Genomic DNA, 55,250 nt, shown 5'->3' on the forward strand with positions numbered 1-55,250 from the left:
GATGGACACCCCCTGGGGCCCGCCGTGGGGCACCACCTGGTTCCGGATGCGCGGCGAGGTGCCCGCCGCCTGGGCGGGCAGGCGCGTCGAGGCGGTCATCGACCTCGGCTTCACCAGCGACTGGCCCGGCAACCAGGCCGAGGCCCTCGTCCACCTCCCCGACGGCACCCCGCTGAAGGCGGTCAACCCGCTCAACCAGTACGTCCCCGTGGCGCGGACGGCGACCGGCGGCGAGCGGATCGACTACCTCGTCGAAGCGGCCTCCAACCCCGACATCCTGGCCGACGGCTTCGCCCGCCCCACCCCCCTCGGCGATGTCCTGACCGCGGGCGACCGCCCCCTGTACACCTTCCGCCGTGCCGACCTCGCCGTCCTCGACGAGGAGGTCTTCCACCTCGACCTGGACGTCCAGGTGCTGAGCGAGTTGATGCGGGAGCTGGGCGAGCACGACCCGCGCCGCCACGAGATCGCGCACGCCCTGGACCGGGCCATGGACCTCCTCGACCTGGACGACATCCCCGGCTCGGCGCCCGCCGTCCGCGAGGCCCTGAAGCCGGCCCTGTCCCGGCCCGCGCACGCCAGCGCCCATGTGATCTCCGGGGTCGGCCACGCCCACATCGACTCCGCCTGGCTGTGGCCCATCCGCGAGACCAAGCGCAAGACGGCCCGCACCTTCTCCAACGTCACCGCGCTCGCCGAGGAGTACGACGACTTCGTCTTCGCCTGCTCCCAGGCCCAGCAGTACGCGTGGGTGCGCGACCACTACCCGAAGGTGTGGGCGCGTATCGAGGAGGCCGTGCGCAAGGGACAGTGGGTGCCGGTCGGCGGCATGTGGGTGGAGGCCGACGGCAACCTGCCCGGCGGCGAGGCCGTCGCCCGCCAGTTCGTGCACGGCAAGCGGTTCTTCATCGAGCACTTCGGCATCGAGACCAAGGGCGTGTGGCTGCCCGACTCCTTCGGCTACAACGCGGCCTACCCGCAACTCGCCAAGCTGGCGGGCAACGAGTGGTTCCTCACCCAGAAGATCTCCTGGAACCAGACCAACAAGTTCCCCCACCACACCTTCTGGTGGGAGGGCATCGACGGCACCCGCATCTTCACCCACTTCCCGCCCATCGACACCTACAACGCCCGCTTCAGCGGCGAGGAGATGTCCCGCGCGGTCCGCAACTACGCCGAGAAGGGCGGCGCCACCCGCTCCCTCGCCCCCTTCGGCTGGGGCGACGGCGGAGGCGGCCCCACCCGCGAGATCATGGAACGGGCGCGCAGGCTCGCCGACTTGGAAGGCTCCCCGAAGGTCGTCGTCGAGCACCCGGACGAGTTCTTCGCCAAGGCCCGCGAGGAGTACCCGGACGCCCCGGTCTGGGTCGGCGAGCTGTACCTGGAGCTGCACCGCGCCACCTACACCACGCAGGCCCGCACCAAGCAGGGCAACCGGCGCAGCGAACACGCCCTGCGCGAGGCGGAGTTGTGGGCGTCCACGGCAGCGCTGCACGCCCCCGGGTACGCCTACCCGTACGAGCGGCTGGACCGGCTGTGGAAGACGGTGCTGCTGCACCAGTTCCACGACATCCTGCCGGGCTCCTCCATCGCCTGGGTGCACCGGGAGGCGGAGGCCGAATACGCGCGGGTCGCCGCGGAGTTGGAGGCCCTGACGACCGAGGCGCTGGCGGCGCTGGGCGCGGGGGAGACCCGCGTCTTCAACACCAGCCCGTACGAGCGGCGGGAGGTGCTGCGCACGCCGGACGGAGGGCCGACCCTCGTGCGCGTCCCGGCGAACGGCAGCGCACCCCTCACCCCGGTCGCCCCCCAGCACCCCGTGACCGTCGAGGAACGCGCCCTCGACAACGGCCTCGTCCGCGTGGAACTGGCCGAGGACGGCACCCTCGCCTCGGTGTACGACCGGCGCGCGGGCCGCGAAGTCCTGGCGGGCAAGGGCAACTCGCTGCGCCTGCACACCGACCTGCCCAACTACTGGGACGCCTGGGACGTCGACAAGCACTACAACAACCGCTACACCGACCTGCTGGAGACCACGGAGATCACGGTCGTCGGGCAGGACCCGCTGATCGGCGCGATCCGCGTCGTCCGCGCCTTCGGCAACGGCTCCACGATCACCCAGACCGTCACCCTGCGCGCCGACAGCCCCCGCATCGACTTCGCCACCGACCTCGACTGGCGCGAGGCCGAGAAGTTCCTCAAGGCGGGCTTCCCGGTCGACGTCCGCGCCCCGCACTCCTCCGCCGAGATCCAGTTCGGCCACGTCCAGCGGCCCACGCACACCAACACCACCTGGGAGGCGGCCCGATTCGAGGTCTCCGGCCACCGCTGGGTGCACATCGGCGAACCCGGTTACGGTGTCGCCGTCCTCAACGACTCCACCTACGGCCACGACATCTCCCGCACGGTCCGCGAGGACGGCGGCACGACCACCACGGTCCGGCTCAGCCTGGTCCGCGCCCCGCGCGTCCCCGACCCCGAGGCCGACCAGGGCAGGCACCGCTTCACCTACGCCCTGCTCCCCGGCGCCGACATCGCGGACGCGGTCGCCGAGGGCTACGCCCTCAACCTGCCCCTCCGCGTGGCGGACACGGCCGCACCGCCCGCCCCCGTGGTCGCGGTCGACGGCGACGGCATCACCGTCGAGGCCGTCAAGCTCGCCGACGACCGCTCCGGCGACGTCGTCGTACGGCTTTACGAGTCCCGCGGCGGCCGCGCCCGCGGCACCCTGCGCCCCGGTTTCCGCACCGCCCGGGCCCACATCACCGACCTCCTCGAACGCCCCCTGTCCGAGGCGCCCCTCACCGACGGTGCCGTCCCCCTCGAACTGCGCCCCTTCCAGATCCTGACCCTCCGCCTGGCGAGGAGCTGACCGTGCCGATACCGCCCTGGTTCACCGACGCCAAGCTCGGGATCTTCGTCCACTGGGGGATCTACGCGGTCGACGGCGTCGCGGAGTCCTGGTCCTTCTACGACGGACGCGTGCCCTACGACCGGTACCTCTCCCAACTCGACCGCTTCGCCGCCGCCCGGTACGAACCGCGGGAGTGGGCCCGCCTCTTCGCCCGGGCCGGCGCCCGGTACGCGGTGCTCACCAGCCGCCACCACGACGGCGTCGCCCTGTGGGACTCCGCCCACGGCAAGCTGAACGTGGGCCGGGACCTGATCCGTCCGTACGCCGACGCCCTGCGCGAGGAGGGCCTGAAGGTGGGCCTGTACTACTCGCACTCCGACTGGAGCCACCCCGACTACGCCTCCGTCCGCAAGCCCGGCGGACTGCCCGGCCAGGAGGAGAACCCCTACGCCCAGCCCGCCGAGGGGCACGAGGACCCGGCGGCCTGGGAACGGTACCTGGCCTACCGGGACGGCCAGATCCGCGAGCTGACCACCCGCTACCGGCCCGACCTGCTGTGGTTCGACGGGGAGTGGGAGCGCACCGAGGAACAGTGGCGCATCCCCGAACTGGCCGCCCTGATCCGCTCCGAGGTCCCGGACGTCGTCCTCAACGCGCGCATGCTGAGCGAGGGCGACTACGCCACCCCCGAGCAGGGCGCCCCGGTGACCCCACCGGACGGCCCCTGGGAGCTGTGCCTGACGGTCAACGACTCCTGGGGCTTCCAGCACCACGACCACCATCACAAGTCGGTCGCCCAACTGGTCCGCTACTTCACCGAGACCATCGGTGGGGGCGGCAACCTCCTCCTCGACGTCGGCCCGCGCGAGGACGGCACGATCCCCGCCCCGCAGGCCGAGCGGCTGGAAGGGCTCGGCGACTGGATCGCCCGGCACGCGGACGCCGTGTACGGCACCGGGCGGGGGCTGCCCGCCGGGCATCACTACGGCCCGAGCACCCTGTCGGCGGACCGGCGCACCCTGTACCTGACCCTGTTCGACATCCCGCGCGCCGAGATCGGGGTGCGGGGGCTGGTCAGCAGGGCGCGCCGGGTCACCGTGCTGGGGAGCGGCCGGGAGCTGCCGTACCGGGTGATCGGCGGGCTGCACGAGACGCCGGGCGTACTGTGGATCGGCCCGCCCGCCGAGACCGACCTCGATCCGTACGCCACCGTGCTCGCCGTCGAGTTGGACGGCGAGCTGGAGGTGTACCGGGGCACGGGACGTGCCTGACGGGCGTGGGGATGCCAGCCGTGCTCCCCACACCCGTCAGGCGGTCGTCAGCCGGTGAACCCGGCCGTGATGGAGGTGAACTGCCAGTTGCTCTGGCTGATGCCGGAGCAGTTGCTCACCACGCCGCCGCCGGGGCACGGCCGGTCACGGTTGACCGACCAGAAGGCGAGCCGCGCGATGTGGTGGGAGTTCGCCCAGTCGCGGATCTGCGTCCAGGTGCCCGGCGAGGTCAGCTCCTGCTGGTCGCTGAGCCCGTTCATGCCGGAGATCCCGATGTGCGCGTAGGCGGTCGCGTCGTCCCACCCGAAAGTGGACTTCAGCTTGTTCTTCAGGCCCTCCGTCGCGTTCACGGTGTTGCCGTACATGTCGGCGCCGCCGCCGAAGTCGAACGGCATGATCGTGAACACGTCGATGTCGGCGTTGAGCGCCTTGGCCTGCTCGATGAGCCGGTTGCCCCAGTAGTTCGGGCCCGTGGTCGTCGTACCGAAGGTGATGATCGTGCGCAGGCCGGGGTTGTTGGCCTTGACGATCTTCAGGGCGTTGAGGATGCGGTCCTGCACCACCGCGTTCTCGAATTCGTCGGTGTTCTCGATGTCGACGTCGATCGCCTTGAGGCCGTAGGCGTCGATCACCCGCTGGTAGGCGCCCGCGAGGGCCTCCGCCGACGAGCAGTTCGGCCCGAGCTTGTTGCCGCTCCAGCCGCCGATCGAGGGCACGATGTCACCGCCCGCCGCGCGGATGGAGTTGATGACGCTCTGGTCGTTGCCGCCGGTCAGCGGACGGTTGCCGTCCCATGCCGGGTTGCAGCCGCCGGAGGAGAGGATGAAGGCCATCGTGTACCACTTGATACCGGTCTGGCTCATCACCGAGGCCGCGTTCGGCGGGTCGCCCCAGCCGAGGTACAGATAGGGCGCGGCCTGCTTGAAGCCGCCTCCGCCGCCGCCCTGGTCGGTGGTCACGCTGACCGCGTTGGAGGCCGGCGAGGTGTTCCCGGCGGCGTCCCGCGCCCGCACGGTGAAGGTGTAGGAGGTGCTCGGGGACAGCCCGCCGACGGTGGCGCTGGTGCCGGACACGCTGGTCGCCAGGGTCGAGCCGCGGTAGACGTCGTACGAGGTGACGCCGACGTTGTCGGTGGAGGCGTTCCAGGCCAGCGAGACGCTGGTGGAGCTCTTGCCGGTGGAGCGCAGGTTGCCCGGCGCGGTCGGCGCCTGGGTGTCCGAGCCGCCGCCCGGCCCGTCCAGGCTCACGTCGTCGGCGTAATAGGTGCCCTGCGCGTACCAGCCGTGCGTGTACACGGTGGCCGAGGTCTGCGAGGCGCCGGTCGTGAACGACACCGTGAGCCTGCTGTACGCGGACGGCGAGGTCGTCCAGGTGGCGGCGCCGCCCTCGACGCCGAGGTAGACATAGCTGCCGCGCACCCAGCCGCTGAGCGTGTACGCGGTGTTCGGCTGGACCCGTACCGTCTGGCTGCACTTGGCGATGTCGCTCGAACTCACCGCGCCCTGCAGGGCCCGCGAGCCGCCGTGCACGGGCGAGGAGACGACCGAGCCGAGGTTCCCGGTGCAGGTCCAGGGGGAGAGGGAGCCGGACTCGAAGCCCGGGTTGGACAGGATGTTGGCCGCGTGGGCCGTGCCGGGCAGGGCGACCGCTCCGGTGAGCGCGAGGGCCGCCGAGCCCAGCAGTGCGAGGAAGCGACGTCCGGGACGTCTGAACAGTGAGGTGCGCACGCGAACTCCCTGAAGATATGGGGGTGGTTCGGGAGGTGGTGCAGAAAGAGAGTGCGCAACCAAATTGGTATGGACCAACTGAACTGTCAAGAAGGCGAGCGTCAATTGGTCCGTACCGGAGTACTTCTACAGGGGCAGGGCCTGGCCCTCCCGGGCCGTCTCGACCGAGGTGACCGGCGCCGGTACGGCGGGCAGCGACTGCTGCGGCTCGGCCGGGCGCTGCTGCGGCAGGGACACGCTCCGCAGCGGACGGGGACCGGAGACGACCGTGTAGTCCTGCCCGAGGAACGGCGGGACGATCTCGCCCGGGTCCTCGCCGAGCGCCAACTGCACGGCCGCCCAAGGCGCGTTGACCCCGCACAGCGACAGCTGGTGCAGCCCGCCCGCCGGACGGGTGTTGACGTCCATCAGCACCGGGCGGTCCCCGAACATCCGGAACTGGATGTTGGACAGGTAGTGCAGCCCGAAGCCCTCCGCGAGCGCCCGCGCGGGCTCCAGCCACTGCTCGTGCAAGGTGAACCCGCGGCGGCGGCCGTTCTTGGTGCGGCCCAGCGCCATCCGGATCCGGTTGTCGGGGCCGGTGAGGCAGTCCACCGACACCTCCGGCTGCTCAAGGCGCGGCATGACCAGCCAGTCGACCTCCTCCTCGGCCCGCTGCAGTGCGTCCACCACCAGATCGAGGGGGACGTAGGGGCTGGGGAAGCCCTCCAGGTGCACGAGAGAGAAGGGGGCGCGGGTGATCACGCGGAAGCCCACCCCGCCCGCTCCGGAGGCGGGCTTGAAGCACGCCCGGTGCCCGGCCGCCTCCAGTTCCTCGACCGCGGCGACCAGTTCCTCGGCGCCCCGCACCCGCCACCACGGCGGCACCGGCACCCCGATCGCCTGCACGGCCTCGTACGCGATCACCTTGTCCTGGAAGACGGCCACGGCCTCCGGCGGCGGCGCCAGCAGCGCGGTGCCGACCGCCTCGAACTCGGCGCGGTGCGCGACCACCGCGGACTGGTGCAGCCGCGGCACGAAGACATCGATGCCGCGACGGACGCACTGGTCGAGCGCGTACTCCACGTACGCGGCGGGGGACAGGCCCTCCGGCTCCAGGTCGGCGGTGTCGGCGGCGGCCAGCACGGGGGAGTCGGCGTCACCGTGCGTCGCATGGATCTCCACCGCGCGATCGCTGGGATTTCGGCGGAGCTGATCCATGAAGAACACGTTCTCCGCGTACGTGCGGTTGAGCCAGACGCGTACGCGAGAGACCATGCAGGCCGCCTTTCACGGTTCGGGGCACGGCGAAGCGGGCCGTGCCCGGCCAGGGAGTATGGAGGGACACCAAACCGCCCCGTACGAAGGGAAGTTCCAGCGGTGGTGTTGGGGCGATCATACGGCTTGCGCGAGGTCCCGCGTGCAACATGCGTGTTACGGATTTCCCGATCATGGACGGCCCGATCAAGGGACCCCGACGTCACCGGCCGCGCAACGCCACCATGGGCGCGAACCCGCCTTGTCCCGGAACCGCAAATGTGTTCTCGTGGTGCTTTCCACCTACGGAGGGGGACGAAAGGTGGCGTCGACGGTCGGCGGTGCCGGACAGCTGCTGGCCATCAGTGACCTGCACATCGGCTACGAAGAGAACCGCGCCCTGGTCGAGAAGATGCGCCCGGACACCGACGACGACTGGCTGGTGGTCGCCGGCGACGTCGCGGAGACCGTGGCCGACATCCGATGGGCCCTGCACACGCTTGCGGGACGGTTCGCCAAGGTCATCTGGGCCCCGGGCAACCACGAGTTATGGACCCACCCGAGAGACGCCGTCACCCTGCGCGGCGTCGCCCGCTACGAGTATCTGATCGCCCTCTGCCGTGAGCTGGGCGTGCTCACACCGGAGGACCCCTACCCCGTCTGGGACGGCCGCGGCGGCCCCGTCGCCGTCGCCCCGCTCTTCCTGCTCTACGACTACTCCTTCCTGCCCAAGGGCTGCGTGACCAAAGAACAGGGACTGGAGTACGCGCACGGCACCGGCATCGTCTGCAACGACGAGTACCTGCTGCACCCCGACCCCTACCCCACCCGCGAGGACTGGTGCCGGGCCCGGGTCGCCGCGACCGAGCGGCGCCTGGCCGCACTCCCCGCGGACCTGCCCACGGTGCTCGTCAACCACTACCCGCTGGACCGGCACCCGATGGAGATCCTCTGGCACCCGGAGTTCGCCATGTGGTGCGGCACCGAGCTGACCGCGGACTGGCACCGCAGGTTCCGGGTGGAGACCATGGTCTACGGCCATCTGCACATCCCACGGACCACCTTCCACGACGGCGTCCGGTTCGAGGAGGTGTCGGTGGGCTACCCGCGCGAGTGGCGCAAGCGCCCGGAGCCGCCGGGACGGCTGCGCCGCATACTGCCCAGGGAGGTAGGGGCTTCGTGATCGAGGAACTGCTGCCGGACTCGGTGGTGACCGTGACGGCGTACGGCGAGGAGGACTCCTCGCCCGACGGGCTGTACCCCGAGGAGGCGGCCGTCGTCGCGCAGGCGGTGGACAAGCGCCGCCGCGAGTTCGCCGCCGTACGCTCCTGCGCCCGCCGGGCCATGGAGAAGCTCGGCGTCCCCCCGCAGCCGCTGCTGCCCGGCGAACGGGGCGCCCCGCGCTGGCCGGACGGCCTGACCGGCAGCATGACCCACTGCGACGGCTACTGCGCCGCCGCCCTGGTCCGCGCCGACGACCTGGCCTCCCTCGGCATCGACGCCGAACCCGGCGAACCGCTCCCGGACGGGGTGCTGCCCGCCGTGTCCCTGCCCGGCGAGGCCCAGCGGATCGCCCGGCTCGGCCGGGACGTTCCGGAGATCCGCTGGGACCGGCTGCTGTTCAGCGCCAAGGAGTCCGTCTACAAGGCGTGGTTCCCGCTCACCGGCAAGTGGCTGGACTTCACCGAGGCCGACATCGACCTGCGCCCCGGCGGCACCTTCACCGCCACGCTCCTCGTCCCCGGGCCCCTGGTCCGCGGCCGCCGCGTCGACGTCTTCGAGGGCCGCTGGACGGCGGGGCGGGGCCTGGTGGCCACGGCGGTCACGGTGCCTCACGCCTGAGCCGGCCGCCCCTCAGGGCTCCGGGCACCAGGTCTGGAGCAGACGGAAGAACTCCTCCTCGTTCCCCGTGAGTCCGGCGGCCGCCAGGGCGCGCTCCGCCTCGGCCAGGACGCCGGGCGGCACCACGGGTGGTCGCTGCGCGCCGGGCGGGCCTCCGGCGGCGTCGAACGCGGCCCGTACGGTGTGCAGCAGCCGTAGATACGCCTGCACGGCGATGCGCTCGCGGTCGGTCAGTACGGCGGTGGGCATCGGTCGGCTCTCCCCAAAGTCGGCGTCGTCGCCGCCCCGCAAAACGGGGCGCACCACCAGCTTGCCGCCCACCACTGACAATCGGGTCCGACCACCCGCCGGTTCGCCCGCTCAGCGCAGCCCCCGGGCCCGCTCAGCCCTGCGCTCTCCGGTAGCCGAGGGTGGCCTCGATACGGCCCGCCAGGTGGTCGCGCTGGACCGGGCCGCGCACCGAGGAACCGGCGAGCCAGGCGCGGCACTTGCTGGCCAGGAGCAGGCCGAAGCTCTCCGCCTCCTGCTCGTCGCTCAGGTCGAAGCGGCTGCGCGCCGCCACCTGCCGTACCGTCGCCTCCAGCTGGGCGTGGTCCTGCAGCAGCCGGGCCGCCACCGCCGCGCCGTCCACGTGGTGGCCGCTGTGCCCGGCCTGCATGTGCCACAGCTCGTGGCCGAGGATCACCAACTGGTGGTCCGGCGCGGTGCGTTCCTCGATCACCACGAGGTCCTGGTCGGCCATGTCCAGCCACAGGCCGCTCGCGGTGCCGGCCGGGAAGGCGGCCGTGCGGTACCGCACCGGGCGCCCCCGGCGCCTGGCCATCGCCGAGCAGAGCGCGCCGTACAGGTCCGCCGGACGCGCCGGAACGGGAAGTTCCAGCTCGCCGACCAGTTCGCCGCACAGGCGGTGCATGTCCCTACGGATGCCCACAGTTCTCCCCCGGGTCACGACTCGGGCCGCTTGACGCTCTCCAGGAGCATGTCCAGCCATTCGGCGACCTTGTCGCGATGCTGGTCGGTGGGCAGTTGCGCGGCCCGCCAGGCGATCCCGCGCACGCCGTGGTCCTGCAGCAGCCGCTCCAGCGGGTCCTCGGCGGCGACGGCCGCCTCCCGCTCGGCGAGCTGCTGGAGGAGTTCCTGTTCGGTGCGCTGGAGGGCACCCGCGAGTGCCTCGGGGTCCTCGGCGGTGAGGAATCCCGCGTGCACCCGGAAGAAGCGCTGGATGGCGTCGCAGTGCTCCATCGTGGGCCGCCGGTCGCCGTTGATGAGCGCGCCCGCCTGCTGCCGCGACATGCCCGCGCCGTCGGCGATCTCCTGCTGGGTGTACTTGCGGCCGTTGGGCTTCAGCCGGGTACGGCGCAGCAGGTCCAGCCGCTGGAGGAAGCGGGCCTGGACATCGGGTTCGCCCGCGGGGCGCCCGCTGAGCAGCGCCTTGACCACGGGCTCGGGGACACCGGAGGCGACGGACAGCCGACCGGTGTCGAAGACCTCGGAGTGCGCGACGCCCAGTCGGTCGGCGAGCGCGGCCACCCGACCGACGACGGCGGGCAGTGCCGCCGTCCCCGTGGCGCCCGGACCCTCGAAGCCACCCGTCACCGACAGAACTCCTACGTCTCTCACCGACTTCTCATCACCATCGGTCGCCGTGAACTTCCCGGAGATTAGCGGGTCGTTCGAACTTGCATCCAGGTCTCGCCACAACTGTGGCCAATTTCAGCCGTCAACCGGCATGAAATGCCACGATAGTTGACACGGATCGCGTCGGGGCCGCAGGATCGGGGCGCCGCGTCAAGGCCGCACAGGCAAGAGGGGTGACCTCCCGATGGCATATCAGGCAGGAGGGCAGCGATCGGCACCGCGGCCCGTCCCCGAGAATCCCGAGGCCGATGCCTACCTCCAGGACTACGCCGTACTCCTGGAGGCCGTCTCGTTCCCCTCCGTGGTGCTCGACTACCGCTGGGACGTCGTCCTGGCGAACAGCGCTTTCGCGTCACTTTTCCGCGAGGTGGGCCCGCACCCCACCGCCATGCCCGGTGACAACTTCCTCCGGTTCGTACTGTTTCACCCCGACGCCGCCACCGTGCTCGGCGACCACGAGGCCGGCTGGTGCCTGCCGATGCTGGCGAACTTCGCCGCCGCCGTGGAGCGTCACGGCCATGACGCCGGGCTCCAGGCGATCCGCCGGGACATCGCCCAGGACCCGATCATGGAGGCCGCCTACCGGCACGGGCTGCCGCACTGGATCCGCACCGTCGGCGAGCGGGCGGTCGCGGCCGACGGTGCGGTGCGGCCACTGCTGCACCCGGACCCGCGCTGGGGTGCCACCGACTGCCGGATCGTCGACGAGACGCCCGACTTCCTGAAGGCGATGGGCTGTACACGGATCACTTTCGTGCTGCGTGACGCGCGTCGCCCGGCGCACTCCGCGCGTCGGGCGAGCCGGCCGCGCCGCACGGCGGCCCACCTGAGCGTGGTGCCCGCCCCCGAGGTCTGACAGGCACCGTCGGCGTTCAGGTCGCCGACGGCGCCTCGTCGGCGTCCCCTTTTCCACCCCGCGCGGGGTCATTCCCCCACACAGTGTTGTGTGACATAGTACTGACGTGAGCAAGCGACTGACCTGCGATGTCGTGGTCGTCGGAGCCGGCATGGTGGGCGCGGCCTGCGCCTGGTACGCGACCCGCGCGGGCCTCGACGTGGTCCTCGTCGACCGGGGCCCGGTGGCCGGCGGCACCACCGGAGCCGGGGAGGGCAACCTCCTGGTCTCCGACAAGGAGCCCGGTCCGGAGCTGGACCTGGCGCTGCTGTCCCTGCGTCTGTGGGCGGGGCTCGCCGAGGAGTTCGGGCCCGCCGTCGAGTACGAAGCCAAGGGCGGCCTGGTGGTCGCCCCGACCCCGGACGGCCTCGCCGCCCTGGAACGCCTCGCCGCCGCCCAGCGCGCGGCCGGAGTCGCCGCCGAGGCGGTCGTGGGGGAGGAGCTGTACGACTTCGAACCCCACCTCGCCCCCGGCCTGCCCGGCGGCGTGCTGTACCCGCAGGACTCCCAGGTGATGCCCGCCCTCGCCGCCGCCGTCCTGGCCCGCGCCTCGGGCGCCCGCCTGCTGACCGGCCACATCGTGACCGACATCCTGCGCACCCCGGGCGGCGCGGTCCGTGGCGTCCGCACCGACCGCGGCGACCTGCACGCCCCCGCCGTCGTCAACGCCACCGGCACCTGGGGCGGCGACGTGGCCGCCCTCGCCGGGGTCCACCTCCCCGTCCTCCCGCGCCGCGGCTTCGTCCTCGTCACCGAACCGCTCCCGCGCCTGATCCGCCACAAGGTGTACGCCGCCGACTACGTGGCCGACGTGGCCAGCGACTCCGCCGCGCTGCAGACCTCACCCGTGGTGGAGGGCACCGCCGCCGGACCGGTACTGATCGGCGCCAGCCGCGAACGCGTCGGCTTCGACCGCGCGTTCTCCCTGCCCGTCGTCCGGGCCCTGGCCGCCGGGGCGACCCGCCTGTTCCCCGTGCTGTCCGACGTCCGCGCCCTGCGCTCCTACGCCGGCTTCCGGCCCTACCTCCCCGACCACCTGCCCGCCATCGGCGCCGACCCCCGCGTCCCGGGCCTGCACCACGCCTGCGGCCACGAGGGCGCCGGCATCGGCCTGGCCCCCGCCACGGGGCACCTCATCACCCAGGAACTGACCGGCAGGACACCCGAGTTGCCGCTGACCCCGTTCCGCCCCGACCGCTTTCCCGCCCCCGAGGAGGCCGCGTGAGAAGTCCCCTGCGTCTGGCCGACGCCCGGCCCGGACCGCCCTTCACGGTCACCCTGGACGGGCGGGAGATCGAAGTGCTGCCCGGGCAGACCGTGGCCGCCGCACTCTGGGCGGCCGGGGTCACCTCGTGGCGGAGCACCCGGGGCGCGGGACGTCCGCGCGGGGTCTTCTGCGGGATCGGGGTGTGCTTCGACTGCCTGGTGACCGTCAACGACCGGCCCAACCAGCGCGCTTGTCTGGTGCCGCTGCGGCCCGGCGACGCCATCCGCACCCAGGAAGGGACCGGGCGCGATGACTGAACGACCGCATCTGGCGGTGATCGGGGCGGGACCGGCCGGACTCGCCGCGACCCTCGCGGCCGCGGCACGCGGCGTACGGGTCAGCCTGATTGACGCGGCGTCGGAGGCCGGGGGCCAGTTCTACCGCCAGCCGTCCCAAGCCCTCGGCGCCCGGCGGCCCGACGCACTGCACCACCAGTGGCGCACCTGGGAACGGCTGCACAGCGGGCTCCGGCAGTACGTCGCGGCAGGCACGGTCACGCACTTGACGGAGCATCATGTCTGGCTGGTCGAGCGGGAGTCGCACGGCTTCACCGTCCACGCCCTCCTCGGGCCCGAGCAGCGCGAGCCCTCCGCCGTGCGCGCCGACGCCGTCCTGCTGGCCACCGGCGGGTACGAGAAGGTGCTGCCCTTCCCCGGCTGGACCCTCCCCGGGGTCGTCACCGCGGGCGGTGCGCAGGCCATGCTCAAGGGCTTCCTCGCGGTGTCCGGCCGTACCGCCGTCGTCGCCGGGACCGGACCGCTGCTGCTGCCGGTCGCGACCGGGCTCGCGGCCGCGGGCGTACACATCGCGGCACTCGTCGAGTCGGCCGACCCGAGGGCCTTCGTACGGCGCTCCCGGGCCCTGGCCGCCGAACCGGGCAAGCTCGTCGAAGGCGCCGGGTACGCGGTCCGGTTGCTGCGGCACGGCGTGCGCACGCTCACCCGGCACACCGTCGTCGAGGCGCACGGCACCGACCGGGTCGAGGCGGTGACCGTGGCCGCGCTCGACCGCGCCGGCCGGGTCCGGCCCGGTACCGAACGCCGGATCCCCTGCGACACCCTGGCCGTCGGCCACGGCATGCTGCCGCACACCGACCTCGCCGACACCCTCGGCTGCCGGATCGACAGCGCCGCCGTCCACGTGGACGAGGAGCAGCGCACCGATGTGCCGGGCGTCTGGGCGGCGGGGGAGGCCACCGGGATCGGCGGCGCCGCGCTCTCCCTCGCCGAGGGACACATCGCGGGCCGCTCCGCCGCCGCGCGGTTGCACGGACGTGAACCCGACCCGCGCGCCTGGGCACCGGCCGCCCGTACCCGCACCCGGCTGCGGGCCTTCTTCGCCGCGCTGGACATGGGGTACGCGCCGCCCGCGCACTGGACCGCGCTGGTCGCCGACGACACCGTGGTGTGCCGGTGCGAGGAGGTCACCGGCGGCGCGGTCCGCGCGGCCGTCGAGGAACTCGGCGCCCGGGACCTGCGGACCGTCAAACTCCTCACCCGTGCCGGGATGGGCTGGTGCCAGGGGCGGGTGTGCGGACCGGCGGTCGAAGGGCTCGCCGGGTGCGCTCCGGCCCCGTCCCGGCGACCGTTCGCCCGGCCGGTGCCGCTGGGCGTGCTCGCGGGCACCGATCCGGCCGACTCGGCCGACCCCTGTGCCGAACAGTGAAATGTCACACCTCACTCAGGAATCCAAGGAGCCCCGTATGACCACCACCGACCCCGCCCGCCCCTGGCGCGGTGTCCTCGTCGCCACCGCCCTTCCGCTCACCGACGACCTCTCCGTGGACTACGCCAAGTACGCCGACCACTGCGCCTGGCTCGTCGAGAACGGCTGCGACGGCGTGGTGCCGAACGGCTCGCTCGGCGAGTACCAGGTCCTCACCCCCGAGGAACGGGCCAAGGTCGTCGAGACCGCGGTGTCCGCGATCGGCGGCGCCCGGGTGATGCCCGGCGTGGCCGCGTACGGCTCCGCCGAGGCCCGCCGCTGGACCGAGCAGGCACGCGACGCGGGTTGCGCCTCCGTGATGCTGCTGCCGCCCAACGCCTACCGCGCCGACGAGCGTTCGGTGCTCGCGCACTACGCCGAGGTCGCCAAGGCGGGCGTCCCGGTCGTGGCGTACAACAACCCCATCGACACCAAGGTCGACCTGGTCCCGGAACTGCTCGCCGAGCTGCACGCCGAGGGGTACGTCCAGGCGGTCAAGGAGTTCTCCGGTGACGTCCGCCGCGCCTACCGCATCGCCGAACTCGCCCCGGAGCTCGACCTGTTGATCGGCGCCGACGACGTCCTGCTGGAGCTGGCGCTGGCCGGGGCGAAGGGCTGGGTCGCCGGCTACCCGAACGCGCTGCCGCGGGCCTCGGTGCGGCTGTACCGCGCGGCCGTCGCCGGGGACCTGGACACCGCCAAGGAGCTGTACGCGCAACTGCACCCGCTGCTGCGCTGGGACTCGCGGGTCGAGTTCGTCCAGGCCATCAAGTTGTCCATGGACATCGTGGGCCGCCACGGCGGACCCGTGCGCCCGCCACGCGTCCCGCTGCTGCCCGAGCAGGAGGCCGCCGTCCGGGCGGCCACGGAGAAGGCCGTCGCGGCCGGATTGGCGTAGGGGATCATGCGCAGCAGACTCGTCCTGCACGCCGTCGACTCGCACACCGAGGGCATGCCCACCCGGGTCGTCACCGGCGGCATCGGCACCGTGCCGGGCACCACCATGAACGAGCGGCGCCTGTACTTCCGCGAACACCGCGACGACATCAAACAACTCCTGATGAACGAGCCGCGCGGCCACGCCGCGATGAGCGGTGCCGTCCTCCAGCCGCCGACACGCCCCGACTGCGACTGGGGTGTCATCTACATCGAGGTCTCCGGATATCTGCCGATGTGCGGCCACGGCACGATCGGGGTCGCGACCGTGCTGGTGGAGACCGGCATGGTCGAGGTCGTCGAACCGGTCACCACCATCCGGCTCGACACCCCGGCGGGCCTCGTGGTCGCCGAGGTGGCGGTGGAGGACGGCGCGGCCACGTCGGTCACGCTGCGGAACGTGCCCTCCTTCGTCGTCGGCCTCGACCGCGAGATCACCCTGCCCGACGGGCGCACGGTGTCCTACGACCTGGCCTACGGCGGCAACTTCTACGCCATCCTGCCGCTGGACGCGTTCGGCCTCCCCTTCGACCGTGCCCGCAAGGACGACATCCTGAAGGCCGGGCTGTCCCTCATGGAGGCGATCAACGCCGAGGAGGAGCCGGTGCACCCGGAGGACCCCTCCATCCGCGGCTGCCACCACGTCCACCTGTACGCGCCCGGCTCCACCGCCCGTCACTCGCGGCACGCGATGGTCATCCACCCCGGCTGGTTCGACCGCTCGCCGTGCGGCACCGGCACCAGCGCCCGCATGGCCCAGCTGCACGCGCGCGGTGAACTCCCGCCGCACACCGAGTTCGTCAACGAGTCCTTCATCGGCACCCGGTTCACCGGGCGGCTGCTCGGCACCACCGACGTCGCCGGGCACCCCGCCGTCCTGCCGAGCTTCACCGGCCGGGCCTGGATCACCGGGACCGCCCAGTACCTGCTCGACCCGAGCGACCCGTTCCCGGCAGGGTTCGTTCTGTAGGCCCGCCGCCGCTCCGGGATAATGGCCGGTGACGCGTGACATTGCACCGGCCGCCCCGCGCGCCGCACCGTACGACCGAGGAGACCTCCCCATGCCCGACCGGCCCGCCGGTGCCCCCTCCCTGCCCTCGCTGGGCGGCAAGAAGCGCAGCTACCGCGAGCGGGTCGCCGACGCGCTGCGGGCCGCGCTGATCGCCGGTGAACTGCGCCCGGGCGAGGTCTACTCGGCGCCGACCCTGGCCGCCCGCTTCGGCGTCTCGGCGACGCCGGTCCGCGAGGCCATGCTCGACCTGGCCAAGGAGGGCCTGGTCGACACCGTGCCCAACAAGGGCTTCCGGGTCACGGCGGTCTCCGAGAAGCAGCTCGACGAGTACAAGCACATCCGCGCGCTGATCGAGATCCCCACCGTGGTGGACCTGGCCCGGACCGCCGACCCGGTCTCGCTGGAGGCACTGCGCCCGGCCGCCCGGGAGATCGTGCAGGCCGCGGCGGCCGGCGACCTCATCGCGTACGTCGAGGCGGACACCCGCTTCCACCTCGGACTGCTCGCCCTCGCGGGCAACGCCCACCTCGTCGAGGTGGTCGGCGACCTGCGCGGCCGCTCCCGGCTCTACGGTCTCAACGCCCTGGTGGAGGCGGGCCGGCTGCTGGCCTCCGCCGAGGAGCACCTGGAACTCCTCGACGCCCTGCTCGCCCGCGACGAGCACGGCGTGCGCGAGGTGATGACCCGCCATCTCGGCCACGTCCGGGGGCTGTGGGCCGCGAAATAGCACGGCCATGCTCTCTGACTGGGCGACCTGACCCGGCGCCCAGGCTCTCTGACCGGGCGACCTGACCCTGCGCCGCACGAGTTCGCAACTCGACGCAAGCCGTTTGCGTTTCTTGCGCTAACCTTGCGCGCATGACACGACGACTGGCCGAGGTGGCGAAGAAGGTCGGGGTCAGCGAGGCCACGGTCAGCCGGGTGCTCAACGGCAAGCCCGGCGTCTCCGAGGCGACCCGGCAGACGGTGCTCTCCGCCCTGGACGTGCTCGGCTACGAGCGCCCCACGCAGTTGCGCGGCGAGCGCGCCCGGCTCGTCGGCCTGGTCCTGCCCGAACTGCAGAACCCGATCTTCCCGGCCTTCGCCGAGGTGATCGGGGGCGCCCTCGCCCAGCTCGGGCTGACGCCGGTGCTGTGCACCCAGACCAAGGGCGGCGTCTCCGAGGCGGACTACGTGGAGCTGCTGCTCCAGCAGCAGGTCTCCGGTGTGGTGTTCGCCGGCGGCCTGTACGCCCAGGCCGACGCCCCGCACGACCACTACCGGCAGCTCGCCGACCGCAGCATCCCGGTCGTGCTGGTCAACGCGGCCATCGAGGACCTCGGCTTCCCCGCCGTCTCCTGTGACGACGCGGTCGCGGTGGAGCAGGCGTGGCGGCACCTGGCCTCCCTCGGCCATGAGCGCATCGGGCTGGTGCTGGGGCCGGACGACCATGTGCCGTCGGCCCGCAAGCTGATTGCCGCGCGGGGTCTCGGCGAACTGCCGGACGAGCACGTCGTGCGCGCGATGTTCTCCATCGAGGGCGGACACGCGGCCGCCGCCCGCCTCATCGACCGGGGCGTCACCGGCATCATCTGCGCCAGCGACCCCCTCGCCCTCGGCGCGATCCGGGCCGCGCGCCGCAAGGGGCTCGACGTCCCCGCCCAGGTGTCCGTGGTCGGCTACGACGACTCCGCGTTCATGAACTGCACCGAGCCCCCGCTGACCACCGTCCGCCAGCCCATCGAGGCCATGGGCCGGGCCGCGGTGGACCTGCTGAACGCGCAGATCGCCGGGGCTTCCGTCACCCCCGAGGAACTGCTCTTCGAGCCGGAACTGGTGGTCCGGGGATCGACCGCACAGGTGCCTCGTAGCTGAGATCCACCGGTGCTGTCGCAGAATTTCTCATTCTTCTTCACTTCTTGCTGTCCCGGGGCTTGGTGACCGGCACGCCGCGCTTCGCCGCCTGGATCTGCTCGTACACATGGGTCCGCAGCTCGGCGAAGCGCGGGGACACCCGTGTGTGCAACTGGTCCCGCGCGTCCGGCAGATCGACCTTCAGCTGCTCCTGGACGACGGTGGGGGAGGCCGACAGCACCAGGACCCGCTCACCGAGGTAGACGGCCTCGTCGATGTCGTGCGTGACGAACAGGATCGTGATGCCCCGCTCCCGCCACAGCCGCCGCACCAGGTCCTCCAGGTCGGCGCGGGTCTGCGCGTCCACCGCGGCGAACGGCTCGTCCATGAGCAGCACCCGGGGCTCGTAGGCCAGGGCGCGGGCGATGGCGACCCGCTGCTGCATCCCGCCGGACAACTGCCAGGGGTACGCCCCCACGGCGTCCTCCAGGCCCACCGAGTCCAGCGCGTCCCGCACCAGCTCCCGGCGCCGCGCCTTGCTCAACTTCTTCTGCTTCAACGGCAGTTCGACGTTCTCGCCAACCCGCATCCAGGGGAAGAGACTGCGCCCGTACTCCTGGAAGACGAACGCCATCCCGGGCGGCGGACCCGTCACCCGCTGCCCCTCCAGCAGGACCTCGCCGCCGGTCGGGGCGAGCAGTCCGCCCATGCACTTCAGCAGCGTCGTCTTGCCGCAGCCGGACGGGCCGACGAGACAGACCAGTTCGCCCGCGTCCACGGTGAAGGTGAGATCCCGCACCGCCTCCACGCGGCGCCCGGACCCCTCGTAGACCTTCCTCAATCCGCGCACGTCGAGCATGGGGTGCCCTTTCCTCAGGCTCACGGGGAACGACGGGTGGCGGCGCGCAGGCCGTGATACCAGCCCAGCACCCGCCGTTCGACGAGTTGGAAGACGACCGACAGCGCGAAGCCCAGCAGGCCGAGGACCAGGATCCCGGTCCACATGTCGGGGATCGCGAAACTGCGCTGGAACTGCACGATGGTGAAGCCGAGTCCGTTGCTGGCCGCGAACATCTCGCTGATGACCATCAGGATGATGCCGATGGACAGCGCCTGGCGGAGCCCCGCGAAGATCTGCGGACTCGCCGAGCGCAGTACCACGTGCCGCAGCCGCGCGGCGCCCGTGACGCCGTAACTGCGGGCCGTCTCCGCCATCACCGGGTCGACGGCGCGTACACCCTCCACGGTGTTCAGCAGGACCGGCCAGACGCAGCCGCTCGCGATCACGGTGACCTTCATGGTGTCCCCGATACCCGCGAACAGCATGATGACCGGCACCAGGACGGGCGGCGGCACCGCGCGCAGGAACTCCAGCACCGGCTCGCACACCGCCCGCACCCGCCGGTAGGACCCGATCACCGTGCCGAGGCCCACACCCACCACGGCCGCCAGCGCGTAACCGCCGCTCAGGCGCAGCACGCTGGGCACGACGTCGTCGGTGAACCGGTCGGCGGTCCATACGTCCGGGAACGTCTGAAGGATCGTCGACAGCGGCGGCCAGTACACGTCCGTGCTGTCCTCGGACGCCACCCACCACACGGCCACCAGCACCGCGGGCAGCGCGAGCACGAACACGGTCCGCAGCAGCAGGGTCCTCACACCGCCACCTCCCCGCGCACCGACTGGTGCCAGCCCAGTGCCCGCCGCTCCACCGTCCGGGCGCCCACGTTGATGAGCAGCCCGAGCAGCCCGGTGACCACGATCAGCGCGTACATCTCCGGCACCGCCTGCGAGGTCTGCGCCACCGCGATCCGCGAGCCCAACCCCGGTGCCCCGATGACGAGTTCGGCGGTGATGGCGAGGATCAGCGCCACCGCGGCGGCCAGCCGTACCCCGGTCATCACATACGGCAGGGCGGTCGGCCACAGCACGTGACGGACCCGCGCCCAGGTGCTCAGACCGTACGACCGCGCCGTCTCGTCGGCGACCGGGTCCACGTCCTGGACGCCGTACAGGACCTGGATCAGCACCTGCCAGAAGGAGGCGTAGACGACGAGCAGGAGGACCGAGCGCAGTTCGGTGCCGTACAGGAGGACCGCGAGCGGGATCAGGGCGACCGAGGGGATCGGGCGCAGGAACTCGATGGTGGAGGCGGTGGCCTCGCGCAGGTACGGCACCACCGAGATCACCACGCCCGCCACGATCCCCGCGCAGGCGGCGAGGGCGAGGCCCAGCGCCCAGCCGGTGAGGGTGTCGCCGAGGGCCGACCAGAAGGCGGAGTCGGTCAGTTCGGTGGCGAGGGCGTCGGCGATCTCGCTGGTCGGCGGGAAGTACTCCGCCTTGACCAGGCCGAGCCGCGGCACCGCCTCGCCCAGGGCGAGGAAGACCGCGAGCCCGGCCGTGCCGAGCAGGGTGTTCAGCCCTTTCACGACAGCAGTTCGTCCAGGTCGGGAGGTGACTTGAACAGGCCGTCGCGCTGCCCGAGTTCGGCCAGCCGCTCGATGGAGTCGCGGTTGGCCTCGGCCGGCCACTTCGGCAGCGTCACCTGCTTGAGCACGTCCGGCGGGATCTTGGTGTACGTCGTGACGATCTCGCGGACCTCGTCCGGGTGGGCGTCGGCGTAGGCGAGGGACTCGGCGGTGGCCTTCTGGAACTTCTCCACCACCTCCGGCTCGCTCTCCGCGTACTGCATGGAGGTGAAGTACATGGCGACCGTCAGATCGGGGGCCACGTCGACGAGGGAGGAGGCGATCTCCCGGCCGCCCTGGCTCTTGATCGTGGCCAGCGCCGGTTCCACCACCATCGCCGCGTCGATCTGCCCCTCGTCTAGGGCCGCGGGCATCTGGTCGAAGGCCAGCTCGACGAACTCCACCTTGTCCGGGTCGCCGCCCGCCTTGCGCACCGACTCGCGGACCGCCGTCTCGTTGATGTTCTTCAGCGTGTTGACGGCGACCTTCTTGCCCTCCAGCTCGCTCGGTGACTTCAGGGGGCTGTCGCCCTTCACCGTGAGCGCCCCGAAGTCCTTGCCGTCCTCGCCCGTCGACGCGATGCCGTTGGCGATGGCCCGCACCGGGACCTTGTTGGACTGGGCGATCATCAGCGAGGTCATATTGCTGAAGCCGAACTCGTACTGCCCGCTCACCACGGCCGGCACGATCGCGGCGCCGCCCTGAGCACTCGTCAACTTCAGTTTCAGGCCGTGCTTTTCGTAGAAGCCCTTCTTCTGGCCGAGGTAGACGGGCGCGACGTCGACAATGGGGATGAGCCCCACGGTGACCGTCGTGACGTCGCCGGACGAGCCCGCTGCGTCCGACGTGCCACCGTCGTCGGACGAGCCGCAGGCGGTGAGGGATAACAGGAAACTGCCTGCCGCGAGACCGGCGAGCAGACGACGCATGACTCCTCCTGTGGAGACAACGGTGTTCCGACAGGCTGTGCGCAGACCGCACAGTAGTGCTCAAGCGCGTACAGCGGGAAGGTAGGGGGCGCGCACCGATCGGGTCAACCTTGTTGGCCGACAAAATTGTTGACATCTCAGGAGGCGGCGATGCCCGAGCCGGACCGCGGACGACACTTCGTGAACTCCTTCGCGCACGGCCTGGCCGTCGTCCGCTCCTTCGACGCCGAGCACCCCACCCGTACGCTCTCCGAGGTCGCCCGCGACTGCGGGCTCACCCGGGCCGCCGCCCGCCGGCTGCTGCTCACCCTGGTCGACCTGGGCTATGTCCACCAGGACGGCCGCCGCTTCCGGCTCACCCCGCGCGTGCTGGAACTCGGCTACTCCTACCTCTCCAGCTTCACCCTGCCCGAGCTGGCCGAGCCGCATCTGGAGCAACTCGTCGCCCGCATACGGGAGTCGTCCTCGCTGTGCGTCCTGGACGGCGATGACATCGTGTACGTGGCCCGGGTGCCGACCAGCCGCATCATGACCGCGTCCATCACGGTGGGCACCCGCTTCCCCGCGCATGTCACCTCGGTGGGCCGGGTCATCCTCGCGCACCTGACGGACGAGGAGATCGACACCCGGCTCGCGCGGGCCGACCTGAGCCCGCTGACTCCGCGCACGCTCACCACGCCGGACGCCCTGCGGGCCGAGCTGCGCCGGGTGCGCCGCCAGGGGTACGCGATCGTCGACCAGGAACTGGAGCTGGGGCTGCGCTCGGTGGCCGCCCCGGTGCGGGACCGGGCCGGGGCGGTGACGGCGGCCGTGAACATCGCGGTGCACGCGGGCCGCAACTCCCTGGAGTCCGTCCGCCGCGACCTGCTGCCGCCGCTGCTGGAGACGGTCGCCCGGATCGAGGCCGACCTCAGGATCACAGGTCCAGCACGAGCCGCTGCCCCCGGCACCGGGACACACAGATGAGCATGGTCTCCCCGGCCGCGCGCTCCTCCTCGGTCAGCAGCGAGTCACGGTGGTCGGGGACGCCCTCGACGACCTCCGTCTCACACGTACCGCAGGTGCCCTCGGTGCAGGAGTACAGCACCTCCACCCCGGCGGCGCGCACGGCGTCGAGCACGGAGACGCCGGGCGGGACCGTGAGGGCGCGACCGCTGCGGGCGAGAACGACCTCGAACTCGCCGTCCTCGCCGCCCTGTTGCTCCTTTTTGCGGAACCGCTCGACATGGAGGCGGTCGGCGGGGCAGCGGGCCGCCACCGCGTCCAGCAGCGGCTCGGGACCGCAGCAGTACACCAGGGTGCCGTCCGGGAGGTGGTCCAGCACCGGGGGCAGGTCCAGCAGTCCGGTCTCGTCCTCGGGAGCGAGGGTCACGCGGTCGCCGTAGCGGGCGAGTTCCCCGGTGAACGCCATCGACGAGCGGCCGCGGCCCCCGTACAGCAGACTCCACTCGGCGCCCGCCGCCTCCGCCGCGGCCAGCATGGGCAGGATCGGGGTGATGCCGATGCCGCCCGCGACGAACCGGTAGCGGGGCGCGGGGCGTAGCGCGAAGTGGTTGCGGGGGCCGCGGACGCGGACCTTGTCGCCGAGCCCCAACCGCTCGTGCACGTACACCGATCCGCCCCGCCCGTGTTCCTCCCGCAGCACCGCGATCCGCCAAGAGGTGCGGTCGGCCGGTTCGCCGCACAGGGAGTACTGGCGCTCCAGGCCCGGCGCGAGAACGAGGTCGATGTGGGCGCCGGGCTCCCAGGCGGGCAAGGGCGCGCCGAGCGGGTCGACGAGGGTGAGAGCGAGAACACCGTCGGCGATCAACCGGCGCTCCCGCACCACGAGTTCACTCAACGTCCTTGTGCCCCTCGGGATGTCCGAGCATCCACTCCCACATCGCGACCGGGTCCTCGGCGGTGTGCTCGGCGCCGCAGTGACAGGTGCCGTGCAGCAGGTCGGTGCCCGGCACCCAGTCGACGCGGTAGATCTCGCCGGTCGGCGCGGTCACCGGGCCCGCTCCACCGGCTTGTCGCCCTCCTCCACCAGCCGGGCGAGGATCCTGCGGGCGGCCAGCCCGCCGGTGTCGATGTTGATGCTCAGCTCCTGGTAGCCGTGGCGCTCGGTGCCGAGCGTGCGCTGGAGCAGATTGAGCGCGTCCACGTCCTGCATCACCACCGTGTGGTTGTTGCTCCGCAGGAACTCGCTGACCTCCGCGTCGTCGGTCGCCCAGTCCCGGGAGACCGCCCAGAAGTCGTACACCTTCCCGTCGGCCGAGGGCGTGATCGCGTACGTCACCTCCGTGTGGAAGCCGCCCGGGTCGCTGCCGTCCGGCTCCGGGACCACGCCCACCGGCGCGACCCTGCTGTGCAGCAGGTACAGACAGGGCGCGAAGTACTCGATGTCCTGCCAGCGCGTGATCCGCCCCTCGATCCCGGTCGACCTCGCGTAGAAGGGCGGGCACTCGGCGTCGTCCATGTGCCGGCTCACCCGCACGATCCCGGCGCCCTCGTCGACCTCCGTGGTGATCGGCGTCTCGGCGACCTCGGGCGTGCCGATGTAACCGCCGTGCAGGTACGTCTCGTGCGACAGGTCCAGGAGGTTGTCGACGAGGAGCCCGTAGTCGCAGTCGATCGGCTCCATGCCGCGCACGGTGACCCAGCCGGGGGAGTCCAGGTGCCGGGCCCGGGGGATGCCCGACGGATCGGCGAGGGCGGGGTCGCCGATCCACACCCACACCAGCGCGTCCTGCTCGACCACGGGGTACGAGGCGATCCGGGCCGTGCGCGGTACGCGCTTCTGCCCCGGCACGGACACGCACGCGCCGGTCGTGTCGTACGTGAACCCGTGGTACCCGCACACGATCCGGTCGCCGTCCAGCCGGGTGGGCGGCTCGGAGAGCGGGTAACGCCGGTGCACACAGCGGTCGTTGAGCACGACGGGCGTTCCGTCCTCCTGAGACCGGTAGAGCACCAGCGGCTCCCCGAGCACGGTCCGCCCGAGCAACTCCCGCCCCACCTCATGGCTGTGGGCGACGACGTACCACTGGTTCCTGGCGAACGCGGTCATGTGCGGCATGCGACGGCCCCCGTCATCCTCGACGTCGTGTCGGTACCACCATGTCGATGCCGTCGCCGCCTCGGCAACAGGACTTCCGCCGGGCGGAAACTCCCCGGCGGCGCCGCATCCGTGGCCCCCCAGGGCCCCGGTATCAGGCCCGCTCGTGCGGGATCTTCAACCCCGCCTCGATCGCCACCGGCAACCGGTTCTCCGCCGGGGGCAGCGGGCAGGTGGCCAGGTCCGTGTAGGCGCAGGGCAGGTTCGCGGCGCGGTTGAAGTCCAGGACGACCGTGCCGTCGGCGGCGGGCGGGTCGAGGGAGAGGGAGCGGTTGGCGGCGTAGGTGGTGACTCCGGAGGTGGCGTCGGTGAACAGGACCATCAGGCGGCCCGGACCGGCGCCGGGGAACGCGGTGAGGGACAACTGACGTCCCTCCAGCTCGAATTCGATCCGGCCCGGAGCGTCGTACACATGCTCAAGGCCCTCCACGGCGGCGCCCACGGTGGTCGGGCGCGGGGTGTCGAAGGGGATGTAGCGGCCGGTCACCGCCCAGCGCGGGTCGGGGGCGTAGGCGGGAGTTCCGGTGAAGCCGGTGCGCAGCGGGGCGTCCGGGTGGCGGGGGCGCACGATGTCGTGGCCGCCGCGCTTGGCGACCTCGATGACGGCGTCCTTCCAGACGGCGTCGACACCGCCGCGCTCGGGGAGTACGCCGAAGCGGTGCTCGCCGCGCACCGGGGTTTTGTCGATGACGAGTTCCTCGTCGTCGTCCAGGGTGACGGCGACACCGTCCGGGCCCGTGCGCCACTCGCCCGGCGCGTCCGGGAAACGCTGGGGCCGTTCGTCGAGCCAGTGCAGGCCGGTGATGGCCAGGAAGCCGTGCGGGGCGGCGAGCCGGGCCTCCTGGGCGCGGTACCACTCCAGCCAGCTCTCGGTGAAGGTGCGGAGGTCGGTCGTGGTCATGCGGGTCTCCTCAGGGCGTCGGGAAGGGGGTGTGCGGTCAGCGGGCCAGTTCGCCGAGCAGGCGCCAGGTACGGCGGGGGAAGGGGGGTGTGCGGTCAGCGGGCCAGTTCGCCGAGCAGGCGGGTACGGCGGGGGGAATGGGGGTGTGCGGTCAGCGGGCCAGTTCGCCCAGCAGGCGCCAGGTGCGGCGGCGGGCGGCCTCGCCCGCCAGCTCGGTGGCCGAGAACACGACCTCGGTGGCGCCGGCGTCGCGGTAGCGGCGTACCTCCGCCTCGACGGTCTTCTCGTCGCCGATCACGGCCAGGTCGACGGCCCGGCGGCCGCCGGACAGCTCGATGGCCCGGGCGTAGGACGGGATCTGCTCGTAGAAGGCGAAGCTCTCGGCAGCCCTTTCCCGTACGGCGTCCGCGTCGTCGGTGACCACGCCGGGCACCAGGGCCACGACCCTGGGCGCGGGGCGGCCCGCCGCCTCGGCCGCGCGGGTCAGGGCGGGCACGATGTGCTCCTCCAGAGCGCGCGGTCCCGCCAGGTACGGCAGGATTCCGTCCGCCAGCTCACCGCTCACCCGCAACGCCTGCGGGCCCATGGCCGCCACCAGCAGGGGGACACCGCCCTCGGCGCCCGGTACGCGGGCCGGGAGCGGGGTGGAGGTGGAGAGCAGTTCGCCGTGGAAGTCGGCCGTGCCGGTCTCGGTCAGTTGGCGCAGGGCGGTCAGGAACTCCCGTAACCGGGCTATGGGGCGTTCGAAGGGCAGGCCGAAACCGGTCTCCGTGAGCAGTTTCGTGCCCAGGGCCAGCCCGAGGTGATAGCGGCCGTGGGTGGCCGCCTGGGCGGTCTGGGCCAGGCTGGAGACCAGCAGCGGGTGGCGGCCGAAGACGGGGATCGCGGAGGTGCCGACGTGCAGTCCCGGCACCTCCCGGCCGACGATCGCCGCGAGCTGGGGCGAGTCCGCGCCGAAGGTCTGCCCGAACCACGCCGAGGTGATCCCGAAGCCGGCGGCCTCCCGGGCCAGGTCCACGGAGGCGTCGACCTGGTTCGCCGCGTCGGATGCGTTGAGCGCTACTCCAACAGTCATGTCAGGGGCAACGGGCACCGCCGCCAGGCGCATTCCGGGTCCACTGTGACAGCTTCATGTCGGCTGTATGTACGGCGCACGAAGCTGGCCGAAACCGTATTGACCTGCGGCGGAGCGTCTGGTGAACTCCCGTTCCATGAACCCCCGCGTGGACCTCACCCAGCGGCGCCACATCGATCTGGCGCACGTCTTCAGCGCCTGTTGTTGTCGCTGACCCGGGACCCGCTGCCCGGCTGCGGCCGGTGAGCACTCTCGGCGCCTTCCCGGCAGCCACTGTGACTTCCCGCGGGGTCGTCTTCCCCACCCTCTGAGGGCCCCCGCTCGCACTCCCTCGCCCGCCTGCGGGCCGGGAGCCTGCGCGCACGCCGACACGGTCGGCCGCGACCGACCGGTCCCGCGCGGTAGCAGTCCCCCTTCAACACCCAACACCCCTGTTCTCACGCACCCCTTGGCGTGCCCGTAAGTCCCCAGGGAGGGATCCCTCATGCCTCTGTCCGTCCGCAAGCTGACCGGCCGCATCGGCGCCGTCGTCGAAGGCGTCGACCTCAACACTGAGCCCGACCCCTCGACGGTCGCGGCGCTGCGTGCCGCCCTCAACGAGCACAAGGCGATCGTCTTCGACGACGTTGACCTCGACAACGCCGGCCAGGAACGCGTCGCCGGCTGGTTCGGCGACCTGACCACCGCCCACCCCAACGTCCCGGCCGCCGACGGCACGACCAACGTCCTCGCCGTCGACAGCGAGACCTCCAAGGCCAACGAGTGGCACACCGACGTCACCTTCGTGGTCAACCCGCCGCAGCTCACCACACTGCGCTCGATCGTGACCACGCCGTACGGCGGCGAGACACTGATCGCGAACGCCGCCGCGGCCTACCGCGACCTGCCGGAACCGCTGCGCGCCCTCGCCGACACCCTGCGCGTCGTGCACACCAACCAGTACGACTACGCCCGCCCCGAACCCGCCTCGGCACAACGCCAGGAGTACGACCGCGTCTTCGTCTCCACGCCCTACGAGAGCGAGCACCCGGTCGTCCGGCTGCACCCGCTGACCGGTGAACGCGGGCTGTTCATCGGCGGGTTCGCCAAGCGCATCGTCGGCCTGTCCGGCGAGGAGTCGGCAGCGCTGCTGCGCATCTTCCAGTCGTACGTCACGCGCCCGGAGAACATCCTGCGCTGGACCTGGTCGCCCAACCAGCTGCTGATCTTCGACAACCGGATCACCCAGCACTACGCCGTGGACAACTACGACGACCTCCCCCGCCGCCTCAACCGCGTCACCGTCGCCGGAGACATCCCGGTCGGCGTCGACGGCCGCCACAGCGAGCAACTCGTCGGCGACGCCTCCCACTACAGCAAGGTGCTTGAGGTGGCGGCATGACCGAACTGAGCCTCAAGGCCCCGCCCGTCGCGGAGAGACCGGACACGAGGACGGCGGGCGCACCGGAACGTGAGGTGTTCCTGCCCCGCGACACCCGCCGCCGGTCCGCGCTCACCACCCTGCGCGAGCGCCTGCGCTGGCCGCTGGGCATCTACACGACGCCCGTGGTGATTCTCCTCGTCTGGGAGGTGCTGGCCCGCGCCGGGGTGCTGGCCAAGACCTACGCGCCGGCGCCGACGTCCATCGTCGGCACCGCGGTCGACCTGTGGCAGGAGGGCGTCCTCGGTCCGGACCTGGCGATCTCGCTCCAGCGGGCCGGACTCGGCCTCGCCCTCGGCCTGACCGTCGGCATCGTCGCCGGAGTCCTCGGCGGGCTGCTGCGCAGCGGCGAATACCTGTTCAACGGTGTCGTCCAGGTGCTCAACACCATCCCGCTGCTCGCCGTACTGCCGCTGATGATCGTGTGGTTCGGGATCGACGAACTGACGAAGGTGCTGCTGATCTCCTTCGGCGCGGGCGTGCCGATGTACCTCAACCTCTTCTCCGCGATCCGCGGGGTCGACCAGCGGCTGATCGAGATGGCCCGCACCACGGGTGCCGGGACCTGGCGGCTGGTCACGCGGGTGCTGGTGCCCGGCGCCCTTCCGGGGTTCCTGGTCGGTCTGCGGTTCTCCCTCGCGTACAGCGTGCTGGGGCTCGTCGCCGCCGAAACGGTCAACGCCGACAAGGGACTCGGCTTCCTGATCACCCAGGGGCAGACCTATCTCCAGACCAACCAGGTCTTCGTGGGGCTGGTGATCTACTCGCTCCTCGGTCTGCTCGCCGACCAGTTCGTCCGTGGACTTGAGCGGGTGCTGCTGCGGTGGCGACCCAGTTATGAGGCGTCATGAGCAGCACCGTCACCACCACCGAGGCGCGGCGCGGGACCGGCGTCACCGTCGAGCAGGTCGTCCGCAGGTTCGGCGACCGCGTCGTCCTCGACCACCTCGACCTCACCATCGCCGACGACGAGTTGGTGATCCTGCTCGGCCCGTCCGGCTGCGGCAAGAGCACCCTGCTGCGGCTGCTCGCCGGACTGGACCGGCCCGACGGCGGACGCGTCGAGGTCCCGGCGCGGCGCGCCATCGTCTTCCAGGCCGACCGGCTGCTGCCCTGGCAGCGGGTCCTGCGCAACGTCACCCTCGGCCTGCACGGGCCCGACGCCGACCAGCGGGCCCGCGACGTACTCGCCGAGGTCGGACTCGCCGGACGGGAGCGGGCCTGGCCCAAGGAGCTCTCCGGCGGCGAGGCCCAGCGCGTCTCCCTCGCCCGCGCCCTGGTCGCCGAACCCGAACTCGTGCTGCTGGACGAGCCGTTCGCCGCCCTCGACGCCATCACCCGACTGCGCATGCACGACCTCGTGCGGGCGCTGCGCACCAAGCACCACGCCGCGATGCTCCTCGTCACCCACGACGTCGACGAGGCGATCGCCCTGGCCGACCGGATCGTCGTCATGAGCGACGGCCGCATCGGCAGCTCCCACGAGGTACGCCTGTCCGCCGCGGACCGCGAGGCCAGCGTCGCCCGCGAGGAACTGCGCGTACGACTCCTGGAAGACCTCGGGCTCGCCGGACGCGAGTGACTTCCCCGCACCGATCCCCCACCCTCACCCTGCACAAGAAAGCAAGTCTCCCCATGCGAAGAACCACCATCCGACTCATCGGCGCCCTAGGAACACTCGCCCTCGCGGGCACCCTCGTCGCCTGCTCGGAGTCCTCGTCGAAGACCGACGCCCCGCTCGCCAACGTCGCCGACACCACCGAGGCCAAGCACCCCGAGTGGAGCAAGTACACCTTCACCATCGGCGACAACGGCGGCGACGGCAGCGAGGAACTCGCGCGCATCACCGGCGTCTTCGACAACGCCCCCTACAAGGTGAAGTTCGCCCGCTTCAACTACGGCCCGCCGCTCGTCCAGGCCGCCGCCTCCGGCGAGATCGACCTCGGCAGCGTCGGCAACGTGCCGCCGATCACCGGGGCGGCGAAGACGTACGGCTTCAAGATCGTCGCAGTCAACCGCTCGCTCACGCCCGACCAGGCGCTGGAGAACATCATCGTGCCCAAGGGCTCGCCGCTGAAGACGGCGGCCGACCTCAAGGGCAAGAGGATCGCGGTCCCGCAGGGCAGTTCGGCGCACGGGCTCGCCCTGAACGCGCTCAAGAGCGTCGGTCTCACCCCCGAGGACGCCGAGCTGGTGTACCTCGACCCGGCGGCCGGTGCCACGGCCTTCAACACCGGCAAGGTGGACGCCTGGGCGATCTGGAACCCGCAGTCCGCGATCGCCGTCAAGAACGGTGCCCGCGTCCTGGTCAAGGGCCTGCCGCCGATCGACCAGACCAGCAGTTACTACGTCGCCAGCGACACCTCCCTCAAGGACAAGACCAAGCGCGCCGCGCTCACGGACGTACTCAAGAGGCTCTCGCACGAGTTCGCCTGGGCGGTGAAGAACCCCGAGGAACACGCCAAGGCGCTCGCCAAGGAGCAGGGCATCCCGCTCGCCGACGCCAAGGCGTCGCTGGCCGCCTATTCGAGCCGGGTGACCCCGGTGGAGGAGTCGGACATCAAGTTGGAGCAGGAGCTCGCCGACGTCTTCCTGGAGGCCAGGCAGATCAAGGAGAAGGTCGACGTCAAGTCGATCACCGACAACCTCCTCCCCGCCGGTTACGACAGCTCGAAGCTGGAGGTCACCTCATGAGCACGGCACGCAAGCTCCATCTCAACGCCTTCCTCATGGAGGCCGGCCACCACGAGGCCGCCTGGCGGCTCCCGCGCAGCAACCCGCGGGCCGACTTCGACCTCCAGCACTGGATCGAGCTGGCGAAGCTCGCCGAGGCCGCCAAGTTCGACTCGCTCTTCCTCGCCGACGGCCCCGCCCTCATCGGCACCGGCCAGTTCCGTCCGCCGGGCCAACTCGAACCGCTCACCCTGCTGACCGCGCTGTCCCAGGCGACCAGCAGGATCGGCCTCATCGCCACGGTGTCCTCGACCTACAACGAGCCCTACAACCTGGCCCGCCGCCTCGCCTCCGTCGACCACGTCAGCGCCGGACGCGCGGGCTGGAACATCGTCACCTCGGCCGGCGCCGACGAGGCCGCCAACTTCGGCCTCGACGACCGCCCGAGCCACGCCGAGCGCTACGCCCGCGCCGACGAGTTCCTGAACGTCGCCAAGGCCCTGTGGGACAGCTGGGAGGCCGAGGCCGTCCTCGCCGACAAGTCCACCGGCCGCTACGCCGACCCCGAGCGACTGCACCGACTGAACCACCAGGGCCAGTACTTCAAGGTGGCCGGACCCCTCAACGTCCCGCGCCCGCCCCAGGGCCACCCGCTGCTCGTGCAGGCCGGATCCTCCGAGGACGGCAAGGACTTCGCGGCCCGCCACGCCGAGGCCATCTTCACCGCACACACGACGTACGAGCGCGCCGCCGCCTTCTACGCCGACATCAAGGCCCGCACCAAGGCCGCGGGCCGCGACCCGAACGGCGTCCTCGTCCTGCCGGGCATCGTCCCCTACATCGGCTCCACCGAGGCCGAAGCCCGCGCGCTGGCCAAGGAGTTCGACGACCTGCGCGTCCCGGAGTACGGGCTCGGCCAGCTCGCCGCCGTCTTCGAGACCGAGCCCTCGGCCTTCGAACTCGACGGCCCGCTGCCCGACTTCATCCTCGCCCGGCCCAAGCTGGAGGGCTCGCAGAGCCGCGCCGACCTGATCATCGACCTCGCCGTGCGCGAGAACCTGACGGTCCGCCAGGTCATCTCCCGGCTCGGCGGCGGACGCGGCCACTTCGAGGTCGCCGGTACGCCCGAGCAGATCGCCGACATCATCGTCGACTGGTTCGAGGGCGGTGCCGCGGACGGCTTCAACGTGATGGCGCCCGCGCTGCCGTCGGGCCTGGCGGCCTTCGCCGAGCACGTGCTGCCGATCCTGCGCGGCAAGGGCCTGTTCCGCGAGGAGTACGAGGGAACCACCCTGCGCGAGCACTACGGCCTCCCCGTCCCGCCGAACCGGTTCCATGGCTGACCCGCTCCCCGCGGGCGCCCCGCTCACGACTCCCGCCGCCTCCCCGGGCGGCGGGAGTCCGCCCGCCCTGCGCGTCCAGGGCCTGCGCAAGACCTACCAGGACGGCTTCACCGCGGTCGACGGGCTCGACCTGGAGATACCGGACGGCGCCTTCTTCGGCCTGCTCGGCCCGAACGGCGCGGGCAAGACCACGCTGATCGGCTCGGTGTGCAACATCGTCCGGCCCACCGCCGGCACCCTCACCGTCTTCGGCCACGACCACCGCGGCCGGCAGGCCCGCCGGCTGCTGGGCCTGGCCGCGCAGGAGATCAACGTCGACCGGTTCCTGTCCATCCGGCAGATCCTGATCTACCACGCCGGATACCACGGCATCGGCCGCAAGGCGGCGGTACGGCGCGCCGACGAACTGCTCGCCCTGTTCCGCCTCGACGACAAGGCCGACGTACGCGCCTACGAACTCTCCGGCGGTATGCAACGCCGCCTGGTCCTCGCCCGCGCCCTCATGCACCGCCCCCGCCTGCTCATCCTCGACGAGCCGACAGCGGGCGTGGATGTGGAGCTGCGCTCGGAGATCTGGCGGGTCGTCAAGGGCCTCAACGCGGCGGGCACGACCGTCCTGTTGACCACGCACTACCTGGAGGAGGCGGAGACCTTGTGCGACGAGATCGCCCTGCTGCGCGCGGGCCGCATCGTCGACCGCGGCTCCGCCGCCTCCCTGCGCGAACGGTACGCGGCCCGGGACATCTCGGAGGTCTACGACCGGGTGATCACGGCCGAGGAGGTCGCCCCATGAGCGACACCCGGACCCCAGAACTCCAGCAGTTCAGTCCCGAACGGGCCCCGTTCGTATGGATGCTGGAGCGGGAGATACTCCGCTTCCTCACCATCTGGCGCTACAGCGTCGTCGGCCCGGTGCTGTCGACCGTCCTCTTCGTCGTGGTCTTCGGCACGGCGCTCGGCGGGCACGTCGACACCATCGACGGCGTCGACTACGGAAGCTTCATCGTGCCGGGCCTGTTCACCCAGGCGATCGTCAACGTCGGCTTCTTCAACGGCACCACCAGCCTGTTCGAGGCCCGCCGCGACCAGTACATCAACGACGTGTACGCCAGCCCGCTGAGGTGGTGGGAGATCAACGCGGCGCTGGTGGGCGGCGGCATCGCCCGCGGTGTCGTCGTCGGCGCGGGCGTCCTGGCGGTGGCTCTGCCGCTCACCGGGGGCGGCATCCCCGAGCGCCCGCTGGTCCTGCTGTCCGGCACGCTCGGGGTGCTCCTGGTGGCCGCACAGGTCGGGGTGATCGCGGGCGGCTACGCCAAGTCACTCGACCACGTCTACTCCATGGAGTCGATCATCCTGCTGCCACTGGGCTTCCTCGGCGGCGTCTTCTACTCCCTCCAGCAACTGCCGCCGTTCTGGGCCGCCCTGAGCCACCTCAACCCCGTTTTCTGGATGGTCCAGGTGGAGCGGATCGGCTTCCTCGGCCAGGGCGACGTCGGCGCCGTCCCGGCCCTCGCCGTGGTCTGGGGCCTCGCGGCGGCGCTCACGGCCTGGTCGGCGGCCCTGTTCGCCACCGGGCGGCTCAAGCCCTGACCCCGAAACCGAAGGAAGGCACCTCATGACGAGCACCGCACCGGAACCGACCCTGTCCACGGACGTGCTGGTGATCGGCGGCGGCCCCGCTGGCACCTGGGCCGCGATCAAGGCCGCCGAGTCCGGCGCCGACGTCGTGCTCGCCGACAAGGGCTACACGGGGGCGAGCGGGGCGACCGCCTCCGTCGGCACCGGCATCTGGTACGTCGACGACGACCCCGGACTCCGCGAGGCCGCCATGGCGAGCCGGGAGGCGCTGGGCGGATACCTCGCCGACCGTGACTGGATGGCGCGCGTCCTCGACGAGACCCACGCCCGCATGGACGAACTCGCCCGCGTCCAACGCTACCCGTTCCCCGTCGACGCCCGGGGCCGCCAACTCCGCGGCGACCTGCAGGGCCCCGAGTACATGCGCAGACAGCGCACCCGGGTGCAGCGGCTGGGCGTGCGCATCCTCGACCACACTCCGGCACTGGAACTCCTCACGGACGCCGACGGTGTGGTGTCGGGGGCGCGGGCCCTGGACCGTACGACGGGGGAGACGGTCCGTATCGAGGCGGGCGCGGTGGTCCTCGCGGCCGGGGGCTGCGCCTTCCGCTCCAAGACCCTGGGCTGCGATGTCAACACCGGGGACGGCGCGCTGATGGCGGTGGAAGCGGGCGCGCGCCTGTCGGGGATGGAGTTCTCCAACGCGTACGCCATCGCCCCGAAGGGCACGTCACTGACCAAGACGGCCTACTACTCCTGGGCGACCTTCTACCGCGCCGACGGCTCGGTACTGGAGGGCGCGGGCAGCACGCGCGGCCGTTCGGTGATCGCGAGGACCCTGCTCACCGAGCCGGTGTACGCCCGCTTCGACAAGGCCACGCCCGAGGAGCAGCGGGCGATGCGCAAGGGCCAGCCGAACACCTTCCTGGTCTTCGACCGGCTCGGCATCAACCCGTTCACGGACCTGTTCGAGATCACTTTGCTGGCGGAGGGAACCGTCCGGGGCACGGGCGGGGTGCGCATCGCCGACCACGACTGCTCCACCGACGTCCCCGGCCTGTACGCGGCCGGCGACACCGCGACCCGCGAGCTGATCTGCGGCGGCTTCACCGGCGGCGGCAGCCACAACGCCGCCTGGGCGGTCTCCTCGGGCAGTTGGGCGGGCCGCGGCGCCGCCGAGTTCGCCACCCGTGGCCCCCGCCGCGCCGGCCGGCTCCGTCCCGTGGGCACGGCCGGCCTGCGCCCCACCGGCCCGATGACCGTCCGCCCCGACGAGGTCGTCACCGCCGTCCAGCGCGAGGTCTTGCCCTACGACCGCAACTACCTCCGCCACGCCGACCGCCTGCGACCCGCCCTGCGCTCCCTGCACGGCACCTGGGCCGCGGCCCGCGAAGGCCTCGGGGCGAGCGGCGAGGAACTGTTCCGGGCCAGGGAGGCGGCCGCGATGGTGGCCCACGGCCGCTGGATGTACCACGCGGCGCTCCACCGCACGGAGTCCCGGGGCATGCACAAGCGCGCCGACTTCCGGGACCAGGACCCCTCCCAGCACCACCGGCTGCTCACGGGCGGCCTGGACGAGCTGTGGAGCCGCCCGGAGACACCGGCCGCGATCGAAGGGCGGGCGGCGTGATCGAGATCGTCGAACCGGACCGCTGCATCGCCTGCGACCGGTGCATCGAGGTGTGCCCCACCCGCGTCTTCGACCGCGCCCCCGACGGCATCCCGGTCATCGCCCGCCAGGACAGCTGCCAGACCTGCTTCCAGTGCGAGGCGTACTGCCCCACGGACGCTCTCTTCGTCGCCCCGCTGGTGACCCCGGCCCCGCCGGATTCGCCCCTCCGTGACGTGGAGCGGCTGGAGGAGTCCGGGCTGCTCGGCGGCTACCGGCGTGAGCTGGGCTGGGGCAAGGGCAGGAAGCTGGGGGCCCGTACGGCGGTCGGGCCGGAGTACCCGGACTGACCGCCGTACGGGCCGTTCACAGGGCCCGCGCCGCATACGCCCTGACGTCCGCGTCCGAGTCCGTCGTGGCCGTCGCCAGGGCGGACCGGGCGTCGTCGACCCCCCGGTGCCGGGTCAGGGCGAGGACCGCGGCCTTGCGGACATCGGCGTTGCCGTCGGACAGGGCCTTGGCCAGCGCCGGGACCGCCGGGCCGGGGTCCGCGGCGGACAGGGCCGCCGCCGCTCCGGCGCGGACCTGCCAGGCCGGGTCCGTCAGGGCCAGTTCGGCGCGGGCGGCCAGGTCGGCGGGGCATCCTGTGGTGCCGAGACCCTCGTAGGCGGCGCCGCGCACCAGGACGTCGGGATCGTCCAGCAACGGGACCAGGGCCGCGCCCGCGCCCAGCGTGGCCAGGGCCTTGGCGACCGTCACCCGGACCTCGCGGGACGGATCGGCCGCCGCCCGCGCCACGTCCGCGGCGGCGTCGACCGACACCAGCGCACGCGCCGCCGCGATACGCACCGCGATGTCGGAGTCCGACAGGGAGCGCGCGAACAGCTCGGCGTCACCGAGCCGCAGGGCGCGCAGTACGTCCAGGGCGGCGGCGCGGACCGCGGGGTCGGCCTCGGACAGCGCGGCGGCGAGACCGTCCCGCAGGGCCGGTTCCGCGGGCAGTGTCTCCGCCAGTTCCCGCAGGGAGGCGACCGCGGCGGTCCGTACACCGGCGTCCGGATCGGCGAGGGCACGGGCGAGCCGGGGGCCCGTTCCCGGCGGCACCGTCTCCGTCAGAACCGTGACGGCCGTCCGGCGCACACTCGGCTCGGGGTCCGTCAAGTAGCCGTTCAGCGCGCCGAGATCGGGCTCCTCCTCGGCGAGCGCGAGGAGTTCCAGCAGACGGGGCGTGGCCCGCACCTCGGCGGCCGGCTCGGCGACGGAGTCCGTCTCCCGCCCTGCCGCCACCGGCGCCGCCTCCCTGGCCCCCGCCGTCGCCACCGGCTCCGGGTGCACCTCGCCCAGGTGCCGGGAGGGGCCGCCGACCGGGGCGAACCCCTCGACCGGGACCAGATAGGGAGCGACCGGCCGCGCCGTGAACTCCATGGCGCCCGCAGGGGACTTGTACAGATCCAGATGATGGAACCACGCCTCGTCGTCCCGCCGCGGATGGTCCACCCGGTCGTGGTACAGCCCCCAACGGGACTCCGTACGCGCCAGCGAGGCCCGCGCCGCCATCTCCGCGCAGTCCCGGATGAAGGAGACCTCGACGCACCGCATCAACTCGTGCGGCGTCCGCGCACCCATCGCCGCGATGTCCCCCCGCATCCGCTCGAACGCCTCCAGGGCAAGGGACAACCGGGCCCCCGACTTCGGCGGGGCGACGTAGTCGTTGACGAAGCGGCGCAGTTTGTACTCGACCTGGGTCTGCGGCGGGCCCTGCGGGTTGCGCAGCGGGCGGTAGATCAGCTCGTGCGCCTCGCGCAGTTGCTCCTGTGGCAACTCACCCTCGTAGACACGGTATTGGGAGGCGTCGGCCCCCGCCAGGTCGCCGAACACGAACGCGCCGATCATGTAGTTGTGCGGTACGCAGGCCAGGTCCCCGGCGGCGTACAGACGCGGAACGGTCGTACGGGCGTGGTCGTCCACCCGTACCCCCGACGCCGAATGCCCCCCGCACAGACCGATCTCCGAGATGTGCATCTCCACGTCGTGCGTGCGGTAGTCATGACCCCGCCCGGCGTGGAAGGTGCCCCGGGTCGGCCGCTCGGTCGAGTGCAGGATCGACTCCAGCGCCGAGATCGACTCCTCGGGGAGATGGCTCAGCTTCAGATACACCGGCCCCCGGTCACTGGCGACCTCCGCCGCGAACTCGGCCATCATCTGGCCGGACCAGTAGTCGGAGTCGACGAAGCGCTCGCCGTGCCGGTTGACCTGGTAGCCGCCGAACGGGTTGGCGACATACGCGCAGGCGGGACCGTTGTAGTCCTTGATCAGCGGGTTGATCTGGAAGCACTCGATGCCGGTCAGCTCCGCGCCCGCGTGGTACGCCATCGCGTACCCGTCGCCCGCGTTGGTCGGGTTCTCGTACGTGCCGTACAGGTATCCGGAGGCCGGCAGCCCCAGCCGTCCGCAGGCACCGGTGGCGAGGACGACGGCGCCCGCCCGCACCACGACGAAGGCGCCCGTACGGCTGTTGAAGCCGACCGCCCCCACGGCCCGCCCCTCGGCGGTCAGCACCCGTACCGGCATCACCCGGTTCTCGATGCGGATCCGCTCCCGCATCTCGCGCCGCCGCAACTGCCGGTACAGGACCTTCTTGACGTCCTTGCCCTCCGGCATCGGCAGCACGTAGGAGCCGGACCGGTGCACCTGCCGGACCGCGTACTCGCGGTGCTCGTCCTTCTCGAACTTCACGCCGTACGACTCCAGCCGCCGCACCATGTCGAAGCCGCGCGTGGCGGTCCGGCGGACGGTCGACTGGTCGACGATGCCGTCGTTGGCGCGGGTGATCTCGGCGACGTAGTCGTCGGGTTCGGCGCGGCCGGGGATGACGGCGTTGTTGACGCCGTCCATGCCCATCGCGAGCGCGCCGGAGTGCCGTACGTGCGCCTTCTCCAGCAGCAGCACATCGGCGCCGCGCTCGGCGGCGGTCAGGGCCGCCATGGTGCCGGCGGTGCCGCCGCCGATGACGAGGACGTCGCAGGCCAGCTCCTGCGCGTCGGTGAGGGCGGGGATCGGCGGGAGAGCGGAGGGGGTGTTCGCGCGGGGGTTCACCGGGGTGCCTTTCACGTGCCGAGTGAGGAGAGGATGTCGCGGCGCAGCGCCGCACGGGCCGGGTCGCCGAGGGCCGTACGGTCGCGCGGGCGCGGTACGTCTCGTACGGACAGCAGGCGGCCCGCGCCGAGCAGGGCCACGCGGTCGCCGAGGAACAGCGCCTCGTCCACGTCGTGGGTGACGAAGACGACGGTCGCCGCCGTGTCCCGCAGGACGTCCACCAGCAGGTCCTGCATACCGGCCCGGGTCTGGGCGTCGAGCGCGCCGAACGGTTCGTCCATGAGGACGGCGCGGGGCGCGCCCGCCAGGGCCCTGGCCAACTGGGCGCGCTGACGCTGTCCGCCGGAGACGCGGTGCGGCAACTGCCGCGCGTGGTCGGCGAGTCCGACCCGGTCCAGCCACTCCAGGGCCTGTGTGCGGCGATCGGCGCGCGGGAGACGGCGTATCGCCAGCGGCAGTTCGACATTGGCGCGCAGGGTGCGCCAGGGCAGGAGCGCGTCCTCCTGGAAGACCAGCGCGCGGTCGGCGCCGGGTCCCGTCAACGGGCCGCCGTCCTGGCTGACTTCACCGGCAAGCGGCGACAGCAGCCCGGCCAGCGTGCGCAGCAGTGTCGATTTGCCGCACCCGGAGCGGCCGACCACGGTGAGGATCTCACCGGGCGCCACATCGAGATCGACGCAGCAGGAGCAGGGCGGCGGACGCGGCGAGTGCGGTGCGTTTCATGGGAGTTCGGCCTTTCACCGGAGCAGGTAGGGCATGTTGACGGTCACGGCTCCGGTGGGACAGCGGGCCGCGCACGGGCCGCAGTACCAGCACTCGTCGACGTGCATGTAGGCCTTGCCGCTGCTGGTGTCGATGGCCAGGGAGTCCAGCGGACACATGTCCACGCAGAGCGTGCAGCCGTCGATGCACTTCGACTCGTCGATGGTCACGGGCACGTCGGCCCGCTGGGGCGCCAAAGGCATGGCTGTCTCCAGGGAAGGTGCGCGAGCGGGGGTGGTTACAGGGAGCGGCGCAGCAGCCCGCTCATCGAGATGCGGTCGCCGCGGAAGCGGATGAACTCCAGATCGACGGGACGTCCGTCGGAGAGGTACGTGAGCCGTTCCAGCATCAGGACGGCCGCCCCGCGCGGTGCCTGCAGTACGGCGGCGGAGTGCGCGTCGGCGTTGACGGCCTCCAGGCTGATCTCGGCGTGGCCGAGACGCCGGCCGGTGAGGGACTCCAGGAGCCGGAAGATGTCCGTGTTCTCCAGGTCCTCGCCGAGCAGGGCGGTGCCGATGTCGAGCGGGATGTAGGTCAGGTCGAGGGACAGGGGAAGGCCGTTGAGCCGTCGCAGGCGCTCGATGTAGAGGACATCGGTGCCGGGTGCGAGGTGCAGCCGGTCGGCCACCGGAGCGGGGGCGGGGACGGGGCCCACGGTGCGGACCTCGTTGGTGACCCGGCCGTGTTCGTGCAGGGTCTCCGCGAGGCCCATCAGGCGGTCGAGGCCGTGGCGGTACTTCTGGGCCACGACGACCGTGCCGACGCCGGGCAGGCGCTCGACGAGGCCCTCGGCGCGCAGCAGGTCCAGGGCCTGGCGGACGGTGTTGCGGGTGGCGCTGTAGTCCGCGGCAAGGGTCGACTCGTGCGGCAGCGCGCCGTCCGGGAACGCTCCGGCCAGCAGCTGGTGGCGGAGCAGATCGGCGAGCTGACGGGCCCGGTCCGCCCGCAGCCGACGCCGCGCACGGTGGGCGGCGACGGTGGTCGCGCCCTGGCCGGCGTGGTCGCGGATGCGGTCGGTGGATGACATGTCCCGGACCCTACCCAGCCGGTGTGGAAAGGGGTGTTGCCGGAGTGTTGCGCCACTTGACGTGCGCTCAGATACCCGTCCGACCTGGGCTTTCCTCATGCGGCCGGGAAGTTCTGCCAGCACGCCCACTTGACGTTGCCGGGCCGTGGCCCGACACTCCAGTACGGGAATCATAGTGAATTGGTAGGGAAATATGGACCGTTCTGTGCTGGACCCCGGCAGGCCAGCCGTCCGTATCGCGGCGCGCCCGCTGCCCCTGCTGACCTCCCGCCGCCACATCGACCTGCTGCGCGTGTGCAGCGCGGCGGGCTTCCCCCGGCACCGCGGCCTCTGAGCCCACCCGCGCCCGCGCCACCGTTCGCCCGTCCCCCCCGTCCCGGCCGTGCCGAAGCCGCCGCGAGCCGTCCCCGCCCCCTGCCCGCATACCCGCGCCCGTATGCCCGCGACCAGCACCCCAGGGAGACGTATGTCCGCCGCATCCCCGACCGCCGCCCCCGCCCCCCGCTTCCGCAACCGCATCGGCTGTGACGCCCGCAGTGGCTACTACGCCGCCCCGCACCGCTACCGGCTCCACCTCGCGCCGTCCTGTCCGTACTGCCTGCAGATCGCGATCACGCACAGCCTGCTCGGCCTCGACGACACCCTCCCCGTGACCCTGCTCCCCGCCCTGCCCGACGGCCCGGACGGCGGCCACCTCGCCCTGCGCCCGCTCTACGAGGCCGGCGCGCACCAGCACCCCGGCCCGGCCACGGCACCGGTCCTCAGCGACGACTGGACCGGCACCATCGTCAGCACCCACACCCCCGACATCCTGCGCGACCTCGCCCGGCGCTTCGGTGGCGACGGCCCCGACCTGCACCCGCGCGGCGCCGAGCAGGCCATCGAGACCGTGGCCCGGCTCTGCGAACGCGGCATCACCTCGGCCGCCCAGCGCGCCGGCCGCTCCGACGGCGACCCCGCGGACCGCACCAGCGGCCTGGCCACCCTGCTGCGCACCCTGGACGTACTGGACTGGCGCCTGGCCTCCCGCGCGTACCTACTCGGCGCCGAACTCACCCTCGCCGACGTTCAGTTGTGGGTCACCCTCGTCCAACTGGACATGGTCCACCGCCACCACCTGGACGCCGCCGCGGTGCAGCGCGTCACCGAGCACTTCCGCGTATGGGCCTACGCCCGGCGACTGGCTGCGCATCCCGCCTTCGGCCCCCACCTCGACCTGGACGGCATCACCCGCAGGCACCACGCCCACTGCCGGGGCGAGGAGGCGGCGGGTGCGGCGGTGCGGATCGTGGACTGGGAGTCGTACGCACGCCGCGACGCCCCGGAACCGGCGGCGCACCGGCCCGCCTGACGGGACCGCCCGCTCAGTTCAGTCGACGCGAGGGCTGCGACGTTCGACGAGCAGGACGTCGCGCCAGCGCCCGTGGTGGCGGCCGATGCGTTCCCTGGTGCCGATGACCCGGAACCCGGCCCGCTCGTGGAGCGCCAGGCTTGCGGTGTTCTCGGGGAAGATGCCGGACTGGACGGTCCAGATCCCCGCCGCCTCCGTCGACTCGATCAGCACATCCAGCAGCCGCCGCGCTACCCCGCGCCCCCGGGCCTCGGGATGGACGTACACGGAGTGCTCGACGACCCCGGCGTAGGCACACCGATCGGAAACGGCACTGGCCGCCACCCACCCGAGCACCCGTCCGTCCCCCTCGTCCAGCGCGACGAACCGCTGCCCGGGCAACTTCGCCTTGTCGAAGGCGACCCAGCTGGGCGGCTCGGTCTCGAAGGTGGCGTCGCCCTCCTCGATCCCCAGCCGGTAGATCTCCAGCACCTGTCCGGCGTGCTCCTCGGTCATCGGCACGATCCGCACGCGGCCCCCCTCCCGCCGGTCCCGGTACGGAGCCTCGGTGTTCGGCATGCCTTCATGGTGGCACACGGCGAATCGAGGCAGTCGTGCCGTCGGGCACCCCCGAGGTACCCCCACCCTTCACACCCCCGCCACCGCCCCCTTCCCTGACGTTTCGTGTGCCTGGAACACTTCTTTCGCGCGCGATCCGTCATGACCCCGTCCGGTACCCCAACCCAGCACGAGAGGTCACTCATTCATGGCTGACGTCAAGCGGCGCCGATTTCTCCAGCTCACAGGCGCCACCGCCGCCTTCTCGGCGCTGTCCGGCAGCATTCAGCGGGCCGCCGCCATCCCGGCGCACCATCGCACCGGTTCCATCGAGGACGTCGAGCATGTCGTCGTCCTGATGCAGGAGAACCGTTCGTTCGACCACTACTTCGGGAAGTTGAGGGGCGTCCGCGGCTTCGGTGACCCGCATCCGGTCACCCTGGACAGCGGCAGGTCGGTGTGGCACCAGTCGGACGGGACGAAGGACGTGCTGCCCTTCCATCCGACCGCCGACGACCTCGGCATGCAGTTCCTGGAGGGGCTGCCGCACGGCTGGACCGACGGTCAACAGGCGTACCACGGCGGGAAGTACGACGGGTGGATCCCCGCCAAGGGCACCACGACGATGGCGTACCTCACCCGCGAGGACATCCCGTTCCACTACGCCCTCGCCGACGCCTTCACCGTCTGCGACGCCTACCACTGCTCGTTCATCGGCTCCACCGACCCCAACCGCTATTACCTGTGGACCGGATACACCGGTAATGACGGCACCGGCGGCGGGCCGGTCCTCGGCAACGAGGAGCTGGGGTACGGCTGGACCACCTACCCCGAGCGGCTGGAGGCGGCCGGGGTCTCCTGGCGGATCTACCAGGACATCGGCGACGGGCTGGACGCGGCGGGATCGTGGGGGTGGATCGACGACGCCTACCGCGGCAACTACGGCGACAACTCCCTGCTGTACTTCACCAGGTACCGGGAGGCCAGGCCCGGCGAACCCTGGTTCGACAAGGCCCGTACCGGTACCGATGTGCGGAACGGGGACCGCTGGTTCGACCGGCTCAAGGCCGACGTCAGGGACGGGACGCTGCCCCAGGTCTCCTGGATCGCCGCCCCCGAGGCCTTCTCCGAGCACTCCAACTGGCCCTCCAACTACGGCGCCTGGTACATCGCCCAGGTCCTCGACGCGCTCACCGCCGACCCGGAGGTCTGGTCGAGGACGGCCCTGTTCATCACGTACGACGAGAACGACGGCTTCTTCGACCACCTCGTGCCGCCGCTCCCGCCGAAGGACGCCTCCCGGGGCAGGTCCACCGTCGATGTCTCGCTGGACCTGTACCCGGGTGACAGCCGCCGGCCCGCCGGGCCCTACGGACTCGGGCCGCGGGTGCCGATGCTGGTGGTCTCGCCCTGGAGCAAGGGCGGATACGTCTGCTCCGAGACCCTCGACCACACCTCGATCCTGCGGTTCATGGAGCGCCGCTTCGGGGTGCGCGAGCCCAACATCTCCCCCTGGCGCCGGACCGTCTGCGGCGACCTCACCTCCGCCTTCGACTTCTCCCGGCCGGACAGCCGCCCGGCCGCCCTGCCGGGCACGGACGCCTACGAGCCGCCGGACCGCGAACGGCACCCGGACTACCGGCCGACACCCCCCGCCGACCCGGACATGCCCCGCCAGGAACGCGGACTGCGCCCCGCCCGCCCCCTGAAGTACGCCCCGTACGTGGACGGCTCGGTGGACGCGGCGGCCGGTACCCTCACGCTCGCCTTCGCCTCGGGGGCCGAGGCGGGCGCCGCCTTCCTGGTGACCTCGGGCAACCGCGGCGACGGGCCCTGGACGTACACCACCGAGGCCGGCAAGCGCCTCGCCGACACCTGGAACTCGGTGTGGTCCCACGGCTCGTACGACCTGACCGTGCACGGCCCCAACGGCTTCCTGCGCGTCTTCAGGGGCCGCAACGACACCCCGGGCCCGGAGGCCGCAGCCCGTCACAACGGTGACGGCATACGGCTGACGTTCACCAACAAGGGTGCCGAAGCCGTCCGGCTCAAGGTCAGCAACGCGTACGGGGGACGCGACCGCGCCTTCACCGTCCGGCCCGGCGCCACCGTCCGGCACACGGTCGGCCTGAGGGCGAGCCGGCGCTGGTACGACCTGACCGTCACCTCGGACACCGACCCGGCGTTCCTGCGCCGGTTCGCGGGGCACGTGGAGAACGGCCGTCCCGGAGTGAGCGACCCGGCGATGATCGTCGAGTAGGGGCTCAGAGCGCCGTGAGGTGCCCCGGTTCCGGCTGCCGGGGCACCAGGCCGAGGTCCAGGGGCGTCGCGGGCTGGAGCCGCAGCGCCGGCTCCGGGGACGCGGTGCCCGGCTCCAGGGCCAGGACCGCGGCGACCGGGTGCTCCTCCTCCGGCTCGGCGAACCGGTGCTCACCCGGCTCGGTGACCCGGGTGAGCAGGACCACGCCGCGGGCGGCGAGGCAGGCGCCCGCCAGGGCGAGCAGCACTCCGGCGACGCCGCCCTGGATCCGCTCGCCGAGCAGGGCGAGGCCGATGACCGCGGCGGCCATCGGGTTGGCCAGGGTGACCAGCGCGAGCGGGGCGTCCAGGCCGTCCCGGTAGGCCGACTGGGACAGCAGCAGACCGCCCGCCGCGAAGACCGCGACGACCAGGGCGACCCCGATCACCTGCATGCTCAGCAGCGATCCGGAGCGGTCGGTGGCGGCCACCGTCACGGTCTGGGTGAGGGCCGAGGCCACCCCGGAGGCCATGCCGGACGCGGTCGCGTGCCGCAGGCCCCGCCGCTTGCCCGGCCGCCCCAGGGCGGCGATCAGCACCGAGGTGATCCCGGCGACCGCGATCGCCTCGGACACGCTCAGTACGTCGTCGGGGGCGTGCCCGGACGCCGTGACGAGGATGGCCGCGAGACCGAGGAGGGTGAGGGCGGTGCCCCGCCACTCGGTGCCGGTGACCCGGCGCCCGGCGACCCGCGCGCCCAGCGGCACGGCCGCGACCAGGGTGAGCGCGCCGAGCGGCTGGACCACGGTGAGCGGCCCGTACTTCAGGGCCACGACGTGCAGCAGCGCGCCGGTGGCGTTCAGGCCGACGGTCGACCACCAGGCCCCGGAGCCCAGCATCCGCAGGACACCGGCGCCGGGGGTCCGCGAGGCGAGCCGCTCCTGGGCGACGGCGGCGGCCGCGTAGGCGACGGCGGAGAACAGGGACAGCACTACCGCGAACAGGGTGGCGTTCATCGGCCCGCTCCCACGAGAGTCGGTTCGGCGACGGGTTCGTCGGCCTCGGTGTCCGTCGGGACGGTGTCTTCGGTGCCGCTTTCCTCAAAGATGCGGTGCGGCGGGTGGATCACGGCGAGCGCGAGGCCGAGCAGGACGGCCGCCACGATCGCGTCGAGCCAGTAGTGGTTGGCGGTCCCCACGATCACCAGCAGGGTGACGGCCGGGTGGGCCAGCCAGAGCCAGCGCCAGCGGGACCGGGTGGCGACGATCAGGCCGATCGCGACCATCAGGGCCCAGCCGAAGTGCAGCGACGGCATCGCGGCGAACTGGTTCGACAGCTGGTCACTGGAGGGCGGGCCGTACACGGAGGGCCCGAAGACCCGCGCGGTGTCGATCAGCCCGGACGCGGTGAGCATCCGGGGCGGGGCCAGCGGGAAGAGCAGGTGGCCCACCAGGGCGACCGCGGTGACCGTGGCGAGCACCCGGCGGGCCCACACGTAGTGCGCGGGGCGCCGCAGGTACAGCCAGACCAGGAAGGCGGCGGTGGCCGGGAAGTGCACGGTCGCGTAGTAGGTGTTCGCGGCCTGCACCAGGGTTTCGCCGTGCAGCAGCAGCGACTGCACCGAGACCTCGTCCGGCAGCCGTACCGCCCGCTGCAGGTCCCACACGCGGTCGGCGTTGCGGAACGCCTCGCCGGTGTCCCCGACGGCCAGCTGACGGCCCAGCTTGTAGACCAGGAAGAGCCCTGCGACGAGCAGGAGCTCACGGACGAGCGGCGGACGCGCTACGACGGCCGACTCGGTCGGTGCAGGCTCGGTGCGGGCATTCATCCCCCGGCCCCTTCGCTGACGGTGGGTGGTGCGGGCGGCGGCCCGCGGAGCTGGTGACTCCGCGAACGCGCCGAACTCATCGATACGGGCGAGTACCGATACGCCACTGTACCGATACGGCAGTGTACCGATACGGTTGGGTACCGGTACACTGGTGTACCGATAGACATAGGCCACACTGGAAGCAACCGAGCGAAGGGAAGAGCCGATGACGTCGCAGGCCGTGGACGGACCGGAGACGGTCACCGCCTCGCGCCGCTCCAAGATCACGCCCGAGCGTGAGCAGGAGTTCTTCGACGCCGTCCTCGACCAGATCCGTCAGTGCGGGTACGACGCCGTGACGATGGAGGGCATCGCCGCGAGCACGCGGTGCAGCAAGTCCACGCTCTACCGGCAGTGGAAGACCAAGCCGCAGTTCGTCGCGGCCGCCCTGCGCGCCAGCCGCTGTCCGCGGTTCGCCGGCATCGACACCGGAAGCCTCGCGGGGGACCTGCGCGAGGCGGGCCGGGCCGCGGGTGACCTGTCAGGCGACACCACGATCCTGCTCCAGGCCTTCGGGCACGCGGTCACCCAGGACCGCGAACTGCAGCAGGCGCTGCGCGAGACGCTGGTGGAGCCCGAACTGGCCGCTCTGCGGCAGATCATCCAGCGCGGGGTCGACCGCGGTGAGGTCGCCGCGGACCACCCGGCACTGCCGTACATCGCGGCACAGATCTTCGGCGTCCTGCGCGCCAGGCCGGTCCTGGAGGGCCAGTTCGCCGACCCGGACTACCTGGTCCGGTTCGTGGAGGCCGCGGTACTGCCGACGCTCGGTCTCGCGGAGCGGCCCGGCTCGGAAAAAATGTCCGAAAACGAGCCGGAGCGGCACTCCGACCCGAAGAAATAAGAGCCCAGGCCGCCGTCCACGGGATGACTGGACGGTGGCCTGTCCGCGCCGCACCGTGGGGACGGGGGCGGCGCGCACCCCCCGGCCGGGTGGTGCCCTTCGCTGAGCGGAGAGGGGCACCACCCGGCCGTCGCCTTGCCGAAGCCCTCAGACCTCCTGGCCGCTGCCGCCGCCGGAAGCCACCTTGATGCCCTTGACGACGTCGTCGATGATCGACTGCTTCTCCGTGACGTCCAGCCCGAACCGGACCACCACGAACTCCCCGGACTGCGCGGGGGAGGGGAACACCACGGACTCGACGTACCCGTCGGTTCCCTTCTTGGTGACCGCCTTCCAGCGGATCCGGTAGCCCTTCTCCCCGGCCACGGTGACCGCCTCGGAGGCCAGCACCTTGTGGGAGGTGATCCCGCCGTACCCCTCGCTGTAGGACTGCTCGGCGTTCTTCTCGATGTCCGCCTTGGCGATGGCCTCGGCGGTCCTGCCCTGGCTGCCCAGCAGGCCCGCGGGGGACGAGTAGGCGCCGCCCTTGACGCAGTCGGAGGAGGCGGGCTCGGGGCACTCGTACGTCTTGTTCGAGGTCACTGACGCGCCCGCGGAGTGCGCCTGGCCGTGCCAGCCGTCCGGGATGGGCAGGCTGATCCCGTTGACCGGGTCGGTCACCGAGCCGCTCTCGATGCGCGGCGCCTCGGAGCCCTCCGGAGACGGCGACGGGGACGGGGACCGCTCGCGGTCGCCCTCGGAGTCCCCGCGGGGCCGGTCGTCGTCGCGCGGCTGCGGCTGCCGGGAGTCGGCGGACGTGCTGTCCGAACCCCCGTCGTCGGTGAGGACGTACACGCCCACCCCGATGCTGGCGAGCACGGCGGCCGCCACGGCCACGGCGATGCCCGTACGCAGCCCGCGCCGCCGCCCCGGGGCCGGCACGGCGGGGTACGCCGGGTACGCCGGGGCGGGCCCGAAGCCCGGATACGGGGTCGGCGCACCGATGGTGGGCGCGCCGGCGGCGGGTGGCTGCCCGGGCGGCCACCAGGCGGCGGCCGATCCCGCGGGGCGGGTCTGCTGCGTCCACGCCCTGCCGTCCCACCAGCGCTCGGTGGCGGGAGCGTCACTTGTCTGCCCCGGATCGGGGTACCACCCGGGAGGAGTCACCTGCGTCATGCCCCAACCGTATGAGGTGACCGTGAAATCCGTATGAGAGGCCCCCGTAACGTTTCCTCTCCGGCCGCGTTTGTCATCCTCCCGACTTCCGTGTCACCCGTGACGGCAACAGCTGCCCGGACCGCCCTCCAACCGGCTTGCCGGAGGACTACGCTCAAGTCCTGTACGTCGTTCGGGCGACTTGGGGAGGTAGCGGGATGACGGAGGAAGGGCCCAGGGCGGCCACCTCGGCTCCCCTGTGGGAGCGGGATGCCGAACTCGCCGCCGTCAAGGGGGCGGTGCAGACCCTGACCGCCGACCGGTCCTCCGCGGGAAGTCTGTTGGTCATCCGGGGCGAGGCCGGGCTCGGCAAGACCGCGCTGCTGGCCGAGACCCGCAAGATCGCCGAGGCCCGGGGCTGCCAGGTGTGGGCGGCGCGCGGCGGCGAGAACCTCCGGTCCGTCCCCTTCCACGTGGTGCGCCAGTTACTCCAGCCCGGCCTGGTCTCCCTGCACCCCGAGGAGGCCCGCGAGTACCTCGGCGGCTGGTACGACATCGCCGGCCCCGCCCTCGGCATAACGGACCCGGGCGAACGCCGCCCCGACCCGCAGGGCGTGTGCGACGGCCTGGTCGCCGCCGTACGACGGCTCGCCCGCCGTGAGTGGCCGCTGGTGCTGCTCATCGACGACGCCCACTGGGCCGACCAGGAGACCCTGCGCTGGCTCGCCGCCTTCGCCGAACGCCTCGACGACCTGTCCGTACTGGTCGTGGTGGCCCGCAGGCCGGGCGACGTACGCGGGGAGAGCGCCCGCCACCTCGACGCGGTCTCCGCGGCGGCCAGCCGCCCCGTCGCCAGCCTGAGCGCGCTGACCCCGGACGCCACCGCCAGCCTCACCCGCGCCACCCTCGGACCGCACGCCGACGCCGCGTTCTGCCGCGAGGTCTGGGCCGTCACCGCGGGCAACCCGTACGAGACCGTCGAACTGCTCGCCAAGGTGCAGGACAGCGAGATGGACCCGGTCGAGTCCTCCGCCTCCGAACTGCGCGCCCTGAACCGCTCGGCCCGCGGCGGCGGTCTCGTCGCCCGCCTGGAGGGACTCGGCATCGAGGCCACCCGGTTCGCCTGGGCGGCCGCCATCCTCGGCGCCGGGATCACCGTCGACCAGGTCGCCCGGCTCGCCACCATGAGCCCCGAGGACGCGGCCCGCTGCGCCGACCTGCTGCGCAACGCCCGTATCCTCACCGTGCCCGACCCGGCGGCGACCCCGGGGGACGAGGGCGACCTGGAGTTCGTCCACCCGCTGATCGCCACCGCCGTCTACAACTCCATCCCGCCCGCCCTGTGCACCGCCATGCACGGCATCGCCGCCCGTGTGGTCACCGACTCCGGGCGCGGCGCCGCCGCGGCCTCCCGCCATCTGCTGGAAGTGCACCCGGACGACGACGCCGACCTCGTCGACCAACTGCGCGAAGCCGCCCGCGAACACCTGGCCGTCGGCGCCCCCGACGCGGCCCGCCGCTGTCTGGAGCGTGCCCTGCGCGAACCGCCCCGGCCCGAGGTGCATCCGCACGTCCTGTACGAACTGGGCTGCGCGGCCCTGCTGACCTCACCGGCCACGACCATCGGCCATCTGCGCAACGCCCTCGCCATGCCCGGACTCGACGGACCCGAGCGGGTGGACGCCGTCTTCCGGCTCTCCCAGGCCCTGGTCCACAACAACCAGATGGACGAGGCCGTCCGCACGGTCGAGGCGGAGGCGGCCCGGCACGAGTCCGGTCCCGCCCGACTGCGGCTGCAGGCCGTGCAGTTCATGTGGGAGGGCGTCCACGCGGGCGAGGACACCACGCCCGAACGCTCCGAGCGGCTCATCGAGGTCGCCCGTACCTGCACCGGCCGCGACAACTCCGAACGCGCCCTGCTGATCCTGCGCGGCTTCGACGCCATGGTCCGCGGGGAGAACGCCGAGGAGGTCGTCGAGCTGTGCGACCGCGCCCTCGTCAACGGCCGCCTCGCGCCCGGACTCGGCTGGACCGACCCCGAGTGGGGCATCGAACTGCTGATGATGCTGGCCAACTCCTACGCCTTCACCGACCGCCTCGACCGCGCCGAGGCCCTCTACACGGAGGCCCTGCGCGCGTACGAGTCGGCGGGCTGGAGCGGCGGCCACCTCGCCCTGGCCCACGCCTACGTCGGTGTCGGACACCGCAGGCGCGGCCGGCTGCGGGAGGCGGAGAAGTCGCTGCGCGAATCCCTGCGGCTCGCCGAACGCGTCGGCCGGGGACTGCCGTTGTACTGGTCCGCCACCTGCAACCTGGTCGACACCCTGCTGGCCCGCGGCCATGTCGAGGAGGCCTGGGAGGTGGCCGAGCAGTACGGCTTCGCCCCGCCCTACCCCTCCACCATCGTGCTGCCCGACCCGCGTTCCGTCAGAGGCCGTCTGCTGCTCGCCGTCGGCCGCACCGAGGACGGCATCAACGAACTGGAAGCGGCGGAGAAGGCGGCCACCACCCGCGGTCACCACAACCCCGTCCTGGTGCCCTGGGCGGTCGACCTCGCCCGCGCCCTCGCCACCGAGGACCCGGCGCGGGCCGCCCGACTCGCCACCGACGTCCGCCGACACGCCGAGCGCTTCGGCACCGACACCGCCATCGGCGAGGCCCTGCGCTGCGCCGCCGCCCTGGAGACCGGCCAGCGCGCGGTACGGCTCGCCGCGCAGGCGGTCACCTTCCTGGACGCCTCGCCCTGCCAGTACGAACACGCCGCCGCCCGGATCGAGTACGGCATCGCGGCCCGCTCCACCGCCGAGCTCAACCGGGGTCTGACCCTGGCCCGGATGTGCGGCGCCGACGGCCTGGTGGCCAAGGCGCAGGAACATCTGGCGGCGGGCGCGGCACTGGACTGACCGTGCCGGAAGAGGGTCAGTTCTCCCGCTGATCCTCCTCCGCCAGCACCTGTTGGGCGGTGGCGAAGGCCCGGTTCGCCGCGGGCACCCCGCAGTACACGGCCGTCTGCAGCAGCACCGCGCCGATCTCCTCCGGGGTCAGCCCGTTGCGCCGGGCCGCGCGCACATGCATCGCCAGCTCGTCGTAGTGGCCGTGGGCGACCAGCGCGGTCAGCGTGATCATGCTGCGCTCGCGGCGGCCGAGCGTCGGGTCGGTCCAGATCTCGCCCCAGGCGTAGCGGGAGATGAAGTCCTGGAAACGGGCGGTGAACGGGGTCTGCCGGGCCTGGGCGCGGTCCACGTGCGCGTCGCCCAGCACCTCCCGGCGTACCGCCGTACCGCGTGCGGCGCCGCCGTCGAAGTGGGCGCGCAGAGCAGTCAGTACGGCCTCCGGGCACTGTGCGACAGCCAGATGGGAGGCCCCGGGGATCTCCACCAGTGCGGCGCCGGGCACGGCGTCCGCGATCTCCCGCAGATGGGGCGGCGGCGTCGCCGGGTCCTCCCGGCCCGCGATCAGCAGGGTCGGCACGGCGATCTCGGCGAGACGGTCGCGCAGGTCGAAGGCGGCCAGCGCGTCACAGCAGGCCGCGTACGCCTCCGGATCGGCCTCGCGGTGGTCCTGGACGAGCCGCGGCACGGTGAATCCGGGTGTGAACCAACGGGAGTTCGCGTGCTCGGCCAGCTCCGCGAGCCCCTTCGCACGCACCAGCGCGGCCCGCTCCTGCCACGGCTGCGCCCCGTTGAAGTGGGCGGAGGAGCAGAGCACGGCGAGTGACGACACCCGGTCCGGACGGTGCACGGCCAGGTGCAGGCCCACGGCACCGCCGAGGGAGACCCCCGCGTACGCGAACCGTTCCACGCCGAGCGCGTCGGCGAGCCGCAGCACCAGCGCGGCCAGGTCACCGACGGTCGCCCCGGGCCGGATCAGCTCCGCGGCCGAGCCTCCGTGCCCCGGCAGGTCCCAGCGCACCACCCGGTGTGTCACGGACAGCTCGGGCGCGACCGCGTCCCACAGCGCGTACGAGGTGCCCAGTGACGGGCCGAGCAGCAGGGGAGGGGCGGAGGCCGGGCCCTCGGCGCGGTGGTTGAGGAGTAGGTCGGTCAACGTCGCTCCAGTGCGCGGTCGGTGAGGGCAGCGGCGCTGCCGGTGTAGCGGGCGGGATCGGTGAGGTCGGCGAGGTCGAGGTCCTTCAACGCCGGTTCCTCGGACAGGAGTTCAGTGAGAGTCCGTCCCTCGGCGTGCGTGCGCCGGGCCAGCTCTGTGAGCAGCGCCTTGGCCCTGGCCCGGCCCAGTACCGGGGCCAGCTCGGCGGTCAGCCGTTCGGAGACGATCAACCCGCGGGTGAGAGTGAGGTGTTCGCGCATCGCGTCCGCGTCCACCCGCAGCCCCTCGGTGAGTTCGGCCGCGTCCCTGGCCGCCCCGCCCACCAGCCTCAGCAGGTCCCGCAGCGGCTCCCATTCGGCGTGCCAGGCACCCGCCGGGCGCTCGTCCTCGGCCACCAGCGACCCGTACAGCGTGGCCGCGAGCTGGGGCGCCCGCCGGGCGGCGGCCGCGATCAGCGTGGACCGTACGGGATTGGCCTTGTGAGGCATCGCCGAGGAACCGCCGCCGCTGCCCTCCGCCACTTCGGCGATCTCGGTGCGGGAGAGGGTCAGCACATCGGCGGCGATCTTGCCCAGCGCCCCGGCCGTGAACGCCAGACATCCGGCGAGGTCCGCGACCGGCGTGCGCAGGGTGTGCCACGGCAGCTCGGGCACCGCGAGACCGGCCTCCCGCGCATACGCCGCCACCAGCGCGGGCGCGTCCTCGGCGCCGTACGCCGTGAAGGCCGCCAAGGTCCCGGCCGCGCCCCCGAGTTGGACGGGCAGCGACTCCCGTACGACCGTCACCCGGTCCCGGGCGTCCAGCACCAGCGCGCGCCAGCCCGCCGCCTTCAGACCGAACGTCGTCGGTACGGCGTGCTGGGTGAGGGTGCGGCCGGGCAGTGCGCTCTCCCGGTGCTCGGCGGCCGGCCGCGCCAGCGCCGACGCGGTGCGCTCCAGGTCGGCCAGGAGCGGGGCCAGGGTGCGGCGGGCGACCAGCATCAGGGCGGTGTCCAGGATGTCCTGGCTGGTCGCGCCCCGGTGCACATACGGGCCGTACTCCTCGCCCACCGCCCCGGTCAGCTCCTCGACGAGCGGGATCACGGGGTTGCCGCCCGCACGGGCGCGCCGCGCGAGCGACGGCACGTCGAAGCGGCCGGCGTCGGCCGCCTCGGTCACCGCCCGTCCCGCCTCGGCCGGGCCCTGGGCGCGGCTCAGCGCGGCCTCGGCGTCCAGCAGGGCCTGGAGGAAGGCGGTGTCACTCGTGGCGGACGCGGCGGCGCTGTCCGCCCATCCGGGGCCGAGCAGGCTGTCGGCATCGGCAGAATCGGCAGAAGTCACTGGTACTCCAGGAAGACCGTTTCGCCCTCGCCCTGAAGGCGGATGTCGAAACGGTAGGCGGCCGGGTGCTCCTCCACCGCGATCAGCGTGGCGCGTCGCCCCGGATCCACCCGGGACAGCAGCGGGTCCGCGGCCAGCGCCGCCTCGTCGCCCGGGAGATACACGCGGGTGTAGAGGTGGTGCAGCAGTCCGCGGGCGAACACGCACACGCTCAGGTACGGCGCGCTCCGCCCGCGCGCCCCGGGCCGCAGGGTCCGTGCGTACCAGTGCCCGTTGGCGTCGGTCTGGACCCGGCCCCAGCCGGTGAGCTCCACGCCGTTGCGGCCGAGGAAGCCGCCGGTGGCGGGGTCGCGCCGCATCGACCCGTCGGCCCGCGCCACCCGGCCCTGCGGATCGGCGCCCCACAGTTCCAGCAGGGCGTCCGGCAGCGGGTTGCCCTCGCCGTCCCGGACGTATCCCTGGAGTGTGAGGGTGTCGGGGTGGCCGAGCGGGGCGATGTCGCCGCCGCCGGGGAAGGGCAGGGCGTGGCCGTAGAAGGGGCCGACGGTCTGCGAGGGCGTGGGCCGGACGGTCTCCGGGCGGTCTGAGTCGATCCTCGTCATCTCAGGTCAGCGTCCTTCTTCGAGCCAGGTGGCGTGCGGGCCGTCGAGGACGATGTCCCAGCGGTAGCCCATGGAGAACTCCGGCACCGACAGGTCGTGGTCGTAGGTCGCGATGAGCCGCTCGCGGGCGTCGTCGTCGGTGACGGACTGCAGGATCGGGTCGTAGGGGAACAACGGGTCGTTCGGGAAGTACATCTGCGTCACCAGCCGCTGGGTGAACGCCGTACCGAAGACGGAGAAGTGGATGTGCGCGGGGCGCCAGGCGTTGAGGTGGTTGCGCCAGGGGTAGGGGCCCGGCTGGATGGTGGTGAAGCTGTAGCGGCCCTCGGCGTCGGTCAGGGTGCGGCCCACGCCGGTGAAGTTCGGGTCGAGCGGGGCGTCGTGCTGCTCGCGCTGATGGGCGTACCGGCCCGCGGAGTTGGCCTGCCAGATTTCCACCAGCTGGCCGCGCACCGGGCGTCCGTCGCGGTCCAGGAGCCGCCCGGAGACGGTGATGCGCTCACCGATGGGCTCGCCGGTGTGCTGGCGGGTCAGGTCGTTGTCGATCTCGGTGATGTCCCGCTCGCCGAAGGCGGGGGAGGACAGCTCCACCAGCTCCGGGTCCTTGCTGACGTCGATGGCGACCAGCGGCTGCTTCGGGTGACGCAGGAGGGAGGAGCGGTAGGGCGCGTAGTCGCGGCGCGGGTGGTGCTCGCGGGGCGCGCCGTCGGCGGTGCGCTTCTCGTAGGCGGCGTGCTCGGCCGCGATCTCCTGGTCGATGTCGTGCTGGGTGAGGGTCATGGGGTTCCTCGTTCGATGTAAACCGGGTTCACAGCAGATCCTTGGCAACGGTCAGTTCCGCGTCGGTCTTCGCGACGATCTCGTCAACGGCCACCCCGGGCGCGGTTTCGACGAGCCGCAGGCCCTCGGGTGTCACATCGAGCACCCCGAGATCGGTGATGACCCGGTTCACACACGCCTTGCCCGTGAGCGGCAGGGTGCACTCCCTGAGGACCTTCGGGGAGCCGTCCTTGGCGGTGTGGGTCATCACCACGACGACCGTACGGGCGCCGTGCACCAGGTCCATCGCCCCGCCGATCCCGGTGACCAGCTTCCCCGGGACGGCCCAGTTC

Annotated in this window: 53 protein-coding genes and 1 pseudogene (2 of these 54 cut by a window edge); 27 read left to right on the plus strand and 27 right to left on the minus strand. The window is 72.3% G+C overall.

The genetic code is table 11. The annotated features are described in order from the left end of the window. Both ACZ7L7_RS01735 and ACZ7L7_RS01740 read left to right on the plus strand, forming a co-directional pair. On the plus strand, nucleotides 1-2,872 hold the 3' portion of the coding sequence (locus ACZ7L7_RS01735; protein WP_453601708.1) for an alpha-mannosidase. Its footprint begins 170 nt before the window's first position; 2,872 of the gene's 3,042 nt are visible here — the last part of the coding sequence; its start codon lies off the left edge, out of view; the stop codon is at nucleotides 2,870-2,872. 2 nt (nucleotides 2,873-2,874) lie between these two features. Beyond that, nucleotides 2,875-4,125 carry an alpha-L-fucosidase gene (locus ACZ7L7_RS01740; protein ID WP_285513826.1) on the plus strand — a complete coding sequence of 417 codons (1,251 nt, stop codon included), beginning with the start codon at nucleotides 2,875-2,877 and terminating at the stop codon, nucleotides 4,123-4,125. A gap of 47 nt (nucleotides 4,126-4,172) precedes the next feature. On the opposite strand, the gene ACZ7L7_RS01745 is transcribed toward ACZ7L7_RS01740, so the two are convergent. Both ACZ7L7_RS01745 and ACZ7L7_RS01750 read right to left on the minus strand, forming a co-directional pair. After that, nucleotides 4,173-5,852 (minus strand): carbohydrate binding domain-containing protein, encoded by a 1,680-nt coding sequence (locus ACZ7L7_RS01745; protein ID WP_472074384.1) that lies wholly within the window; start codon nucleotides 5,850-5,852, stop codon nucleotides 4,173-4,175. A 126-nt stretch (nucleotides 5,853-5,978) separates the two neighbouring features. Further along, a complete protein-coding gene (locus tag ACZ7L7_RS01750) occupies nucleotides 5,979-7,109 on the minus strand; it encodes an ATP-grasp domain-containing protein (protein ID WP_453601715.1) in 1,131 nt (376 codons plus the stop codon). A gap of 301 nt (nucleotides 7,110-7,410) precedes the next feature. Here ACZ7L7_RS01750 and ACZ7L7_RS01755 point away from each other — a divergent pair, with 301 nt between their 5' ends. After that, the gene (locus tag ACZ7L7_RS01755) at nucleotides 7,411-8,271 is read left to right on the plus strand and encodes a metallophosphoesterase family protein (RefSeq protein ID WP_471591634.1); all 861 of its coding nucleotides are present in this window, start codon (nucleotides 7,411-7,413) and stop codon (nucleotides 8,269-8,271) included. Further along, nucleotides 8,268-8,930: a 4'-phosphopantetheinyl transferase family protein gene (locus tag ACZ7L7_RS01760; protein ID WP_453601721.1), complete on the plus strand. Its 663-nt coding sequence runs from the start codon at nucleotides 8,268-8,270 to the stop codon at nucleotides 8,928-8,930. Before ACZ7L7_RS01755 ends, ACZ7L7_RS01760 begins: the two co-directional genes overlap by 4 nt. Before the next feature lie 12 nt (nucleotides 8,931-8,942). Here the strand turns inward: ACZ7L7_RS01760 and ACZ7L7_RS01765 are convergent, their stop codons facing one another. The 3 genes from ACZ7L7_RS01765 to ACZ7L7_RS01775 form a co-directional block, all read right to left on the minus strand. Then, nucleotides 8,943-9,179 carry a hypothetical protein gene (locus tag ACZ7L7_RS01765; protein ID WP_285513831.1) on the minus strand — a complete coding sequence of 79 codons (237 nt, stop codon included), beginning with the start codon at nucleotides 9,177-9,179 and terminating at the stop codon, nucleotides 8,943-8,945. 133 nt (nucleotides 9,180-9,312) lie between these two features. Further along, complete coding sequence (locus tag ACZ7L7_RS01770) at nucleotides 9,313-9,843, minus strand: toxin-antitoxin system, toxin component (RefSeq protein ID WP_285513957.1); 531 nt, start codon at nucleotides 9,841-9,843, stop codon at nucleotides 9,313-9,315. 32 nt (nucleotides 9,844-9,875) lie between these two features. Continuing rightward, the gene (locus ACZ7L7_RS01775) at nucleotides 9,876-10,526 is read right to left on the minus strand and encodes a helix-turn-helix domain-containing protein (RefSeq protein WP_093718067.1); all 651 of its coding nucleotides are present in this window, start codon (nucleotides 10,524-10,526) and stop codon (nucleotides 9,876-9,878) included. Between the two features lie 226 nt (nucleotides 10,527-10,752). Between ACZ7L7_RS01775 and ACZ7L7_RS01780 the strand changes: the two genes are divergently transcribed. The 8 genes from ACZ7L7_RS01780 to ACZ7L7_RS01815 all read left to right on the plus strand — a co-directional run bounded on the left by ACZ7L7_RS01780 (nucleotide 10,753) and on the right by ACZ7L7_RS01815 (nucleotide 18,236). Then, nucleotides 10,753-11,424 (plus strand): MmyB family transcriptional regulator, encoded by a 672-nt coding sequence (locus ACZ7L7_RS01780; protein WP_472074386.1) that lies wholly within the window; start codon nucleotides 10,753-10,755, stop codon nucleotides 11,422-11,424. A 106-nt stretch (nucleotides 11,425-11,530) separates the two neighbouring features. Continuing rightward, complete coding sequence (locus ACZ7L7_RS01785) at nucleotides 11,531-12,688, plus strand: NAD(P)/FAD-dependent oxidoreductase (RefSeq protein WP_471428044.1); 1,158 nt, start codon at nucleotides 11,531-11,533, stop codon at nucleotides 12,686-12,688. Beyond that, the gene (locus ACZ7L7_RS01790; protein ID WP_285513834.1) at nucleotides 12,685-12,987 is read left to right on the plus strand and encodes a (2Fe-2S)-binding protein; all 303 of its coding nucleotides are present in this window, start codon (nucleotides 12,685-12,687) and stop codon (nucleotides 12,985-12,987) included. The genes ACZ7L7_RS01785 and ACZ7L7_RS01790 overlap by 4 nt, the downstream gene beginning before the upstream one ends. Beyond that, nucleotides 12,980-14,395: an FAD-dependent oxidoreductase gene (locus tag ACZ7L7_RS01795; protein ID WP_471591635.1), complete on the plus strand. Its 1,416-nt coding sequence runs from the start codon at nucleotides 12,980-12,982 to the stop codon at nucleotides 14,393-14,395. The genes ACZ7L7_RS01790 and ACZ7L7_RS01795 overlap by 8 nt, the downstream gene beginning before the upstream one ends. Nucleotides 14,396-14,432: 37 nt before the next feature. After that, nucleotides 14,433-15,332, plus strand: a complete 900-nt coding sequence (locus ACZ7L7_RS01800) for a dihydrodipicolinate synthase family protein (protein ID WP_285513836.1) — start codon at nucleotides 14,433-14,435, stop codon at nucleotides 15,330-15,332. A gap of 6 nt (nucleotides 15,333-15,338) precedes the next feature. Beyond that, nucleotides 15,339-16,340 (plus strand): proline racemase family protein, encoded by a 1,002-nt coding sequence (locus ACZ7L7_RS01805; RefSeq protein ID WP_453601733.1) that lies wholly within the window; start codon nucleotides 15,339-15,341, stop codon nucleotides 16,338-16,340. A 91-nt stretch (nucleotides 16,341-16,431) separates the two neighbouring features. Continuing rightward, entirely contained in the window at nucleotides 16,432-17,109 is a 678-nt protein-coding gene (locus ACZ7L7_RS01810) for a GntR family transcriptional regulator (protein WP_285513838.1), read from the plus strand. 131 nt (nucleotides 17,110-17,240) lie between these two features. Then, nucleotides 17,241-18,236, plus strand: coding sequence for a LacI family DNA-binding transcriptional regulator (locus ACZ7L7_RS01815; protein WP_285513839.1), 996 nt, complete (start codon nucleotides 17,241-17,243; stop codon nucleotides 18,234-18,236). A gap of 37 nt (nucleotides 18,237-18,273) precedes the next feature. Here the strand turns inward: ACZ7L7_RS01815 and ACZ7L7_RS01820 are convergent, their stop codons facing one another. Genes ACZ7L7_RS01820 through ACZ7L7_RS01835 form a run of 4 tightly spaced genes read right to left on the minus strand, consistent with a single transcriptional unit; the run spans nucleotide 18,274 to nucleotide 21,612 of the window. Further along, on the minus strand, nucleotides 18,274-19,074 hold the full coding sequence (locus ACZ7L7_RS01820; protein WP_453601737.1) for an ABC transporter ATP-binding protein: 801 nt from the start codon (nucleotides 19,072-19,074) through the stop codon (nucleotides 18,274-18,276). 20 nt (nucleotides 19,075-19,094) lie between these two features. Further along, nucleotides 19,095-19,874 (minus strand): ABC transporter permease, encoded by a 780-nt coding sequence (locus tag ACZ7L7_RS01825; RefSeq protein ID WP_285513841.1) that lies wholly within the window; start codon nucleotides 19,872-19,874, stop codon nucleotides 19,095-19,097. Further along, nucleotides 19,871-20,644, minus strand: coding sequence for an ABC transporter permease (locus ACZ7L7_RS01830; RefSeq protein WP_472074389.1), 774 nt, complete (start codon nucleotides 20,642-20,644; stop codon nucleotides 19,871-19,873). The genes ACZ7L7_RS01825 and ACZ7L7_RS01830 overlap by 4 nt, the downstream gene beginning before the upstream one ends. Continuing rightward, nucleotides 20,641-21,612, minus strand: coding sequence for an ABC transporter substrate-binding protein (locus tag ACZ7L7_RS01835; RefSeq protein WP_471428035.1), 972 nt, complete (start codon nucleotides 21,610-21,612; stop codon nucleotides 20,641-20,643). Before ACZ7L7_RS01835 ends, ACZ7L7_RS01830 begins: the two co-directional genes overlap by 4 nt. 150 nt (nucleotides 21,613-21,762) lie before the next feature. On the opposite strand from ACZ7L7_RS01835, the gene ACZ7L7_RS01840 reads away from it, so the two are divergent. After that, a complete protein-coding gene (locus ACZ7L7_RS01840; RefSeq protein WP_471428033.1) occupies nucleotides 21,763-22,578 on the plus strand; it encodes an IclR family transcriptional regulator domain-containing protein in 816 nt (271 codons plus the stop codon). Here ACZ7L7_RS01840 and ACZ7L7_RS01845 read toward each other — a convergent pair. The 5 genes from ACZ7L7_RS01845 to ACZ7L7_RS01865 all read right to left on the minus strand — a co-directional run bounded on the left by ACZ7L7_RS01845 (nucleotide 22,529) and on the right by ACZ7L7_RS01865 (nucleotide 26,688). Further along, nucleotides 22,529-23,452: a PDR/VanB family oxidoreductase gene (locus ACZ7L7_RS01845; protein ID WP_472074391.1), complete on the minus strand. Its 924-nt coding sequence runs from the start codon at nucleotides 23,450-23,452 to the stop codon at nucleotides 22,529-22,531. The two genes, ACZ7L7_RS01840 and ACZ7L7_RS01845, sit on opposite strands and share 50 nt — an antisense overlap. Further along, nucleotides 23,445-23,606: a hypothetical protein gene (locus ACZ7L7_RS01850; protein ID WP_285513846.1), complete on the minus strand. Its 162-nt coding sequence runs from the start codon at nucleotides 23,604-23,606 to the stop codon at nucleotides 23,445-23,447. The genes ACZ7L7_RS01845 and ACZ7L7_RS01850 overlap by 8 nt, the downstream gene beginning before the upstream one ends. Continuing rightward, nucleotides 23,603-24,673, minus strand: coding sequence for an aromatic ring-hydroxylating dioxygenase subunit alpha (locus ACZ7L7_RS01855; protein ID WP_285513847.1), 1,071 nt, complete (start codon nucleotides 24,671-24,673; stop codon nucleotides 23,603-23,605). Before ACZ7L7_RS01855 ends, ACZ7L7_RS01850 begins: the two co-directional genes overlap by 4 nt. A gap of 133 nt (nucleotides 24,674-24,806) precedes the next feature. After that, the gene (locus ACZ7L7_RS01860) at nucleotides 24,807-25,613 is read right to left on the minus strand and encodes a DUF1684 domain-containing protein (RefSeq protein ID WP_471428027.1); all 807 of its coding nucleotides are present in this window, start codon (nucleotides 25,611-25,613) and stop codon (nucleotides 24,807-24,809) included. 151 nt (nucleotides 25,614-25,764) lie between these two features. Beyond that, nucleotides 25,765-26,688 carry an LLM class F420-dependent oxidoreductase gene (locus tag ACZ7L7_RS01865; protein WP_471428025.1) on the minus strand — a complete coding sequence of 308 codons (924 nt, stop codon included), beginning with the start codon at nucleotides 26,686-26,688 and terminating at the stop codon, nucleotides 25,765-25,767. A gap of 484 nt (nucleotides 26,689-27,172) precedes the next feature. Here ACZ7L7_RS01865 and ACZ7L7_RS01870 point away from each other — a divergent pair, with 484 nt between their 5' ends. Genes ACZ7L7_RS01870 through ACZ7L7_RS01910 form a run of 9 tightly spaced genes read left to right on the plus strand, consistent with a single transcriptional unit; the run spans nucleotide 27,173 to nucleotide 35,661 of the window. Then, nucleotides 27,173-28,069 (plus strand): TauD/TfdA dioxygenase family protein, encoded by an 897-nt coding sequence (locus ACZ7L7_RS01870; RefSeq protein ID WP_471591642.1) that lies wholly within the window; start codon nucleotides 27,173-27,175, stop codon nucleotides 28,067-28,069. Continuing rightward, nucleotides 28,066-28,959, plus strand: a complete 894-nt coding sequence (locus ACZ7L7_RS01875) for an ABC transporter permease (protein WP_285513851.1) — start codon at nucleotides 28,066-28,068, stop codon at nucleotides 28,957-28,959. Before ACZ7L7_RS01870 ends, ACZ7L7_RS01875 begins: the two co-directional genes overlap by 4 nt. Further along, on the plus strand, nucleotides 28,956-29,690 hold the full coding sequence (locus ACZ7L7_RS01880; RefSeq protein WP_453601762.1) for an ABC transporter ATP-binding protein: 735 nt from the start codon (nucleotides 28,956-28,958) through the stop codon (nucleotides 29,688-29,690). Before ACZ7L7_RS01875 ends, ACZ7L7_RS01880 begins: the two co-directional genes overlap by 4 nt. A gap of 53 nt (nucleotides 29,691-29,743) precedes the next feature. Beyond that, nucleotides 29,744-30,802 carry an aliphatic sulfonate ABC transporter substrate-binding protein gene (locus ACZ7L7_RS01885; RefSeq protein WP_471428022.1) on the plus strand — a complete coding sequence of 353 codons (1,059 nt, stop codon included), beginning with the start codon at nucleotides 29,744-29,746 and terminating at the stop codon, nucleotides 30,800-30,802. Next, complete coding sequence (locus ACZ7L7_RS01890; protein ID WP_285513854.1) at nucleotides 30,799-32,124, plus strand: LLM class flavin-dependent oxidoreductase; 1,326 nt, start codon at nucleotides 30,799-30,801, stop codon at nucleotides 32,122-32,124. The genes ACZ7L7_RS01885 and ACZ7L7_RS01890 overlap by 4 nt, the downstream gene beginning before the upstream one ends. Further along, the gene (locus ACZ7L7_RS01895; RefSeq protein WP_285513855.1) at nucleotides 32,117-32,917 is read left to right on the plus strand and encodes an ABC transporter ATP-binding protein; all 801 of its coding nucleotides are present in this window, start codon (nucleotides 32,117-32,119) and stop codon (nucleotides 32,915-32,917) included. Before ACZ7L7_RS01890 ends, ACZ7L7_RS01895 begins: the two co-directional genes overlap by 8 nt. Then, nucleotides 32,914-33,714 carry an ABC transporter permease gene (locus ACZ7L7_RS01900; RefSeq protein ID WP_285513856.1) on the plus strand — a complete coding sequence of 267 codons (801 nt, stop codon included), beginning with the start codon at nucleotides 32,914-32,916 and terminating at the stop codon, nucleotides 33,712-33,714. The genes ACZ7L7_RS01895 and ACZ7L7_RS01900 overlap by 4 nt, the downstream gene beginning before the upstream one ends. A gap of 25 nt (nucleotides 33,715-33,739) precedes the next feature. After that, on the plus strand, nucleotides 33,740-35,332 hold the full coding sequence (locus ACZ7L7_RS01905; protein WP_472074394.1) for an FAD-dependent oxidoreductase: 1,593 nt from the start codon (nucleotides 33,740-33,742) through the stop codon (nucleotides 35,330-35,332). After that, complete coding sequence (locus ACZ7L7_RS01910; protein WP_472074396.1) at nucleotides 35,329-35,661, plus strand: 4Fe-4S binding protein; 333 nt, start codon at nucleotides 35,329-35,331, stop codon at nucleotides 35,659-35,661. The genes ACZ7L7_RS01905 and ACZ7L7_RS01910 overlap by 4 nt, the downstream gene beginning before the upstream one ends. A 16-nt stretch (nucleotides 35,662-35,677) precedes the next feature. Here the strand turns inward: ACZ7L7_RS01910 and ACZ7L7_RS01915 are convergent, their stop codons facing one another. From ACZ7L7_RS01915 to ACZ7L7_RS01930, 4 genes and pseudogenes are all read right to left on the minus strand, one after another. Beyond that, the gene (locus ACZ7L7_RS01915; RefSeq protein ID WP_472074398.1) at nucleotides 35,678-38,407 is read right to left on the minus strand and encodes a fumarate reductase/succinate dehydrogenase flavoprotein subunit; all 2,730 of its coding nucleotides are present in this window, start codon (nucleotides 38,405-38,407) and stop codon (nucleotides 35,678-35,680) included. A gap of 11 nt (nucleotides 38,408-38,418) precedes the next feature. Next, a pseudogene (locus ACZ7L7_RS01920) lies at nucleotides 38,419-39,084 on the minus strand (ABC transporter ATP-binding protein); the annotation flags it as partial. Between the two features lie 60 nt (nucleotides 39,085-39,144). Then, a complete protein-coding gene (locus ACZ7L7_RS01925; RefSeq protein WP_018568287.1) occupies nucleotides 39,145-39,372 on the minus strand; it encodes a 4Fe-4S dicluster domain-containing protein in 228 nt (75 codons plus the stop codon). Nucleotides 39,373-39,407: 35 nt separating this feature from the next. Further along, entirely contained in the window at nucleotides 39,408-40,196 is a 789-nt protein-coding gene (locus tag ACZ7L7_RS01930; RefSeq protein ID WP_285513859.1) for a GntR family transcriptional regulator, read from the minus strand. Nucleotides 40,197-40,389: 193 nt separating this feature from the next. On the opposite strand from ACZ7L7_RS01930, the gene ACZ7L7_RS01935 reads away from it, so the two are divergent. After that, on the plus strand, nucleotides 40,390-40,530 hold the full coding sequence (locus ACZ7L7_RS01935) for a putative leader peptide (RefSeq protein WP_285513860.1): 141 nt from the start codon (nucleotides 40,390-40,392) through the stop codon (nucleotides 40,528-40,530). Between the two features lie 132 nt (nucleotides 40,531-40,662). Continuing rightward, nucleotides 40,663-41,547 (plus strand): glutathione S-transferase C-terminal domain-containing protein, encoded by an 885-nt coding sequence (locus ACZ7L7_RS01940; RefSeq protein ID WP_472074400.1) that lies wholly within the window; start codon nucleotides 40,663-40,665, stop codon nucleotides 41,545-41,547. Nucleotides 41,548-41,565: 18 nt separating this feature from the next. On the opposite strand, the gene ACZ7L7_RS01945 is transcribed toward ACZ7L7_RS01940, so the two are convergent. Beyond that, a complete protein-coding gene (locus ACZ7L7_RS01945; RefSeq protein WP_285513862.1) occupies nucleotides 41,566-42,105 on the minus strand; it encodes a GNAT family N-acetyltransferase in 540 nt (179 codons plus the stop codon). Nucleotides 42,106-42,292: 187 nt separating this feature from the next. Between ACZ7L7_RS01945 and ACZ7L7_RS01950 the strand changes: the two genes are divergently transcribed. Beyond that, on the plus strand, nucleotides 42,293-44,344 hold the full coding sequence (locus ACZ7L7_RS01950) for a phosphocholine-specific phospholipase C (RefSeq protein WP_472074402.1): 2,052 nt from the start codon (nucleotides 42,293-42,295) through the stop codon (nucleotides 44,342-44,344). A gap of 4 nt (nucleotides 44,345-44,348) precedes the next feature. On the opposite strand, the gene ACZ7L7_RS01955 is transcribed toward ACZ7L7_RS01950, so the two are convergent. Next, the gene (locus tag ACZ7L7_RS01955; RefSeq protein WP_453608935.1) at nucleotides 44,349-45,338 is read right to left on the minus strand and encodes a DMT family protein; all 990 of its coding nucleotides are present in this window, start codon (nucleotides 45,336-45,338) and stop codon (nucleotides 44,349-44,351) included. Beyond that, nucleotides 45,335-46,150 (minus strand): phosphatase PAP2 family protein, encoded by an 816-nt coding sequence (locus tag ACZ7L7_RS01960; RefSeq protein WP_453608933.1) that lies wholly within the window; start codon nucleotides 46,148-46,150, stop codon nucleotides 45,335-45,337. The genes ACZ7L7_RS01955 and ACZ7L7_RS01960 overlap by 4 nt, the downstream gene beginning before the upstream one ends. A 208-nt stretch (nucleotides 46,151-46,358) precedes the next feature. On the opposite strand from ACZ7L7_RS01960, the gene ACZ7L7_RS01965 reads away from it, so the two are divergent. Beyond that, nucleotides 46,359-47,036 carry a TetR/AcrR family transcriptional regulator gene (locus ACZ7L7_RS01965; RefSeq protein WP_285513866.1) on the plus strand — a complete coding sequence of 226 codons (678 nt, stop codon included), beginning with the start codon at nucleotides 46,359-46,361 and terminating at the stop codon, nucleotides 47,034-47,036. A gap of 147 nt (nucleotides 47,037-47,183) precedes the next feature. On the opposite strand, the gene ACZ7L7_RS01970 is transcribed toward ACZ7L7_RS01965, so the two are convergent. Beyond that, nucleotides 47,184-48,191, minus strand: a complete 1,008-nt coding sequence (locus tag ACZ7L7_RS01970; RefSeq protein WP_472074404.1) for a DUF2510 domain-containing protein — start codon at nucleotides 48,189-48,191, stop codon at nucleotides 47,184-47,186. 197 nt (nucleotides 48,192-48,388) lie between these two features. Between ACZ7L7_RS01970 and ACZ7L7_RS01975 the strand changes: the two genes are divergently transcribed. After that, nucleotides 48,389-51,073 (plus strand): ATP-binding protein, encoded by a 2,685-nt coding sequence (locus tag ACZ7L7_RS01975; protein WP_471591648.1) that lies wholly within the window; start codon nucleotides 48,389-48,391, stop codon nucleotides 51,071-51,073. Between the two features lie 16 nt (nucleotides 51,074-51,089). Here the strand turns inward: ACZ7L7_RS01975 and pcaDC are convergent, their stop codons facing one another. The 5 genes in view from pcaDC to ACZ7L7_RS02000 are tightly spaced (at most 28 nt apart) and all read right to left on the minus strand, a layout consistent with a single transcriptional unit that may run on beyond the window. Continuing rightward, nucleotides 51,090-52,217 carry a bifunctional 3-oxoadipate enol-lactonase/4-carboxymuconolactone decarboxylase PcaDC gene (gene pcaDC, locus ACZ7L7_RS01980; RefSeq protein WP_471428007.1) on the minus strand — a complete coding sequence of 376 codons (1,128 nt, stop codon included), beginning with the start codon at nucleotides 52,215-52,217 and terminating at the stop codon, nucleotides 51,090-51,092. Beyond that, nucleotides 52,214-53,536: a 3-carboxy-cis,cis-muconate cycloisomerase gene (gene pcaB / locus ACZ7L7_RS01985; RefSeq protein WP_471428004.1), complete on the minus strand. Its 1,323-nt coding sequence runs from the start codon at nucleotides 53,534-53,536 to the stop codon at nucleotides 52,214-52,216. The genes pcaDC and pcaB overlap by 4 nt, the downstream gene beginning before the upstream one ends. After that, entirely contained in the window at nucleotides 53,533-54,138 is a 606-nt protein-coding gene (gene pcaG, locus ACZ7L7_RS01990) for a protocatechuate 3,4-dioxygenase subunit alpha (RefSeq protein WP_472074406.1), read from the minus strand. The genes pcaB and pcaG overlap by 4 nt, the downstream gene beginning before the upstream one ends. Before the next feature lie 6 nt (nucleotides 54,139-54,144). Continuing rightward, complete coding sequence (pcaH, locus tag ACZ7L7_RS01995) at nucleotides 54,145-54,918, minus strand: protocatechuate 3,4-dioxygenase subunit beta (RefSeq protein WP_453606920.1); 774 nt, start codon at nucleotides 54,916-54,918, stop codon at nucleotides 54,145-54,147. Between the two features lie 28 nt (nucleotides 54,919-54,946). Then, nucleotides 54,947-55,250 carry the final stretch of a CoA transferase subunit B gene (locus ACZ7L7_RS02000; protein ID WP_471427999.1) on the minus strand. 341 nt of this gene lie beyond the right edge of the window, so 304 of the gene's 645 nt are visible here — the last part of the coding sequence; the start codon falls outside the window, past its right edge; the stop codon is at nucleotides 54,947-54,949.

The sequence above is a fragment of the Streptomyces sp. NPDC110618 genome (assembly GCF_055657065.1).

Bases quoted from the DNA above. Each gene is read 5' to 3' on its own strand.
- ACZ7L7_RS01780 (WP_472074386.1), top strand. From the start codon at position 10,753: ATGGCATATCAGGCAGGAGGGCAGCGATCGGCACCGCGGCCCGTCCCC.
- ACZ7L7_RS01885 (WP_471428022.1), top strand. From the start codon at position 29,744: ATGCGAAGAACCACCATCCGACTCATCGGCGCCCTAGGAACACTCGCC.
- ACZ7L7_RS01940 (WP_472074400.1), top strand. From the start codon at position 40,663: ATGTCCGCCGCATCCCCGACCGCCGCCCCCGCCCCCCGCTTCCGCAAC.
- ACZ7L7_RS01810 (WP_285513838.1), top strand. From the start codon at position 16,432: ATGCCCGACCGGCCCGCCGGTGCCCCCTCCCTGCCCTCGCTGGGCGGC.
- ACZ7L7_RS01950 (WP_472074402.1), top strand. From the start codon at position 42,293: ATGGCTGACGTCAAGCGGCGCCGATTTCTCCAGCTCACAGGCGCCACC.
- ACZ7L7_RS01870 (WP_471591642.1), top strand. From the start codon at position 27,173: ATGCCTCTGTCCGTCCGCAAGCTGACCGGCCGCATCGGCGCCGTCGTC.
- ACZ7L7_RS01960 (WP_453608933.1), bottom strand. From the start codon at position 46,150: ATGAATGCCCGCACCGAGCCTGCACCGACCGAGTCGGCCGTCGTAGCG.
- ACZ7L7_RS01930 (WP_285513859.1), bottom strand. From the start codon at position 40,196: ATGTCATCCACCGACCGCATCCGCGACCACGCCGGCCAGGGCGCGACC.
- ACZ7L7_RS01795 (WP_471591635.1), top strand. From the start codon at position 12,980: ATGACTGAACGACCGCATCTGGCGGTGATCGGGGCGGGACCGGCCGGA.
- ACZ7L7_RS01925 (WP_018568287.1), bottom strand. From the start codon at position 39,372: ATGCCTTTGGCGCCCCAGCGGGCCGACGTGCCCGTGACCATCGACGAG.
- ACZ7L7_RS01895 (WP_285513855.1), top strand. From the start codon at position 32,117: ATGGCTGACCCGCTCCCCGCGGGCGCCCCGCTCACGACTCCCGCCGCC.
- ACZ7L7_RS01935 (WP_285513860.1), top strand. From the start codon at position 40,390: ATGGACCGTTCTGTGCTGGACCCCGGCAGGCCAGCCGTCCGTATCGCG.
- ACZ7L7_RS01955 (WP_453608935.1), bottom strand. From the start codon at position 45,338: ATGAACGCCACCCTGTTCGCGGTAGTGCTGTCCCTGTTCTCCGCCGTC.
- ACZ7L7_RS01770 (WP_285513957.1), bottom strand. From the start codon at position 9,843: ATGCACCGCCTGTGCGGCGAACTGGTCGGCGAGCTGGAACTTCCCGTT.
- ACZ7L7_RS01805 (WP_453601733.1), top strand. From the start codon at position 15,339: ATGCGCAGCAGACTCGTCCTGCACGCCGTCGACTCGCACACCGAGGGC.
- ACZ7L7_RS01875 (WP_285513851.1), top strand. From the start codon at position 28,066: ATGACCGAACTGAGCCTCAAGGCCCCGCCCGTCGCGGAGAGACCGGAC.
- ACZ7L7_RS01905 (WP_472074394.1), top strand. From the start codon at position 33,740: ATGACGAGCACCGCACCGGAACCGACCCTGTCCACGGACGTGCTGGTG.
- pcaG (WP_472074406.1), bottom strand. From the start codon at position 54,138: ATGACGAGGATCGACTCAGACCGCCCGGAGACCGTCCGGCCCACGCCC.
- ACZ7L7_RS01865 (WP_471428025.1), bottom strand. From the start codon at position 26,688: ATGACTGTTGGAGTAGCGCTCAACGCATCCGACGCGGCGAACCAGGTC.
- ACZ7L7_RS01800 (WP_285513836.1), top strand. From the start codon at position 14,433: ATGACCACCACCGACCCCGCCCGCCCCTGGCGCGGTGTCCTCGTCGCC.
- ACZ7L7_RS01945 (WP_285513862.1), bottom strand. From the start codon at position 42,105: ATGCCGAACACCGAGGCTCCGTACCGGGACCGGCGGGAGGGGGGCCGC.
- pcaH (WP_453606920.1), bottom strand. From the start codon at position 54,918: ATGACCCTCACCCAGCACGACATCGACCAGGAGATCGCGGCCGAGCAC.
- ACZ7L7_RS01860 (WP_471428027.1), bottom strand. From the start codon at position 25,613: ATGACCACGACCGACCTCCGCACCTTCACCGAGAGCTGGCTGGAGTGG.
- ACZ7L7_RS01975 (WP_471591648.1), top strand. From the start codon at position 48,389: ATGACGGAGGAAGGGCCCAGGGCGGCCACCTCGGCTCCCCTGTGGGAG.
- ACZ7L7_RS01840 (WP_471428033.1), top strand. From the start codon at position 21,763: ATGCCCGAGCCGGACCGCGGACGACACTTCGTGAACTCCTTCGCGCAC.
- ACZ7L7_RS01765 (WP_285513831.1), bottom strand. From the start codon at position 9,179: ATGCCCACCGCCGTACTGACCGACCGCGAGCGCATCGCCGTGCAGGCG.
- ACZ7L7_RS01965 (WP_285513866.1), top strand. From the start codon at position 46,359: ATGACGTCGCAGGCCGTGGACGGACCGGAGACGGTCACCGCCTCGCGC.
- ACZ7L7_RS01970 (WP_472074404.1), bottom strand. From the start codon at position 48,191: ATGACGCAGGTGACTCCTCCCGGGTGGTACCCCGATCCGGGGCAGACA.
- ACZ7L7_RS01900 (WP_285513856.1), top strand. From the start codon at position 32,914: ATGAGCGACACCCGGACCCCAGAACTCCAGCAGTTCAGTCCCGAACGG.
- ACZ7L7_RS01880 (WP_453601762.1), top strand. From the start codon at position 28,956: ATGAGCAGCACCGTCACCACCACCGAGGCGCGGCGCGGGACCGGCGTC.
- ACZ7L7_RS01750 (WP_453601715.1), bottom strand. From the start codon at position 7,109: ATGGTCTCTCGCGTACGCGTCTGGCTCAACCGCACGTACGCGGAGAAC.
- ACZ7L7_RS01890 (WP_285513854.1), top strand. From the start codon at position 30,799: ATGAGCACGGCACGCAAGCTCCATCTCAACGCCTTCCTCATGGAGGCC.
- ACZ7L7_RS01835 (WP_471428035.1), bottom strand. From the start codon at position 21,612: ATGCGTCGTCTGCTCGCCGGTCTCGCGGCAGGCAGTTTCCTGTTATCC.
- ACZ7L7_RS01820 (WP_453601737.1), bottom strand. From the start codon at position 19,074: ATGCTCGACGTGCGCGGATTGAGGAAGGTCTACGAGGGGTCCGGGCGC.
- ACZ7L7_RS01815 (WP_285513839.1), top strand. From the start codon at position 17,241: ATGACACGACGACTGGCCGAGGTGGCGAAGAAGGTCGGGGTCAGCGAG.
- ACZ7L7_RS01855 (WP_285513847.1), bottom strand. From the start codon at position 24,673: ATGCCGCACATGACCGCGTTCGCCAGGAACCAGTGGTACGTCGTCGCC.